This is a genomic window from Micromonospora sp. NPDC023888, from assembly GCF_040639415.1.
Lineage (GTDB): Bacteria > Actinomycetota > Actinomycetes > Mycobacteriales > Micromonosporaceae > Micromonospora.
Genome location: NZ_JBEZZW010000049.1, coordinates 1 through 53,890 on the forward strand (window position 1 = coordinate 1; position 53,890 = coordinate 53,890).

Genomic DNA, 53,890 nt, shown 5'->3' on the forward strand with positions numbered 1-53,890 from the left:
CAGATTGAAGTGCTGCATCACACCGGGCAGGTCACAGAAACGAACGTCGACGAACTTCACGTCCTCGTTCTTGAGGTATCGCAGCAGTTCCTCGGAGTCGGTAAACACAGGTCTCCCCGAAGGCGTGATCCGATCACGGGCGGACCGACGGCCGGTCCGGTCGGCGCACCCGTGCCTCGACCGTACGACGGCTCGCCGGGCGGCGGCGCCCTTCCGCCGGGTTTCGCCCTCCCGGGGCGGCCGCGACCGGGTGGGCCTTCGCCTCTCCCACGGGGTGCGGTCCGTGCTGGCGAGGCCGGTGCCGGCGGCGGCGAACTGCTGCGTCCGCACGGCCTGACGACCACGCGCCGCCCGGGACGGGACCCGGGCGGCGCGTCTCGGCAGGAGCCGGATGCGGCACTAGTTGCGCGTGCTCCACTGCTGGTTGGCGCCGCCTTGGCAGGCCCAGAGGTGCAGTTGCGTTCCGTTGGCCGTGCCGGAGTTGATGGCGTCGAGGCAGAGCCCCGACTGGGCTGAGGTGATGGTGCCGTTGGAGTTCAGGTTCCACTGCTGGTTGGACTGGCCGTTGCAGTCCCAGATGATGACAGCGGTGCCGTTGCTGGTGCCCGCCCCGCTGGCGTCCAGACACTTGTTGCCGTAGACGGTCAGGGCGCGATTCGAGGTGTGGGTCCAGCGCTGGTTGGTGCGACCGTGACAGTCCCACAGCGCCGGGCGGGCCCCGTTGGTGGTGCTGGATCCGGGGACGTCGATGCAGCGGCCGGACTGGCTACCCACGATCAGCACGTTCTGCTGACCACCCGGCGGCGGGCTCGACGGCGGGGGAGTGGTGGTGGGCGGTGCGCTGGTGGGTGGCACGGTGGACCCGAACTGGCTGAAGAACCCCCACACCTCCTGCTTGACCCAGCTCCGCGCGCCGCTCTCACAGCCCGCACACCCGTCGACCGGCCCTTGCTGATGGCCGCCGTCGAACGCGGCCCAGACCACCGGGTATCCGGGCTGGCACGAGTAGGCGGTGGTGATGTGGGTCAGGCTGCCCGCCCTCGGCTCCGGCGGGGTCTGCGCGGCACAGCCGTTGTTCCGGACGAACCTGTCGCGCAGCGACCGTCCGCTCGCGATGTTGTCGTTGATGCCGTGAATGCCCAGGTACGCCACCGGCTGGGTGCCGCCGCTGCATCCGCTGATCGCCCCGGGAGCGGCGATTGCCGCGACCGCACGGAACACGGTCGGTCGGGAACACGCCAACGAGTAGCTCATCGCGCCGCCGTAGCTGAACCCGACCGAGAAACGTTGGGTGGTGTCGACACAGAGCGCGTTGTCGATCATGCGGATCATGTCGTCGGTGAAGGTCACGTCCTCACCATTGGAGTTGCCCCAGCCGTTGCCGATGCCCTGCGGGGCGACGAAGATCGTCGTGTTGTTCGCCTGCGAGAGCATGCCGTAGTAGGCCCACGGGGCTCCGTCGGTGCCGCCGCTCGCAACCTGACTGGCGGTGCCTCCCAACCAGTGGAACCCGAAGGCCAGCCGGTGGGCATAGGTGTTGTTGTAGTTGTCGGGCAGCCGAAGGATGAAGCTGCGGCTCTTTCCGCTGCTCTGGATGGTGTGGGTGCCGCTGCTCAGTCCAGGTGCCTTGCCGCAGCCGGCGGTGGTGGCCGCGGACGCCGATGCGCCGGTCATGATGACGTACGCCCCGACGGCGACAAGCATCATGGCGGCCATGGCCGCCCCTATCCAGGGGGCGGAGAGTTTACGAAGTGGCACAGTCAAACCTCCTTGGGTATGCGTGGATGGCGAGGTGTGGCGTCCGATTGGCGTCGGCGACGCGCGGATGGGTGGGTGTCCCGTTCCGGTTGCCGAGACATCGGCCAGCAGGGGACGGCGCGTGGCCGGCCGCGGACGTGGACGCGGCGACGCCGTCGTCCGTACGGGCGGGGACGGTCGTCACGGTGGTGCTCGCCCGTCGTCCGGGCCGGACCACTGCGCCTCCTGCCGCGGCCGCGGGGATGATGCTGGCCGCTCGTGCGCGGGTACGACGCTCGAATGCGGAGCCGACCACCGAGCGATTCGATGCCATCGTGATCCTTCCGCAGTCGAGATCCGTTTACCGCGCGGAAATAGATTAGCATCATCGTCTGACGTATGACGTCACAGCATGGCGTGGTGCTGACCGGCAGTCTGGGGCGGTGACGGCGCCGCGTCCCCCAGGGCGGGGCGAACTACGGATGGATCGCCTGGCGGCCCGGGCGGCGGCGGCCTTCTCCTCGACGCTCTGTGCTCGACGGCAGCGGAGTTCGAAGATCAGGACCGTGATGCCCGTCGCGGGCCCGATACCAGCGAGCAGACGGTGTCCGTCCCCTGGAAGGTCAGATCAGGGCCGCGGCGAGAGCGCGGAACGCGTCGGCCGGGAATGTCGTGGCGTCGCCGCCGTTGAGCACCTGGATCGCCACCTCGTCGGCACCGGCCTGGTAGTGCTTCTGCACCCCGGCCGCGACCTGCTCGACGGTGCCCCAGGGGATCAGGGCGTCCACGAGGCGGTCGCTCCCACCTCCGGCGAAGTCCTCGTCGGTCCAGCCGAATCGCCGCAGGTTGTTCGTGTAGTTGGGCAGGGCGAGGTACCGGCTCGTGTACTGCCGGGCGGTGCCGCGGGCGGCGGTGGCGTCGGCTTCGAGGACCACCGCGACCTCGGGGGCGAGCAGGCGGTCCGGTCCGAGCGCGGCCCGCGCCTCGGCGGTGTGTTCGGCAGGGACGAAGTACGGGTGCGCCCCGGCTGCGCGGTCGCGGGAAAGTTCGAGCATTCGTGGGCCGAGTGCGGCCAGGACCCGCCGCTCGGGAGGGAGCCCCGCAGCGTCGAGACCGTCGAGGTAACCCACCATCTTCGAGTACGGCTTGCGGTACGCCGTGCCGCTGCCCTCCAACAGCACGGCATGGCTGGCGCCGAGACCGAGCAGGAACCGGCCGGGATGGGCCCGCTCCGCGTCCAGGGCGAACGCCGCCACCTCCGGGGGCGACGAGTGCCAGATGCTCACGATCCCCGACGCGACTCCGATGCGCGTGGTCCCGTCCAGGATCTCCCGGAAGCGTGGGGCGACGTTCTCCCCGAAACCGCCGGAGAACCAGAGTCGCGCGTAGCCCATCTCCTCCAACTCGGTCGCGGCATCGATGGCCGCGCCCCGACTCTCACTGGCGAGGAAGAACGGTTGCCACACGCTGACGAGTCGTTGTGCCATACCGGGAGACTACGCAACTTCGGCGGGGCGCGACTGCGCGCCGGCCGAGGTTCCGACTCGGACCGGCGCGGCCGTCGAGCCGAGCAGGCCCCACGGCGACATGGTCGAGGGTGTGTCGAGCGCGCCTCGGGGTAGCGGTAGGGAAGCACACAGGAAACCCCCGAGGAGGACCAGATGACTGAGCCCAGGTACGTACCGATTGGACTTGCCGCCCCCGAACGGCTCGTCGACGACGACGGCGCGGTCGCCGACTCCGGCGGGGAGATTGTCGGTGCGGACGACGCGGCGGCCGACGCGGCCCGGACCGGAGCTGACGTGGACCTGTCCCACGCCACCCGCGACGGCGACGGCGTTCCGACAGGTGCCGCGGATGCCGAGGCCGATCGTCACCGCGCCGCCGGCGACGGGTGACCGACGGACGACAGAAAATTCTGCTCCAGTTGGGCCTACCTCAGCTGATCGCCGCGCTGCCGAATCGGGTGCTGCGCCCGATCGGTGGGTTGGGTGTCCCACCAGCGCGGCAGGTCAACGTCCGGCACTTCGGGGCTGGTGAAGTGGAACGGCACGCCGACCTGTCGCGCGACGGCCTGGCCCTGCTCGATCGCCTGTTGCGCCTCCGGCCACGGCGGCACCTGCCCGTTGAACAGGCGGATGTCGCCGCCGTGTCGGAGCAGCGCCAACGGCACCTCATCGAAGCGATCGTGGTCTCGGCCCGGTCGGCTGACGATCGCCAACAGGAGGACGTACCAGCCCTGGGTGTCGCCGTTCCAACAGGCTTCGACTGCGACGATCGGTGCGGTGATGGCGACGGCCTTCGCGATGAGCTGCGCGGTCGTCGGCGGCGGTGTTGCGGGCGGCAGTAGGCCCTGTCGGCCCAGCTCGGCGCGTCGCTCGACCAGCAGATCCTGCGCCTCGTACAGACCGGGTAGCGGTCGTAGTCCGCCTTCACGGCGCAGGAGGGCGACTGCCTGGATCAGTCCGCCCGTGCACAGGAGCTCGTCTATCTGCGTCTGCAATCGCGGCTCTATCGCGTGCCACCAGTCGTCGGGTGTCAGCATCCGGCCATTATGGTTGGGCGGCGTCCATGCCGGCGGACAAGCCGTGGGCCAGCATCCGCCTCCGCCGCGGATCGCGTCCCACGCGGGGTCACCCGCTACGCTTCGCCGATGGCCCGACTGCCAGAGACGTGGTGCGTCCCTGTCGTTCGTGCGGACTTCCGCGACGACGGTGTGTGGGAGCGCCTCAAGGACGAGATCGTCAGCCCCACCGAAGAGGGCTTCCTGGCCCATGTCGAGTTCGTCGAGGACCGTGAGCTGATCGGTCTCAGCGCTACGGCGATCGCGGCCGGCTATCCCCGCGCCTACCCGCGTCATTACCGCCACCCGGTGGTGTTCGTCGTCGACGCCGTCACCGTCTCGCTGCCGGAGCATCCGCTGCTCGTCGTGAACCTGAACGAGGGCGACGAGGCTGGTCCGTTCAGGACAACGCCCCGGCAGGTCCAGGCGATCGAGAACAACCTGTCGATCTCGAATATGGACTTTTTCGAGTTCGCACGGGCGGCCAGCCCGGACGGTGTCTTTCGAGGCTTCTGAGCGCGGTGCCGGGGGGCTGGTGGGCGAGGATCTGGCTGGCGGCTACAGCTCGGAAGCGGTTCGGGTGTCGCTGATCGGGCGGTACTTCGTCAGGACGACCCCGGAGGTGAAGGTTTCGGCCGACACCAACTCCAGACGTACGGGCGGCTGATCCCCGCTGAACAGCGCCTTGCCCTTGCGGAGGAACAGGGGGTGCACCAGGAGATGGATCTCGTCGATGAGGTGGAGGTCAGCCAGTGACCGGATCACGGAGAGACTGCCGTAGACCACGATGTCGCCGCCGGACCCACGCTTGAGCTCGGTGATCGCCTCGGCGTCGAGGTGGGTGAGTCTCCGGGTGTTCTTCCAGGTCGCCGTGTTGCCCGAGGCGGAGACGACTACCTTTTCCAGAGCGTCCAGCCGCTGGGCGTATCCCCGAACGTCGTCCGGTTCGTCGGGATCACCGGCGGCCGACGGCCAGTAACCGGCGAAGTCGGCGTGGGTGATCCGGCCCAACAGCAGACTGCCGGCGGCCTCCACCAGGTCCCGCTCGTAGCGCTGAAGCTGGTCGTCGACCAGCAGCCAGCCCATCTCGTCGTCGGGGCCGGCGACGAATCCGTCGAGGGTGGTCCACATCGACACGACAACCTTGCGCATTCCGTCCTCCGTCATGGTGCGGTCATCCTCGGCGCTGTCCCGATCCGGACTCGTCCCTGGTGCCCGATGGTGGTGGCTGGCGCTCGCCCCGCAGCGCCGCTCGGACTGGTGCCGGAGTCCGGGCCGGGAACCGCTCCTGGAAATCGACGACTCCGACCCAGGTGGGGCGTAGTCCGATCCGGACCATCCGCAGGCCCGGCTTGTCTATCGCTTCCAGGTAGGCCGCTCCCAGCTCGTCGCCCATTCCGGCACGCTGGATGGCGGCGTACTCGGGCAGGACGCCTTCGACCTCCGTCAGGGTGACCGTGCCGCGAAGCATGAGCACCTCCGGAAGCCCGTCCGCGGTGTCGATACAGATCGCCACGTCCGGTCGTGCGCGCAGGTCACCGATCTTGTAGGTGCCGGCGAAGGCGCCGACGACCAGTTCCACGCCGGTCCACAGGAAGTTCACCGGGATCAGCCGTGGCGTCCCGTCTCTGCTGGTCCAGGCGAGTCGTGCCACGGGCGCGGCGAGGAGGCGCTGCGCCACGGCGGTGCCCAACAGCTTCACATCACCTTGCGGCAGGTGCATCGCGTCAGAGGCGGGCAGGCTCATGAAATTCAAGCTAGACGGCCAACTCCTACAAAACAAGTGTCACTCCTGAAATAGGATCCAGGTAGGCTGGAGGTCATGAGCGGCATGCGTAGCTATGGCGATCCATGCGGTGTCGCACGAGGACTGGACGTCATCGGCGAGCGCTGGGCGCTGCTTGTGGTCCGCGATCTCCTGCTCGGGCCCCGGCGATTCAACGATCTGCTCGGCGGTCTGCCGGGCGTGAGCCCGAACGTGCTGAGCCAGCGGCTACGCCAGTTGACCGAGCACGGGGTCGTGCATCGTAGGGATCTGGGGCCGCCGACGCGGGTCCACCTCTATGAGCTGACCGACTGGGGGCGTGCGCTCGAACCCATCCTCCTGCAGTTCGGTCGCTGGGGAAGCCAGTCCCCGCAGTCACCCGACGGTGCACTCGGCGTCGACTCCCTGCTGCTCAGCATCAAGGCGGTCTTCGATCCGGCACGGGCCGCCGACCTGCGCGGCGTCTACGAGTTCCACATCGACATCGACACGTACGTCGCCGAGGTCGCCGACGGCGCGCTTCAGATCCGCCGCGGCACCGCGCCCGAACCCGATGCGACGCTCACCACCGACATCGGCACCCTTCGGGCCGTCTGTGGACAGCAGATCACCATGGGTGCGGCACTCGACTCGGGCCGGTTGCGCCTGAGCGGTGACACGCACGCCAGGCGGCGCCTCACGACACTGCTCCTTTCGCCCGCATCGCCTGAGGTTTGACGTCAGTCGCGGCTGGTGTTGATCCGCGCGCTGTGTCGGTGCGTCAGGGGTCACGCATCCGCTCTGCGGTCGCGGATGGCCGCCCTGCCCGCGCTGGGGGCCGACGGCTCGGCGGGCTGCACCCTCGGCACCGCGTCTGGTCCGAGCATCGATCGACCGAGAGGGTGCTCCGCCCGTTTCCGTCCGCGCGAGGCCTACGGCTTTTATTTTTTGTCCCTTCGTGTGCTTGCGGCGACCGCTTCCTGCCGTGCTCACTTCTTGACGGTCGGTGGAGGGTGCCCAATTATGCGAGAGGTCTCAGCCATTTGTCGCCGTCGACACCAGTGCGGCGGCACAGTTCGCAAGCCCTTGCTGGCCCGACTGATTGACATAGGCGGCGATGAACATGGGGATTTCGGGACGGTTACGACCCTTCGCTGATTACCCGGTTGTCCTGGTCGGAGCCGTGCAGAGGGGCCGTGCGGGCCGGGGAGCTGCTCGCCGACTGCCTTGGCGCGGAAGGTGGGCGATTTGGTCGGTTTCCGGGATATCGTTCCACCCTTTGGGTGACCGGTCCGTTTCTGTGGGTTGTGGTGCGATCTCGGGAAAGAGCCGCGCCCCGACCTGCAACTTGCCAAATAGGAGCCGTTCACATCGGTGTCTTTCGACAATTGACGGTGCTCCGGTATAGTGCCTCCAATTCCCCCTGGAGCGTGCCGGAAGGCGTCTGGTCTGCGTGATGAAATCTGGGCTGGAAAGCGCGTCAACAAGCCCGCGCTTCGTCGGGCGGCGGCCACAGTTGGCACGTATCGGAAGAGCCCAGGCCACCGCCCTGAGCCGTGGCTGGCAAATGGTGTGCGAGGTGGTCGGGGAGCCGGGCATCGGCAAGACGCATTTCGTCCGCGAGGCCCTGGAGCGGGCCGTCCCCACCGTGCCCTGGGTCGTCGGGACCTGCTCGCCGGACGAACGAGGAGTCCCCTTCCATGTGTTCCGACACGCCTTCACGGAGGGGCAGTCACCCCGACGCGGGCTGCGTGCCGGACGGTCCACCGGGGAGACCTGGGCGGAGTCCGCCGCCGCGGTGCCGCCAGCGCCAGCGCGGGCCTCGGACGCCCGGCGGTTCCGGACGTACCAGTTGGCCCGCCGGCTGATCGGCCTGGCGGCCCGGGACGGTCTGGTGCTGGTCCTCGACGACCTGCACTGGGCGGACGCCTCCTCCGCCGGGCTGATCGCCCACCTGCTGCGGTATCCGGTGCCCGCCCCGCTGCTGCTCGTGCTCGTCTACCGCCCGCGGCAGATGGCGACCCCGATGCCCTTCGGTCCACCCGATCCCGGCGAACACGCCGATGTGGAGCCGACGGCACACGATCGGATCGAGCTGAAACCCCTGAGCCTCGCCGAGGTCGCGCTGCTGCACCCCTGCGTCGGCCAGGCGGAGGTGCGCGCCCGGTACGACCTGACCGGCGGCAACCCCGGTTACCTGGCGGCGCTCCCGGTCGACCCCACCCCGACGGGCGCCGAGCCGGTCCGTGCGGCACCGGGCGCCCGGCTGTCCGACGCGGCGGTGGCCGAGCTGCGCCGCGAGTGGACCGGCCTGCCCCCCGTCGACCTGGCCTGCCTGCGGGCCGGGGCGATCGTCGACGCGCCCTTCGCCGCGGATCTGCTCGCCGAGGTCGCGCAGGTCCCGGTGGCACTGGCGGTCGAGGCCGGCTGGCGGCTGGCCCGGCTCGACCTGATCCGCCGGGTCCCCGGCACTGGACGGTTCGCCTTCCGGCACCCGGTGCTGCGGATGGCTGTCGCTCAGGACACCGACCCGGCGTGGCAGGTGGAGGCGTGCGCGCGGGCGCTCACCGCGCTCGTCGAGCTGGGCGCGCCAGCCGCGGACCGGGCCCGCTACGCGGAGCGCCTGCTCGCCCTCCCGAGTGGCCGCTGGGCCGACCGCTGCGTCAACGTGCTCTGCCGGGCCGCGCAGGAGGTTCGGCGCGAGACACCGGACCTGGCCATCCGTTGGCTACGGCTGGCGCTGCGTGCGCTGCGCCCGACGGCCGGTCTGACGCAGCGTCGCCACGACGTGTCGCTCGTGCTGGCCCAGATCACCGGGGAGGCGGGTGACCTGGCCGAGAGCAGGGCGCTGCTCCAGGAGATCGTGCCGCTGTTCCCCGCCGACCCGCAGGGACGACGGGCGCAGGCGGTAGCTCTCTGGGCACGCGTGGAACGCCTGCTCGGCAACTACGCCGAAGCGGCGGCGATCAGTCGGCGCGAGTTGGCCGCCCTGCCGGCCGGCGCCGGGCCCACCGGCGGCTACCGACTCGCCACCGAGATCGGCGTCGCCGGCATCCTGGCCGGCCGCCCCGTGGCCGGGCTGCCCGACGTGCTCGGCGGAGATCTCGGCGGCTCCGGCGCGGACCGGGCCGGCCTGCTGGCCGTCCGCGGTCTGGCCGCCGTCCACGACGGCGCGCTCGACGACGCCCGCGGCCTGCTCGACGCCGGCGCCCGGATCGTCGACGCGCTTCCCGACGGGGACCTGCGGGACCACCCCGACTGCCTCACCGCGCTCGGCCTGACCGAGTTGTACCTCGAACGGCAGGCCGACGCGGGACGGCACCTCGACCGAGGGCTGACGTTGGTCCGTGCCTCGCACCGCGACGACGGGCTGTGCCAGTTGCTGCTCGGTCGCAGTCAGGTGGCCTACCACGGCGGCCAGTTGCACACCGCCATCGGAATGGCCACCGAGGCGGGCATCGTCGCCCGGCGCATCGGCAGTCACCACCTGCTGAGCTTCGCGCTGGCGTTCGAGGCGGAGGCGACGGCGTGGCGGGGCGGCCTGCGGGACGACGACCGGGCGGTGGCGTTGGCCCGCAGCGCCGCCGGAATCGCCACCGACCTCGCAAGCTGGTGCGGTCGTACCGCCGCGACGGCTCTGGCGACCGCGGCGCTGCTCTCCGGTGACCCGGCGACCTGTGCCGAGCTGGTGCGGTCGGCCGGCGGCGACAGCCGGCTGAGCCGTCTGCAGAGCACCCTCCGGCCGAGGTGGTTCGAGCTGCTCTGCGCCGCCGCCCTCGCCGCCGGCGAGATAGCCGACGCCGAACGGCAGGCGCGGCTGGCAATGGCCGAGGCGGACCAGGTCGGTCTCCCCGGGCAGCGGGGCTTCGCCGAGTCGGCGTACGGCGAGGTGCTGCTCGCCCGCGGCGAGGCCCCGGCGGCGCTGGCGCACCTGGAAACCGCGGCCGACCTGTTCCGCGCCGGTGGGATGGTGCTCCGGCGCAGCCTGGCGCTTGCCTCCCTGGCTCGGGCGGCCGAAGCCGCGGACCAGACCGTCCTGGCGGCACGGGCCCGCCGCCTGGCGCTGGAACTGGCCGGGTGGTGCGGAACGGAACGGGTGGGCCTGCGACTGGCCCGTCCGGTCGGCCCGCGCGCGGTCGCCGCCCTGACCGACCGGGAGTGGCACATCGCGCGGCTGGCGGCGACCGGGGCCACCAGCCGGCTGATCGGGCGGCAACTGAACATCAGCCCCCGCACCGTGGAGGCGCACCTGACCCGCATCTACCGCAAGGCGGGCGTCGCCTCCCGGTCGGCTCTGGTCGCCTGGGTCGCCCGGCTCGATGACACCGATCGATGACCGCGCCCCGGGCCGGATGACACCGTTTCGTGCAACGTCGACAGGCCGGGCAGCACGAGGCCGCGCCGCCGCCGTCGTGGCCCGACAGCCGCTCACATACTCGACTGCATCGGGCGCGATTCCCGTGCACCGGTGGTGGATGGAGGACGAGATGCTGGGCAGAAGATCCGTCAGGAGCCCGCGTACCCTCACCGCGCCGGTGCCGGTACTGCCGTTCGCCGCCGCCACGGTGGCGCTGCTCGTGCTCACCGCCTGTGGTGGCGAACCGGTGGACGCGGCCACCCCGGCGCCCCAGGATCCGGCGACCTTCGGTCGGGACCGGGCCGCGCTGGTGCTCACCGCCTTCGACCAGGCCGACTCGGCGGCCTCGGTGGCCGGTGACGTCGAGGCGCTGCGGACCCAGGAGGTTCCGCCCTCGTTGGACCTCAGCATCGCCGCGGTACGCCGGGCCGCCTACAACCAACGGACGCAACCGTCCTTCCAGCACATCAATCCGGCCTTCGCGGTGCCGCCCGGCGACCCGACCTGCTTCCTCGCCACCGCCACCCTCCGGCTGACCGGCTCGGAGCTGGCCCCCACCGACGTCAGCCAGTTCGTGCGGGGCGCCGACGGCCAGTGGAAGCTCAGCCACAACGTTCAGGTCACCCAACCGTCGCTTGTGGTCGCCCGGAGCATCGACGGCCGACCGGCCACGGCGGGCGGTGCCGCCCTGGACGAGACCAGCCGCCGGGCCCTCGCCGCCGAGGTGTTCGCCCGCAGCATCGGGTCCACGACGGGCAACCGGTCCCTGATCGCGTCGAGCCCGCTGCTCGACGGCCAGTTCGCCGGTGGTTGGGAGGTCTACGGGCAGCAGCTCGCCGGTGCCGGCGCGGCGGTGCGGCGGACGATGGACCGGGCGGAGTGGTCGGACTGCGCGGTCGCGGTGCCGACCGGCACGCTCACCTTCCTGACGATCCACGCCACCGACACGCTGCGTCCCGCGCCCGGCGGCCCGGCCACCGTCACGATGACGCCGCAGAGCCCGGATCTGATCGCCACCGGTCATCGCACCGCGATCAGCGGAAAGTCGGTCCGGGTCACCCGGGTGGAGACCTTCGTGCTGCTCGTGCCGGCGCAGGCCGCCGGCACGTCGGTGCTGGGGCTCAACGACACCGCGCTGACCGTCACCGCCGGCTGACCACCGAGCGTCCACGACGCCGCCGGCGGCAGAAACCGGTGGCATCACTCGGATCGGACGCCCGGGACCGCGACGATGACAGCAGCCGTGATCGCCGGCGGTCCGACCACCAGGCTCGGGAGGAACCATGTGGCGTCCGCGCTTCCGATCGGACTACGTGCCGGTGCGGCTGCCCGACGGTCCGCTCGTGGTGCTCGGGGAGACCCGCAGCCTGCTCATCGACGACCCGGTCGCCGCGGACCTGGCCGACGAGCTCGACGGTGCCGCGCCGCTGGCCGACGTGGTGGTTCGACTGGCCCTCCGACACCCGGTCGCCGCCGTCGCCGCCGCCCTCGCCCGGCTGCGCGACCACGGTCTGCTGGTGTCCGGTCCGGCGCACACCTCGCCGGCCGAGGCCGCCGGCTGGGACGCCCGGGGTGTCCCGCCCGAGGCCGGCAAGCGGTGGATGAACGGGGGAGCCGTCACCGTCGTGGACCTCGGTGCGCCCCGGGTGGCCGAGACCGCAGACGCGCTGCGCGCCCTCGGGCTCGCCGTGACAGTGGTCGGGCCGGACCCGACGGACCACGACCCGGGGGACGCCCAGGTGCTGGTGCTGCCGTCGTCGATGCTCGACCCCCGGCTGGCGCTGATCAACGACCGTCACCTGGCCACCGGTCGTGGATGGACCCTGGCCCGGCCACACGGCAACGTCGTCTTCCTCGGCCCGCACCTCGTGCCGGGCCGCACCGGCTGCTGGGTCTGCCTGCGGCAACGCTGGCAGGAGAACGAACAGGTGAACGCCTTCCTCGGCGGGCAGGAGCTGGGCGCTCCGCTGCCGCAGCCCGGCCGCGCGATCCTGCCCGGACTGGCCACCATGGCCGCCGGGCTGCTCGCCGCCGAACTCGCCGTGCTGGCCGTCCGGGGCACGTCACCGCGCCTCACCGGCCGGATGGTCGCCCTGGACACCAGGGACCTGAGCACGGACAGCCACCAGCTCGTACGCCAGCCGCAGTGCCCCGCCTGCGGCTACCCGGACCTGGTCGGCAAGGCCGAGCCCCGGATCGACCTGCCCCCCAGCGGTACCCAGCCCAGTCGGGGCGGGGACTCCCGCACCCGGGAAACCGCCGAGGTGTACGCCTCGCTCGCCCACCACGTCAGCCGGTATCTGGGCGTGGTGAGCCGGCTGACCCCGCTGGAGGCGACCGACAACGGCGTCACCCACACCTACTCGGCCGGGCACAACTTCGCCCAGCCCCGCCAGCTCGCCGCTCTGCGCCGCAATCTGCGCGGGCAGAGCGGCGGCAAGGGTCGGACCGACCTGCAGGCCCGGATGAGCGCGGTTGGGGAGGCGGTGGAGCGCTACTGCGGGGTGTGGCGCGGCGACCGCCCGGTGCACCGGGCCAGTTACCGGCAGCTCGGCCCGGACCGGGCTGTGCACCTGCGGGAGTTGCTGCTGTTCTCGGAGCGCCAGTACGCCGACCGGGACCGGCTCAACCGCGACCTGGGCCACCTGCACCGCATTCCCCGCCCGCTGCCCGACGAGCTGGAGCTGGACTGGACCACGGGCTGGTCGCTGACCCGGCAGACACCGCGAGAGCTGCCCGCCGCGCACTGCTGGTACGGGCACCCGGAGCTGACCGGGCTGGGCGTCTGCTCGGCCGACTCGAACGGCTGCGCGGCCGGCGGCACCCGGTCCGAGGCGATCGTGCAGGGCTTCTGCGAACTCGTGGAGCGGGACAGCGTCGCGCTGTGGTGGTACCACCGCTCCCGGATGCCCGGGGTGGACCTCGCCTCGTTCGCCGACCCGTGGACCGCCGCCTGCGTCGACCACCACGCCACCGCCCTCGGCCGCGAGCTGTGGGCCCTCGACCTGACCGCCGACCTCGGTGTACCCACCTTCGCCGCAGTGTCCCGGCGGGTCGGTGCGGGGCCGGAGGACGTGCTGGTCGGCTTCGGCGCGCACCTGGACGCGCCTGTCGCGCTGACCCGGGCGCTCACCGAGGTGAACCAGTTCCTGCCCGCCGTCGCCGGACCGGCCGCCGCCGGCAACCGGTACGGCGTCGACGACCCGGACACCGCGCGCTGGTTCGGCACCGTGCGGGTGGCCGACCAGCCCTGGCTGGCCCCCGATCCCACCCGGGCGCCGCGCACCGCGGCGGACCACCCGGCGCTCACCACCGGCGACGTCGGGGACGACGTGCGGCGGTGCGTACGCCGGGCGGAGCGGGCCGGCCTGGAGGTGATCGTCGTCGACCAGTCCCGTCCGGACGTCGACCTGGCGGTGGTGAAGGTCGTCGTTCCGGGCCTGCGGCACTTCTGGCGGCGGCTCGGGCCCGGCCGACTGTGGGACGTGCCGGCCCGCCTCGGCCGGGGCCCGCTGGCCGTCGACGAGACGTCGGCCAACCCGCTGAACGTCTTCTTCTAGCCGGCGGTCCCGGGCCTACCGGGACCGTGGGAAGGATGTGCGGATGACCACCGTGGTGGACCCGGTCGGTGGGCGGTCGTCGTGAGCGGCTCCGTCGGCGGTCCGCCGGTGCAGGAGTCGTACCGGCTGCGCCGGGACGCGGAGCTGCGACTCGGTGAGGACGGCTCGCTGACCCTGCGGCAGACCCGATTCCAGCTCACCCTGGAACAACCCGGTATGGGTCGGCGGGCCCTGCTGCTGCGGCTCGCCGCCGACTGGGTGAACGACGTCGAGGTGGGCCGGCTGATCAGCGGGCTGGAGGGGGAGAACCGGGTGCTGCCCGCGCAGTTGCTGCTGCGCCGGCTGCTCGCCCACTCCTGGCTGGAGCGCCGCTTGCAGGTCGACGATCGCGCGCTGCTCGACCTGGTGCCCACCGGCCTGGGCCGGGGCAGTCTGCCGGAGAGTCGCCTGCACACCCCCGGGGTCCGCTACCGGCTCTCCCGCTTCGCCACCCTCCAGCACGAACAGGGCATGCTGATGGCCGCATCGCCGCTGAGCACCGTCGCGGTCGGCTGCGCCGACGCCGCCATCGGCGCGGTGCTGGCCGCCGCCGCGCCGGGCGTCGGACCCGACACGGTGGCCCGCACGCTCGGCGTGCCGCCGGCAGCCGCCGGCCGGGTGCTCGACGAGTTGGCCACCGCCCGGATCCTGGTCACCGACGCCGAGTTCACGGCGGAGTGCGACGACGCGCCGCTTGCCTACTGGTCGCCTGAGGAGTTGCGGCTGCACCACCGCTCCCGGGCCGGCCGACACGCGCTGCCGGTGGGTGGCACCTACCGGATGCGCGAACGCTTCGCGCCGCAACCGCTGCGCCGCCCGTACGACGGGGGGCGGGCGGTCGAGTTGCCGCTGCCGGACCTCGCGACCATCGCCAAGGCGGACCCCGCGTTCAGTCAGGTCGTCACGGACCGCCGCAGCGTGCGCGACCACGACGATGCGGCACCGCTGTCCCTGGAACGGCTTGCGGAATTCCTGCACCGGTCGCAGCACACGAGCGCCGTCGGCGAGGCCGGCGGGCAGGAGGTCGGCCACCGGCCCTACCCGGGCGGCGGCGGAGTCTACGAGCTGGAGATCTACCCACTTGTCGCGCGCTGCGCCGGGCTCGACCCGGGGCTCTACCACTACGACGCGGTCGGGCACCGGCTGGAGCCGGTCGCCGGGTGGGGACCGGCCGCGGACCGGCTGCTGACGTACGCCCGCGCGGCCGGCGCCCTGCCCCGGCCGCCGCAGACGGTCCTGGTGGTCACCGCCCGGGTCCAACGGCTGATGTGGAAGTACGAAGGGATGAGCTACGCCATGATTCTCAAGGACGCGGGTGTGCTGACCCAGCAGATGTATCTCGTCGCCACCGCCATGGGGTTGGCGCCGTGCGCCCTCGGCGCCGGAGACTCCCAGGCCTTCGCCGAGTTGTCCGGGCTCGACCCGCTTGTCGAGCCGAGTGTGGCCGACTTCCTGCTGGGTTCGCGCCGCCTCGGCGGCCCGCCGGCGGCGGGGGGCCGGCCATGAAGTTCCGGCGGCAGGCGCTGCGCCAGTTGGAGGCGCCCGAACAACTGGACCGGGCGGTCCGGCTGACCACGGTGCCGAACTGGCTGGCCACCACCGCGCTTGTCATCGTCGTGGTCGCGGCGGGTGTCTGGTCGGTGCGCACGGTGGTGCCCCGGACCGTCGAGGCGGCCGGGGTGCTGATCCACTCGAACGGGATCTCGGCCCTCGACGCGCTCGACAGCGGTCAGGTCACGAAGGTGTGGGCGGCACCGCACCAGCGGGTGCCGAAGGGCACCCCCCTCTACAGCCTGCGCACGGCGGACGGCAAGGTGCGGGTGGAGACCGCGCCGGGTGACGCGTACGTCGTGGCCTGGCTGGTGTCCGAGGGTGAGATCGTCGCACCGGGCACGCATCTGGCCGACCTGGAACGGCTCGACACCGCCGGGGACGCGTTGCAGGCCGTCGTGTACGCCCCGGCCGTCGCCGCGCCGCTGCTGCAACCCGGGGTGTCCGTCGAGGTGGCCGCCGCGGCCGCGCCGCGCAACGTGTTCGGCACCCTGGCCGGCCAGGTGACCACTGTCGGCGCGTTCCCGGAGACGGAGGCCTCGCTGCGCGCCTTTTTGGGCACCGGGCCGGACGTCCGGCGGCTGCTCGCCCGCGGCAGCGTGGTCCGGGTGACGGTGGCCCTGGCACCCGACCCGGCGGCCCCGGGCGGCCTGCGCTGGACGAAGTCACCGCCGCCGTTCCAGCTCAACTCGGCAAGTGAGGTCACCGCCTGGTTCACAGTGGACCGGGAACACCCGATCGACTGGTTGCTGCGTCGATGAGCGCGCCCACGACCGCGGCCAGCGGCACGCCGCAACTGCCCAGGATCCGCCGACGACGGGTCCGCACGCCCACGCTGATCCAGATGGAGGCGGTGGAGTGCGGTGCCGCAGCGCTGGGAATCCTGCTCGCGCACCACGGCCGGCACGTGCCCCTGGAGGAGTTGCGCCGGGTGTGCGGGGTGAGCCGGGACGGCTCCACCGCGGCCACCGTGCTCAAGGGCGCCCGCCGCTACGGCATGGTCGCCAAGGGTTTCCAGATGGACCTGGCCGGTTTGTCCACCGTGGCGCTGCCGGCGGTGCTGTTCTGGCGGTTCGAGCACTTCGTGGTGCTGGAGGGGCTCGGCCGCAAGGTCTTCATCAACGACCCGGCCACCGGCCCCCGCGCGGTGAGCTGGGAGGAGTTCGACGGCGCCTTCACCGGCATCGTGCTCACCATGGAGCCCGGCCCGGAGTTCCGGCCCGGCGGCACCCGCTACCGGCTGGTGCGGGCGCTGGCCGAGCGGTGGCGCGGCCCCGGCTCGGCGATCGCGCAGATGCTGCTGCTCGGCCTGCTGATCGCCGTGGTCGGTCTGACCATCCCGGTGATGGCCAAGGTCTTCGTCGACCGGGTGCTGTTGCAGGAGGACCGGTCCGCGTTCGCCGGCCTGGTGGCGGCGGTGGCGGTGGCCACGGTGCTGACCTTCCTGGCCAGCCTGCTCCAGCAACGCCTGACCGTACGCGCGGAGACGGCGCTCGCCCTCGCCAGCGCGGCCCGGTTCTTCCGACATCTGCTGCGGCTGCCGCCGGCGTTCTTCGACCAGCGGCAGGCCGCCGACCTCAGCCAACGGGTCCGCGGCAACGAGGTGGTCGCCGAGGTGCTGACCCGCCGGACGGCCACCACAGTGGTGGACACCGGTCTGGTGCTGGCGTACGGGGCACTGCTCTGCCAGTACGACCTGCTGCTCGGACTGTGCGCGGTGGTCCTCGCCGGGCTGAACGTCAGCGTGCTCCGCTATGTCGCCTCGACCCGGTCGACAGCCGTCGCCGGCCTGCAGGCGGACCGCAGCAAGCTGGTGACCACTGTCTACACCACTGTTCAGATGATCGAGACGGTGAAGGCAGGCGGCGAGGAGGAACGGGCCGTGGCCCGGTTCGCGGCCCGCCACGCGACGGTCGCCACCCGTCAGCAGCGGCTCGGGGTGCCCACCGCGGTGCTCTCCGTCCTGCCGGCGTTCCTCGCCTCGGGGACCACAGCGGTGCTGCTCGGGTTGGGCAGCCGGCAGGTCGTGGCGGAGGCGATGAGCGTCGGCGTGCTTGTCGGCATGCAGAGCCTGGCCGCCGCGATGAACCGCCCGTTGGGCAACCTCACGGCGCTGGGCTCCCGGTTGCAGGACATGAGCGCGGACCTCAACCGGCTGCGGGACGTGGAGCGGTACCCACTGCCGTCGGCCCAGGACGGCCCCGCCCGTGCGTTGACACCGATGGAGGGACACCTGCGCATCGAGGAGGTCACCTTCGGCTACAACCCGTTGGGCCGTCCCCTGCTGGAGAACTTCAGCCTGGACCTGCCGCCCGGTGCCCGGGTGGCGCTCGTCGGGCGCTCGGGCAGCGGCAAGTCGACGGTGGGCCGGCTGGTCGCCGGGCTCTACCGGCCCTGGACCGGTCGGGTCACGGTGGACGGCCTGGAGCGGTCGGCGGCCGACGACGGCCTGTGGGCGACCACCGTCGCCATGGTGGACCAGGACCAACGGCTGTTCGAGGGGACGGTCCGGGACAACGTCACCATGTGGGACCTCACTGTCGCCGACGAGGACGTCGTCACCGCGCTCACCGACGCGTGCCTCTACGACGAGGTCGCGGCCCGTCCGGGTGGCCTGGGCAGCCCGGTGCGGGAGAACGCCCGCAACTTCTCCGGCGGGCAGCGGCAGCGGCTGGAGATCGCCCGGGCGCTCGTGCGCAACCCGCGGGTGCTGGTGCTGGACGAGGCCACAAGCGCACTGGACGCCGAGACCGAACGCCGGATCGACATGCACCTGCGCCGCCGGGGGGCGACCTGCCTGATCGTGGCCCACCGGCTGTCCACGGTCCGCGACTGCGACCTGATCGTCGTGTTGGACGGCGGTCGGGAGGTCGAGCGCGGCACCCACGAGCAGCTCGTCGCCCAGGACGGGGCGTACGCGCGCCTGGTCCGGGACCACTGACCACGACGATCCGAGGAGACGCTGATGAGTGGCGCGGTGGAGGATCCCCCGGCCGGCGGCCTGATCGGCTTCTGCGCGGACGGCGTACGCGAGGTCTGTCGCCTGGACGGTCCGGTGGCCGGCTGGCTGGTGACCGGAGGTGAGGCCGACCTGTTCGCGGTGCGCCGGGCCGGGATGAGCCCTTCGCGTCGTCACCATGTGGCCCGGCTTCCCGCCGGTGGGCTGGTGCCGACGTCCACGGCGATCGGTGCGTGGCAGTTGATCCTGGTGCCGCTGCCCGGCACGGAGCTGCGCGGGCTGTCCCGGCGTCACCTGTCGCTGCTGGAGCGGCACGTCCGGCTCGGTCGGGTGGCGGACGAGGGCGCGTCGCCGCGGGCACGGACCGCCGCGACGGAGCTGGTCGCGGCGGTGGACCTGGTGCTGGTCACCATCGCCGACGCGCTGCGCCGGGGGCAGGCGCCCCGGGAGGCGTCCACCCTGTGCGGGCGCGAGATCATCTCGCTGGCGCAGGGAAGCGCCCTCACCTCCACCGGCGGCGCCTGGTGGCTGCGCAGCGCCGGCGGGCAGCTACGCCGCAACGACGGTGGCCCGGCGGAGATGTCGGGGGAGCGGGAGCTGCTGCTGGTCACCGAGCGGGACTGGGTGGTGGCCGAGTCGCCGTGCGCGGTGGAGAGTCACGGAAGCTGGGACCTGCTGGTCAGCGGCCAGCTCCGCTCGGCCGTCGACCAGCACGTGGCCCGACTGTTGCGGATGGTGGAGACCCGGATCGAGGAGGTCGACGCTGCCCTGCTGAGCGCCGTGCGGCGGCGCCGGCAGACCGACGCGGCGGTGCTCGCCGCGGCGGCCCGCCGCTCGATCGGGGTGATCGGCGCGGGCGGCGCGGTTCCGGTCCCGGACACCGAGGCCGGCTTCGACAGGTACGGGCGGGCGGCGTCGGTGCTCCGGGTGGTCACCGAGGGGATGGGCAGTCCGATCAACGAGCCGGCCGACCGCAGCCGCGCGCCGCTCGACGACCGGGCGGCGGTGCACGCGGTGACCCGGGCGTCCAGCCTGTTCCTGCGTGCGGTGCGGTTGCCGGAGCGCTGGTGGCGGCGGGACCTGGGTCCGCTTGTGGGGTGGCGGGCGGGCGACGACCCGGAGCACGCCGTCGCGGTGCCGCTGGTGTTCCGCCGCGGCCGCTACCACCACGTGGACCCGGACACCCGGGCGTACGCTCCGATCGACGCGACGGTGGCCGCGACGTTCGCGGCCGAGGCGACCGAGGTGCAGGCGCCGCTGCCGCCGACCGCCCGGATGCGTCACCTGCTGCGGGCCGGGATGGTCGGTGCGGCCCGGGACGTGCGGGGTCTGCTGTTCGCCGCCGTCTGCGTGGCAGTGCTGGGCCTCGGGGTGCCGCTGGCCACCGGTGAGGTGCTCGGCCAGCTCGCCCGGCAGGGCGAGGTGACCGGCCTGGTCGGCTTCGTCGCGCTGATGCTCAGCGCGGCGGTGGTCGCGGGGCTGGTGGGCGTGGTGCAGAACCTGCGTCTGCTGCGGTTGGACGGGCGGTTGCAGTCCGGCGCGCAGTTGGCGATCTGGGACCGGCTCATGCGGTTGCCGGCCCGGTTCTTCACCGGTCGCAGCAGTGGTGAGATCGCCAACTCGATGTTGGGGATCTCGTTCGTCGGTGAGGCGCTGAGCGCGCTGCTGCCGCAACTCGTCTCGGCGGCCGCGACGGTCGCGGTGACCCTCGGCATGCTTCTGGTGGTCGAGCCCGTGCTCGGGCTCTGGGGAGCGGGGATCGTCGCCGTCACCATGCTGACCTTCGGCGCGTTCGCCGTGCTGATCGTCCGTCAGCAACGATCCGCGCTGCCGGCCGAGCACCGGGCGGCGGCGATGACCAACCAGCTCCTCGGCGGCATCGTGAAGATCAAACTGGCCGCCGCCGAGACCCGGGCCCACGCGCGCTGGTCGGAGGTGGCCGCGGCGGCCCGAGCATCGCTGCAACGGGTCCGGCAGAGTCAGGCCGGCCTGGTCGCCTTCGGCACCGTGCTGCCGGTCGCCGGTCAACTGGTCCTGTTCGCCGTGCTGATGGGGCCGCTCGCCGGCCGGGTCGCGCCGGCCGACTTCTTCATTCTCAACGTCGGCTTCGCGATGCTGCTCGGCGCCCTGCTGGTGCTGGTGTCGGCAGGGGTCGAGGTGATCGCGGCGGTGCCCCGGCTGGGCAGCCTGCGGGAGATCCTGCGCGCCGAACCCGAGGCGCGTCCGGACCGGGTGGACCCGGGCGAGTTGCGCGGCGAGGTCGCGCTGCACCGGCTCACCTTCGCCTACCAGCCGGACGAGCCGCCGGTGCTCGTCGACATCGACCTGCACGTCCGCCCGGGTGAGTTCGTCGCCATCGTCGGACCGAGTGGCTGCGGGAAATCCACGCTGCTCCGGTTGCTGCTCGGCTTCGAACGCCAGCAGCAGGGCGCGGTGCTCTACGACGGCCAGGACCTCTCCGAACTCGACGTACACGCCGTCCGCCGGCAGTGCGGGGTGGTCCTGCAGGATGGCCAGCTCTTCGCCGGCTCGGTGCGGGACAACATCTGTGGTGCCGGCAGCTTCCCGCTGGACCAGGTGTGGGAGGCGGCCCGGATGGCCGGCCTCGCCGACGACCTGGAGGCGCTGCCGATGGGGATGAGCACGATGGTGCCGTTCGGCGGCGGCACGCTCTCCGTCGGGCAGCGGCAGCGGGTGCTGATCGCCCGCGCGCTGGCCCCGCTACCCCGGATCATCTTCCTCGACGAGGCGACGAGCGCACTCGACAACCGGACCCAGGAGGTGGTCAGCCGGAGCACCGCGGCCCTGGCCGCGACCCGGGTGGTCATCGCCCACCGGTTGTCCACGGTCCGTGCCGCGGACACCATCGTGGTCCTCGAAGCGGGGCGGATCGTCCAGCGGGGCACCTTCGACGAGTTGATGGACGACCCGGAAGGGCTGTTCCACCGGTTGGCGCGGCGGCAACTGCTCACCGAACCGGAACGGTCGGACGCCGTGGTGGAGAGCCGTCAGGCGGACGGACAGCCCGCGACCGGCTGACGGGGTCGGTCAGCCGTTGTCGATGACAGTGCTGTCCTCCAGGCACACGTCCGTGTCGAGGTGGTTTTCCAGCAGTTCGGCGACGTGGGCCTCGGACTGGTTCTCCACGGCGAGCCGGAACGCCTCGGTGAGCACGTTGACCACGCCCTGGGTCAGCAGCAGGGTTTCCCGGTCCAGGTCGGCCCAGGACGACCGGGCGCCACCGCGTACCAGCTCCGGAGCGAGGGTCAGCAGGCGGGCGGTGACGGCGGCGACCAGCTCGTCGGCCACCGGCCGGAGGCTGTCCAGCACCTCGCTGAGGGTCTGCAGGGCCGGCACCGTGCCCACGCGTACCCGATGCAGGTCCAGGGCGGCGCGCAGCGGGCGTGGCCGGACCGTGCGGACGGTGCCGTCGGTGGTCCGGCCGATCACACCGTGCCGGGTCAGCGCGTGGGCCAGCGCGGGACGGTCGGCGGCCAGGCGTTGCAGCATCGCGGTCAGCCCGTCGGGCGCCTCGTCACTGGCCCGGACCCCCAGCATCGCCTCGATGGACACCAGGTTGAAGCCCTGCCGTTGCAGGGCGAGGATCGCGTCCAGCCGGCGCACGTGCGAGTCGTCGTAGAGCGCGGCCCGACCGCGCCGCACCGGCGGCGGCAGCAGCCGCCGGGCCTGGTGGGCTCGGATGTTGCGCGGCGACATCCCGACCTTGCGGGCGAGTTCCTCCACGCTGTACCCGGCCGGGCCGCCCGGCGTCGTCGTCACCTCGTCGATGGTCACGGTGGCCTCCGGCAGCACTCGGTGACGGAACACGGCACCCCGTCGAACCGCTGTCACTCCTGAGCGGTCCGCCGATCGCAGCGTAGGTGCGGGAACCGGGCGGATGACAGGCGAGGAATTACTACTTGTCCACAGTGGGGCCGCTCATTAGAATTGTTCGCCCGCCGCAGGTCGCTGATTCTCAATTACCCGGCTTTCGCCGCAGCGCGACCTTTTCGCGGCCACATTCGATGAAATCCCCGTTCTTTGGGCGGACCGGATCCACAGGTGACCCACGATGAAGCGAAACCGGCGGCCCGGAAACTCCCGCGCTGCCTGTCGCCGCCGCCGGCGGTCGACCATCGAAGGGAGCAGGGTGTGACACCTGTCGATCGAGCGGTCTTCGTGGCCGCGTACAGCCGGCTGGTCGCCGACGTCTGGGCCGACCCGGTCAAGGAGCAGGCGCTCGACCGGGACCCGCGGGGGTTTCTCGCCAGCTACGGGCTGCAACTGTCCGAGGATGTGCAGGTCCGGGTGGTCCGGGACGTCGCCGACGCCGATCCCGACCTGGAGGTGCAGGTCGAGTCGTGGCAGCTCGCGGGGACCACAGGCATCTTCGTGCTCTTCGTGCCGTCGCTGCTGCCGGTGGCCCAGACGGAGCTGGCCGAGGACGAACTGGACAGCGTCGTCGCCGGCCTGGACCCCAGCTGCGCCTGCTGCTGCCCGTGCTGCTGCACGTGACACCGATGTCTGCCGCCCACCGGTCGGCACGGCAGATTCTGATGGCAGTAAGCCGAAATCGTTGATTGTCAAAGCTCGATCTTCGTAGCGTTCTCGCCACAGCGATCGACCCCCCGTTCCGCAGCGACCCCCGAGGAAAGGACCGAACGATGAGCAACGACGACCAGGAATATGGCGCGAGGTTCGTGACCAAGTACTCGGAACTGGTAACCGCCGTGTGGCGCAGTGACGAGGAACTGCAACGCCTGCTCGCCGACCCGACCGGCTACGCGACGGCGGCCGGCCTGCCGGTCGCCCCCGGCTCCCGGGTCGAGGTCGACCGCGCCCAGCCCGCCACGCTCTACACCAAGGACCAGATCGTCGCCGACTGGTCCGGCACGCCCGGCCTGCACGTGCTGCACGTACCCGAGGTGCCGCTCGTCGACCTCAACGAGCTGACCGAGGCCGAGTTGGAGACGGTCGCCGGCGGCGTCGCTCCGATCGCCGACAACAACGTCAACATCATCGCCGTCCTCATCGTCTGAGTTCCCCACCCCCCGCCGGGAGCCTCGATGACTGACACGACCGAGACCATCGCCTTCCGATCCGGCACCTACCGGACGGCCACCGTGGAGCAGACCTGGGAACGGATCGCCGGCCTGCTCGACCGGTTCCGGATCACCCGGGTCGCCGACATCACCCGGCTCGACGAGATCGGCCTACCGGTGCACGTCGCCTACCGGCCGGTCGGAGCCACCATGGCGGTGAGCGTCGGCACCGGCGCCACGGCCACGCAGGCCCGGGTCAGCGCGGTCATGGAGAGCATCGAGTCCTGGCATGCCGAGAACCTCCGGCCGGGGACCGTCGTCCGGTCCCCGGCCGAGGCGCTCGACCTGCCCTACGACGTCCGGTGGCTGCACCTGGCGGAACGGTCACCCCTGACCCCTGCCGTCGCGCTCGACTGGGTGGCCGGCCGTGGGCTGGTGACCGGGGCGCCCTGCCTGGTGCCCCGCGCCACCATCGAACTCGACTTCACCATCCGGCGGGGCTGGGACCGCGCCCTGTTCACCGCCAGCAGCAACGGGCTGGCCACCGGGAACACCTTTGCCGAGGCCAGCCTGCACGCCCTGCTCGAAGTCGTCGAACGGGACTGCATCGCCCCGTACTGCACCTCACCGTTGGCCGAGCGCACCTACGCCGACCCGGGCACCGCCACCAACGCGATGACCCGCACCGTGCACGAGGCGCTGCTGCGGGCCGGTTGCTGGGTGGAGGTCTGCGACATCACCAACGCGGTCGACGTGCCCTGCTACGCCGCCTCGATCTGGTCGGAGGACCTGCCGGTCACCTTCGGCGGTTTCGGCTGCCACGTGGACCCGGAGATCGCCGTCGGCCGGGCCATGTCGGAGGCGGCGCAGTCGCGGCTGGTCATGGTCTCCGGAGCGCGCGACGACATCGACGCCACCGCCTACGGCGACGTCGGCGCGCCGCCGGTGCCGCCACCCACCGTCGACCGGCCCGTCCGGCCGGTCCGCCGGAACTCGCCACCAGTGGGGGACGTGACCCAGGTGCTGCGCGAGCTGGCGGCGCGGGTGCAGCGGGTCACCGGCGTCGAGCCGTTCAGCGTCGACCTGACCCACGACGACATCGGCATTCCGGTGAGCAAGGTGTTCGCCCCCGGCCTGCGGATGTTCGACGAGCGGGCCCTGAGTATCCGACCAGGAGTGCCCCGTGACTGACGTCGTCTTCATCGGTCCCAGCCTGCCGGCCGACGAGGTCGGTCGGCTGCTGCCCGACGCGGTGGTGCTGCCGCCGGTCGCGCACGGCGACCTGCTCCGCCTGGACGTCGCCCCCGGCGACCGGGTCCTCGTCATCGACGGGTTCTTCCTGCAACACCCGCCGGTCCGCCACCGGGAGATCCTCCACCTGCTCGACCGGGGCGTGACAGTGGCTGGCGCCGCCAGCATGGGCGCGCTGCGCGCCGCCGAGCTGTGGCCGTTCGGGATGCGTGGCGTGGGCGACGTGTTCCAGCTCTACCGCGACGGGGTCGTCACTGGCGACGACGAGGTGGCTGTCGTGCACGGTCCCGCCGAGGAAGGCCACCGCGCGTTGAGCGTCCCGCTTGTGAACATCCGCGTCGCGCTGCGCCGCGCCGTCGCGGCGGGCGTGCTCAGCGACGCCGAGGCCGAGCTGCTGCTGGACATCGGCCGGGAGCTGCCCTTCCGGCGGCGGTCGTACCGGGCGTTGGAGCGCAGCGCGCCCCCCGAGGCGGCGACCGTCGTGGACCGGTTCCTGACGTGGCACCGGCGGGACCCCTCCGACGCCAAGGGCGCCGACGCGCGCCTGCTGCTGTCGATGGCGGCGGACGACGCGCCCGAGCTGTGCCCGGCGCACGCCGGCGACCAGCCGATCGACAACCTGCACACCCGTTTCCTGGACACCTGGCGATCGCGGTTCGCCGGCGAGTCGGTCGGCGGGCACTGGGTCAGCGACCGGGACGCCGCAGCGGTGCTGATGCTGCTGCACCCCGAGTCGGCGGCCTGGCACCGCCGGGGGGTGCTGGCCGGGCTGGCCGAGGTCGACATCGCCGACCCGATGGTCGAGCAGCGCGCCCGCGAGGTGGCCCGCCGGCGAGGGTTGACCGCTGCGCTGCCGACCGGGTGGGACTGGCTGACCGACCGGGAACGGGATCTCGGCGATCACGAGGCGGTGCTGCGGGTGCTGGTGCGGGCGTTCGGTACCACGCCGTACCGCAGCCTGGCGCTGTGGATGGTCGCGGCGCCGCTGCGTACCCCCGCGTTGCTCGCCGCGGCGCGGCAGGTCGCGGCGACCGCGGCGTCACTCAACGAAACGCTCGTCCCACGGACGGCCGGGCACCGCCGCCCGGGTGGCCGGCTGCACTTCCGCACCGAGGTCGTCGACGCGTGCTTCGCGAAGCTGTGGGGCTGTGCCGTCGACGGGCTGGAAGCGGCGGCCTGGGACCGGGGCTTCGTCGACCTGGCGGCGTTCCGGTACGCCGCCGAACCGTTTGTCGCGTACGTCAAGGCGTTCGGTGCCCCGCGACTGCCGGCGGTGGACACGTGCGCGCAAGAGGACACCCTGGCCGGCACAGCGGCCCGGGTCGGCTGAGGAGGAGTCGATGAGCGGCACGGTGAAGGCGGCACTGATCTATCCCCCGCTGACCGATCCCACCTCGGGATACCACTCCCTGAACTACCTCGACTCCTACGCCCGGGCGCAGGGCCACCGGCCCGCGGAGATCATCGACGCCAACATCGAGGCGTTCCACCACTCCTACACCCCGTCGGCGTACGACTGGCTGCGGCGGGAGCTGTCCCGGGTCTCCATCGACGACCTCAGTGGCCCGGACGCGCTGATGGCCCGGGCGAATCAGCTCGGCCTGCCCGACCCCGACCCGGAGCGGCTGCGCCGGTCGATCGGGGTGTTGCAGGACCCGACCCTGTTCTACGACTACCGGCACTACCAGGACGCCGTCGAGGGCGTGATCTCCTGGATGGACGCGCTCGGCACGGTCGGGTTCCCCGGGCAGTTCCACGCCGGCTTCCGGCTCCACCCGCCGCCGATGATCTCGATCGGCTCGGTGGCCGCGCTGACCGACGAGGCGCTGCTCGCCCGGCTCAACCGGCCGTTCCAGCCGTACTACGAGGACGTGCTCATCCCGCGGCTGGCCGCCGCCGGGCACCAGGTGATCGGCATCAGCGTCACCTACCAGTGGCAGCTCCCGTTCGCGCTCTGGATCGGTCGACTCGTGCGGCGGGCCTGCCCCGACGTCTTCCTCATCGCGGGCGGCACCGAGATCTCCGACGTCTGGAAGTGCGCGAGCAAACCCGAGTACGTCTTCCAGGTGCTCGCCGACTTCGACGCGATAGTGGTCGGTGAGGGGGAGAGCGCGTACACGGAGATCCTGGACGCGGTGCAGACCGGCACCCTGCCGGCCGGGCACCCCAACGTCCGGTTGCACCCGAAGTACGGCCGCCAGCGTCAGCTTCCCCTGCGCTACGAACGCCTGGCGCAGGTGCCGGTGCCGGACTTCTCGGGCCTGCCCTGGGACCTCTATCTCAGCCCGGAGCGGTTCGTCTACTACTCGCCGACGCGAGGCTGCTACTGGAACAAGTGCACGTTCTGCGACTACGGCCTGAACACCGACGGTCCCACCAGCCCCTGGCGGCAGGACACGGTGGACACCATGGTCGCCGACGTCACGGAGCTGTCGAAGTTCGCCAAGTTCATCTACTTCTCGGTCGACGTGCTCGCTCCGGCGACCATCCTGCGTTTCGCCGAGCGGGTCGTCGAGCGCGGGCTCGACTTCCGCTGGGGGGCCGAGATCCGGCTGGAGAAGTACTGGTCCGACGAGCGCTGCGAACTGCTGCGGCGCAGCGGCTGCGTGGCCATCTCGGTCGGCTTCGAGTCCGGTAACCAGCGCATCCTCGACCTGATCGACAAGGGCACGAAGCCCGAGCAGGCACGACGCACCATGACGGCGATGACCAAGGCCAACATCGGTGTGCAGATGATGGGCTTCACCGGCTTCCCCACCGAGACCCGCGAAGAGGCGCTCGACAGCGTCAACTTCCTGCGGGACAACCCGGACCTGTGGACCCTCGGCGGGCTCGGCGACTTCATGCTCACCCCGGGCGCGATCGTCGCCAAGGAACCGGACCGGTTCGGCATCACGAACGTGCGGCCGGTGGAGGGGTCGGACATCGTCCGGATGCTCAAGTTCGACGAGCCGGTCACCGAGGCGGCGCAGGCCGAGGTCGCCCAGGCCAAGGCCGGCCTGAACCCCGGGCACTACCACCGCCCGTGGCTGGGGGCCACCGACACCCCGCACACGTTCTTCTACCACGACCGGTACGGCACCGCGGTGCGTGGCGTCCTCGCCAACGACCGGGTACGCCACGACACCGACGACCAGACCGAGTTCCTCGCCAACGGCTCCTTCGTGGACCGCGACGACGAGCAGGTCTGGGACGCGTACCGGCGGATCCGCTCCGACGAGCAGGACGGTGTCCCCGGCGACCTGCCGGCGGACCGGCACCTGTTCCGCCGGGTCGACGGTCAGGTGTTCGCCCTCAACCGCAGCAGCCGGCTGTTCCTGGATCTCTTCAGCGCGCCGCTCACCCTCGCCGAGGCGCAGCGGCGGCTCTGGATCGTCGAACCGACAGTCGCCGACCGGGTCTGGCGGACCTTCATCGGGCAGCGGTTGATCCGCCGGCATCGGCTCGCGACCGATCGATAGGTCCGCTGGTCGGCGGACTTGCCGGGGTGAAGGTCTTCTTCGGTGACGACCGGTGCGACGATCCCGCATTCGGCGACCGCATAATTCAACGCCGACCGGCCACCTCTTCGCCCGCTGTCAAGCCTCAAATTTCGGACGACGAGGCATCCACTCCGGGTGATCGGTCCGGAGGAATCCAACCATCCCTTCGCGCAGTTTGCACCGCAGGTTCCAAGCGCTCGGTCCATCCCCGGCCGTAGCGGTGATACGCACGGTTACCGATTGTGTGCCCATGTCGGTCATCTGAAGCTCCCAGTCGTTGCGGTCCCACTCGGTCGAGGCTTCCAGTAGCCGCTGCGCTTCATCCCGCAGCTGCTCGAGATCGGCTGTGTAATCCAGAATTAGATCCACCGAACCGGCAACGGTGCCGCCGAAGCGAGTCCAGTTCTCGTAGAGCTTACTCGTGAAATACGTATTCGGTATGATTAGCCTGCGCTTATCCCAGGTTCTAACCACGACGTGGGTGAGTTCAATCTCCTCGACCTGCCCCCAGTTGCCCTCGACAACGAGAACATCGTCGAGGTGTAATGCGCCGCTGAAGGCTATCTGGATGCTGGATATTGCCATCTGGAGGACTTGCCGTGCCGTGACTCCGACCAATAGACCGAACACTCCAGCAGATGCTATAACGGTGATTCCCAGCACCCGAACTGGGCGGAAGGTCAAAAGCATCAGGCCAACTGTTAGCAGGACCACGAGGGCAACTGTGGTCTGCCGAATCACTTTGGTTTGTGTGCGTGTCCGTCGGATCCGTTCGTCTGCGGGTGTGCGGGGGTAGCGCCGGAAAACGAGCTCCTCCCCAACATGTAGAAGCTTGGTGAGGAACCAGCCGGCGGTCCCGATCGCGACAAGTTGATCCCAGTGTCGGAGATGGAAGAGCACTTCCGGCGGCAGGCCCGACGCTGGCAATGCGTAATACAACGCCGAAGCCACCACCAGAGTGCTGAACGCGCGTTGGCTGCGCACCCGGGCCATACTCAGAAAAGGTTCGAAGCGACCTCGGGTGAGTCGCTGCACTGCTCGTCCGGCCAGCCAGCTCAGGAGGAAGGCACCGACGGCGGCGCCGACGAGAACAAACACCGCACGAGTTGGCATTGACGTATTCACCTCAGGACCGTTCTAACACATCCGTTGGCGCCGCAACCGCGGTTGCGGTTAATCGGCCGCGGCCGTTCCAAGGTCATGGGTGCCGCGTGGCGGCATGGCCCTGACCTGGCTCCCGCGCGGCAGTAATCCTGCTCTCACAGCTTTGCCCCAGGCCGCGCGCACCGTGGTACGCCGCGATGTCCGGGGAGACGCCTCACCGGTCTGAGCGGCCTCAGCCGGAAGCCGCAGCGGATGGTGAGGGCCGGAGGTATCGCGGTAGCGCTTCATGTCCGGGTCGGCCGAACAGCCCGACGTTTGTCACCAGCCGCACCGCCCGAGGCTCAGGTACCCAGGAGTGCGACCCGGCCGGTGCTGCCGTCCACGTCAACCGGCGCGCCGTCGGGTAGAGCTGTCGTCGCGTCCCGGACTGCCAGGACGGCCGGGAGGCCCTGCTCGCGGGCGACGATCGCGGCGTGCGAGAGGAGGCCGCCGGTTTCGGTGACGACCGCGGCGACCACGCCGAACAGTGGGGTCCAGGCCGGATCGGTGGTGCGGCACACGAGGACATCACCGGGCCGGACCCGAGCGAAGTCGGCGGGGCCACGCACCACGCGCGCCGGCCCGGTGGCCCGACCGGGGCTGCCGGGCGTACCGGTGAGGGCCTCGCTTCCGTCGCCGACGGCCGTTGACGCGGGAGGCAGGGCGCTTGTCACCGGGCGCGACTGGAGGATCCAGATCCGGGAGCCGACGATCGCCCACTCGACATCCTGCGGGCCGCCCAGCAGGTCGGCCACCTGCCGACCGAGCTGCGCGAGTCGGGTGACCTCGTCATCGGTGAGGCAGTAGCGATCCTGGTCGGCCTGGTCCACCTCGCTGGTGACCGTGCGGTCGACCCGGGTCCTCTTCGTGCCGAGGAACCGCTGGGTGATGGCGCCGTCGGAGACCGTCCACGAGTCCGGGGTGACGTGCCCGCTGACCACGCTCTCACCCAGCCCCCAGGACGCCTCGATCCGGATGTCGTCGCCGGTGAACAGCACCCCGGCGACGTCCGCGTCCACCAGGCGTTGCACCAGCACCGCGATCGCCGGCGACCGGGTGTCGCCCTGCCGACGCCGATATTCCACGGCGCGCTCGGACCACAGCGACAACCAGCACCTGCGTACGGCGTCAGCCACCTGATCCCGGCCGCGCACGCCCAGGAAGGTGTCGTGCTGCCCCGCTGCGGTGGCGTGGGCGGTGTCCTCGCTGGTCGCCGACGACCGTACGGCAAGGTAGCCGTCACCGAGCCGCGGCAGTGCCTGCGCGATCTCGTCGGCCAGCTCGGCGGAGAGGCCGTCGTCCGGCTTCTCGTGGGCGGTGGTCGGCACCACGAAACCGGGTGGGACCGGCAAGCCCGCTCGCAGAAGCCGGGCGAGCGTGGCGGCCTTGCCACCGCACGTCGCGGGGTCCGCGTCGGTCAGGTCGATCAGCAACGGGCCTCCTTCAGCTCCCGGGGAGCCTACCCGGACCCGGATGAGAAGATCCGCACTCGCGGCGCGTGCGTCACGTTGACGACCGGTGCGGGAATCTGAATGCTGATTGACATGATGCATGCCTCATCACCGGAACTGTCGGTTCTGCACGCCGTGCGGGTGACCGGGGTGGCCAACGACGCGGCGGTCTCCCGCCGCACCGGCATCGACCTGGACACGGCCGCCGAGCTTCTGGGTGACTTCGAAGCGTACGGGTGGGTGACACACGTCGAGTTCGGTGGCACCAGCGGGTGGACGCTCACCGAGCGCGGCCGTGCTCAGGACTCCCGGAACTTGCGCGAGGAGCTCGACCAGACCGGCGCGCGGGCCACCGTCGAGCAGGCCCACAAGGAGTTCGAGGTTCTCAACGGGCGGCTGGTTCAGGCCTGCACCGACTGGCAGTTGCGGCCCGCCGAGGGTGACCGGTTGACGTCCAACGACCACAGCGATCCGCAGTGGGACGGCCGGGTGCTGGACGAGCTCACGGTGATCGGCACCGAACTGGCCCGGCTGATCGGCGCGCTCGTCAGCGTGCTCGGTCGGTTCGACGGCTACGCCGATCGCTTCGACGCGGCGCTGGCGCGTGCGCGTGCGGGGGAGGGGCAGTGGGTGACCGGGGTTGGTGTCGCGTCGTGCCACGCGGTGTGGATGGAGTTGCACGAGGATCTACTGTCGACGCTCGGGATTGCCCGTGGCACCGAGCCGGGAAACCGGTAGGTTTCTGACGTGGCCATCCGATACCTCTATGTGGCGCGACACGGCGCAGCGGACGCCTTCGGCGAGCTCACCGACGCGGGATACCAGCAGGCTGACCTCCTGGGCCGACGCCTCGCCCGCCTGCCGATCGACGCGGTCTGGCACTCGATGCTGCCGCGTGCCGCCGCGAGCGCGCGCGAAATCGCCAAGCACCTGCCGGACGTGCCGATCGCCGAGGCGCCCGAACTCATCGACCACGTGCCGTACGTGCCGAACGCGGACGAGATGCCCCCTTCCTGGGCCGGCTTCTTCGACGGTTACGACGAGGCCGAGGCGGCGGCCGGCAAACGTACCGCGGAGGCCCTGGTGGCACGGTTCACCACGGCCCCTGAGCGCAACGAGCCCGACTCGCACGAGGTGCTGATCACGCACGCGTACCCGATCGCATGGCTGGTGCGGCACGCGCTGGCAGCCCCGCCCACCCGGTGGCTCGGCCTGGACAGCGCGAACACCGGTCTCACCGTGATCGAATACCGGGCCGGCCTGTCGCCCACGCTGGTGATGTTCAACGACCAGAGCCATCTCTCGGGTGACCTGCGCTGGACCGGATTCCGCTCGGCCGCACGCCCGTGAGGGGCCCGCTGCCGGTGTGAGCGATGTGTGCGGGGTCTGTGATCCGCCGGTGGCAGCCTCCGATCATGGACTACGCATTCCAGGCCGAGGGCCTGGTCAAACGCTTCGGCAAGCAGACCGCGCTGAGCGGGCTCGACCTCGCGGCCCCGGCCGGGACGGTGCTGGGCGTGCTCGGGCCCAACGGCGCGGGCAAGACCACCGCCATCCGTATCCTGGCGACGCTCCTGAGCCCGGACGAGGGCCGCGCGGTCGTCGGCGGGTTCGACGTCGTGACCCAGGCGCACCGGGTGCGGCGTCTGATCGGCCTGACCGGGCAGTACGCCACCGTCGACGAGGAACTCACCGCGTTCGAGAACCTGGTGATGGTCGGGCAGTTGCTTGACCTGCGCAAGGCGGAGGCGCGGTCCCGCGCCGACGAACTGCTGCGGCAGTTCGATCTGCGGGAGTCCGGTACGCAGCGGGCCTCGGCGCTCTCCGGCGGCATGCGGCGTCGCCTCGACCTCGCGGTGAGCCTGGTCGGGCGACCGCGGATCGTCTTCCTCGACGAACCGACCACCGGGCTCGACCCGGGCCGGCGCGAGGACCTGTGGCGGCTCGTGCGAAGCATGACGGCCGAGGGGGTGACAGTGCTGCTGACCACGCAGTACCTGGAGGAGGCCGACGCGCTGGCCGACCACATCTGTGTGATCGACGAGGGCCGGGTGATCGCGGACGGGACGTCAGCCGACCTCAAGCGGATCGTGGGCGGGCAGACGATCGTCGTACGGCCGGTCGATCCCCGACAGGCGGACGTGGCCGCGGAGGTACTGGAGCAGGTCGCCCGGCGGCGCGCCGAACCGGTCCACCGGGGCGTGGTCACCGTGCCGGTCGAGGACGATCGCGTGCTTCCCGAGGTGGTGCGGCGCCTGGTCGACGCGGACGTGCGGCTGGCGGAGTTCTCGCTGCGCCTGCCCAGCCTGGACGAGGCCTTCTTCGCCCTGACCGGCCGAGCCGAGGAGGTGCGGCGATGACCACCACCGAGACGTCCGGGTCGAGGCCGTTCGGGCTGGTGCGGCACAGCGCCGTCCTGGCCAGGCGGAGCCTCGTCAAGACCAGGCGCAACCCCGGCTACCTGATCAACGGGGTGATGACCCCGGTGATCTTCCTGGTGCTCTTCCTGTACCTGTTCGGCGGGGCGGTGTCCGGGTCCACCGACAACTATCTGCAGTACCTGTTTCCCGGGATCCTGGTGATGACCACCAGCCTCTCCGGGATGCTGGCCACCGGGCTGAACCTCAACCTCGACGTCAAGAAGGGCATCTTCGACCGCTTCCGGAGCCTGCCCATCGAACGTGCCGCGCCGCTGCTCGGATCCGTCGCGGCCGACGTCGTCCGGTATGTGCTCGCGGTGATCGTCCTGTTCGGCATCGGGTACGCGCTCGGCTTCCGGGTGCAGAGTGACCCGCTGTCGACGCTCGCCGCCGTGCTGCTGGCCGTCGCGTTCGGGTTCTGCCTCAGCTGGGTCACGGTGTTCCTGGGCGTTCTCGTCCGGGACGAGGGTGCGGTGCTCACGTTCTCGTTCGTCGCCTTCCTGCCGCTCGTGCTGGGAACGAGCCTGTCGGCGCCGATCGACACCCTGCCGGGATGGCTGCGGGCGTGGGCGAACGTCAACCCGGTCACACACGCCATGGACGCCTGCCGTGCGCTGCTCAGCGGTGGTGCGGCCGGCGACGCGGTCACCCAGACCCTGATCTGGTCGGCTGTCCTGCTGGTGATCTTCTGTCCGCTGGCCGTGTTCGCCTACCAGCGTCGGAGGTGACGGCGGCGGCGAGGCTCCGCTGGATGAGGGCCAGGGCCGCGGCGGGTGCCAGGCGGCAGGCGTCCTCGTAGCCCTTCGTGCCGAGCTGCTCGCCGAGCTTGCCTTCGAGCAGCAGGATGTCGGCGTCGGCCGCACCGGTCAGCGCGCGGCTGGCGCCGAGCACCCGGGCGGCCGACGCCGGCGAACCGGCACGCAGCAGCAGCGCCGCCACGCCGGCGCCGACCGTGGCGCCCATCGGCACGTGTGGCATCGCCGCGACCAGGCGCAGACCCTCGCGCAGGTCCCGCGCGGCGGTGCGTAGGTCGCCGCGGGCCACGGCCAGGTGACCGGCCGACAACCGGTACAGCGACCGGAACACCAGATCCTGCTGGGCCCCGCGGTCGTCGGCGGCGTGCCGTAGCTGGCGGGCGGCGGCGTCCAGGTCGCCGTCCTGGCGGCACAGGTCGGCCAGGAAGATCCGGGCGGTGGACGCGTAGCGGCTGGGCGGCGCCTGCTCCACGATGCTCAGCAACTCGGCGCGTGCCCGCTGCACGTCGGCGGTGCGCAACCGTACGATCGCCAGCCAGAGTCGCTGCTGGTCGTTGGGGCCCAGGCCCTGCGCCAGTTCCGTCGACTCCTCCAGAGCGTGCAGGCTGGCATCCAGATCGCCGACCATCAGCTGAGCGTCGCTCATGCTCAGCAGGCACATGGCCAGCGCCCAGCGGTCGCCGGCTCGACGGAAGCCGTCCTCGGCGCGGGTGAGCGCGTCGCACAGCGCCCCCGGGTCACCTCGCTTGGCGCTGAGGAACGACCGGGTCCACCAGAACAGGCCCCGCTCCCACGGGTCGGTTCCCGGGCCGTCCGCGGCGAACACCGGGGCGGGGTCGTCGGCGGCCACCGCCAGCAGCGCCGTGGCCAAGGGGTCGTGAGGCGGCAGCGTGCCGTCGTCGACCACCTGGCGCTGGGCGTCCCGCATCACCTCCCGGTCACCGGTGAGGACGCTGCTGAAGAGCAGACCGAGCGCAGCCGTACGGCGGGCGTCCGCCCGGACCGGGCCGGGCACCGCCAGGGCTCGGCGCAGCCGCTCGGCCGCCTCGGTGTGCTCACTGTTGACCACCCAGGCGTACCAGAGGGCGGCGGCCATCCGGACCGCGGTGTCCGCGTCGCCGAAGTCGGTCGCGAAGCGCAGGGCCGTCAGCAGGTTGCCGCTCTCGGCGTCGAGCCGCAGCATCCACGAGTGCTGTTCCGGGCCGCGCAGACGCGGTGCCGCCCGCTCGGCCAACGCCAGGAAGTGTGCCGCGTGGGCCTGCCGCATCCGGAGCACCTCGCCGGCTTCGGCCAGGCGCTGCAGGGCGTACTCCCGGATCGTCTCCAGCACTGCGAAACGGGGTTCGTGGCCGTCGACCACTGTGATCAGCGATCGGTCGAAGAGGACGTCGAGCAGTTCCGGCGCCACCCCGAGGGACTCGGCCGCCGCGACGTCGAAGGACCCCGAGAAGACCGCCACGCTCCGTAGCGCGCGCCGCTCCGGTTCGTTCAACAGATCCCAGCTCCAGGTCACCGCGGCGTGCAGGGTCTGGTGGCGGGACAACGCGGTCCGGCTGCCGCCGGTGAGCAGGCGGAACCGGTCGTCCAGGCGGCTGGCGAGGTGTTCGATCGACATCGACCGCAGCCGGGCGGCGGCCAGCTCGATGGCCAGCGGCAGGCCGTCCAGTCGGCGACAGGTCTCGATGATCGGCCCGATGTTGGTCTCGGTCGCGGTGAACGTGGGGCGTGCCGCCCGGGCGCGCTCGACGAGCAGCCGCACCGCGGGTGACTCCAGCGCCTGGGCCAGCGGTGCGCCCGGCGGAGCGACGGCCAGCGGCGGCACCGGGCTCAGGGCCTCGCCGGGGATCATCAGTGGTTCCCGGCTGGTCGCGACGATCCGCAGCCGCGGGCAGCCGATCAGGAGGTGCTCGATGACCCGGGCCGCCTCGGCGATGACATGCTCGCAGTTGTCCACGATGAGCACGGTCTCGGTCGGTGCCAGTGCGGCGACCAGTGCGCGGACCGGGTCGGCGGGTCGGTCGGCCGGGCGTACCCCCAGGGTGTGCAGCATCGTCTGCGCCACGTCGGTGGGGGCGGTCGCCGCGGCCAGCGAGATCAGCCAGACGCCGTTCGGCGTCCGGTCGGACAGTTCGGCGGCCAGGGTGGTCGCCAGCCGGGTCTTGCCCACGCCGCCGGTGCCGACGAGCGTCACCAGCCGCTGCTCGCGCAGTTGGTCGTGGATGCGGCGGCGTTCCTCGGCCCGGCCGATGAACGACGTGAGCGGCGCACCCAGGTTGCCTCTGGACCGTTCGGTGCCGCGGTCGTCCCGCAGCACCGCCAGGTGGGCGGCGCGCAGTTCGGGCCCGGGGTCACTGCCGAGTTGGTCGGCGAGGTAACGGCGATAGTCGGCGTAGGCGCGCAGCGCCTCGGACTGGCGGCCCTCGGCATGCAGCGCGCGGACCAGCAGCGCGTGCAGCCGTTCCCGGGCCGGGTAGCTGGCCGTCAGCCCTTCGAGCTCGGCGACCAGGTCGTCGGTGCCGCACCTCAGGTCGGCCGCGACGCGGTCCTCCAACGCGGTGAGCCGCAGCTCGGTGAGCCGGTTGACCTCCTGCGCCGCGAACGGCAGGTCCCGCACGTCGACGAGGGGATCACCCCGCCACAGGGCGAGCGCCTCCCGGAGCACCCGGCCGGCGTGCGCCGGGTCGCCCTCGCGGAGCCGGCGCTGGCCCTCCTGCCGCAGGTGTTCGAAGTGCGTGACGTCGACCGCGGCCGGGAGCAGCCGCAGCCGGTATCCGCCCGCGGCACCCTCCAGCACGGCGGGATCCGGCAGCGACCGGCGCAGCCGTGAGACGAGCGCCTGCAGCGCGTGCGTGGTGTCGGTGAGCTGGGTTTCCGGCCACAGCGACCGGGTCAGCGAGTCGGTCGGCACCCTCCGGCCCGGTTCCAGCGCGAGCCGGATGAGCAGTGCGCGCAGCCGGGCGCCGCCGATCCGCACTTCGGTCCCGCCGGCCGTCACCAGCAGAGGGCCGAGCATTCCGACGCGCATGAGGTCAGTCTGTCACCCGCGGCTGGGCACTCGCCGTGCCGTGACCCGGGGTGTCCCGGGTCGACCCCAGGGAGTCGCGGCGCCCGGGCGGCGAACTCTGGGGGTGTCCCGGGGGAGAGCCGGGGACATCATGGGCTCACCCCTTCGGTTTGGAGATCAGCTCTATGCCTCAAGGCCAGTCCGTCTCCACGACGTACGCTCAGGAACTCTGCGATCCGGAGCTGTACCAGCGGGGGAACCCGGAGGACCTGTGGCGGCGGATGCACGCGACGGCGCCCGTGCACGAGGGGACCTTCGAGGGCCGCCGGTTCCACGCCGTGCTGTCGCACGCGCTGATCTCCCGGGTGCTGAAGGACTCGAAGGGGTTTTCCTCCGAACGGGGGATGCGGCTCGACCAGAACCCGGCCGCCACGTCGCTCGCGGCCGGAAAGATGCTGATCATCACGGATCCGCCGCGGCACGGCAAGATCCGGCGGATCGTCAACTCGGTCTTCACGCCGCGCATGGTGGCCCGCCTGGAGGACAACATGCGGGTCACCGCCGCCCGCATCATCGACCAGGCGATCGAGCAGGGGGAGTGCGACCTCTCCGACGTGGCCGCGCGGCTGCCACTCGCGGTCATCTGTGACACGCTCGGCGTGCCGCCGGAGGACTGGGACTTCATGCTGGACCGGACCATGGTGGCGTTCGGGTCGGGCGAGGCCGACGAACTCGCGATGGCCGAGGCGCACGCCGACATCCTGTCGTACTACGAGGACCTGATCCGCCGTCGCCGCCGCGAGCCGCGCGAGGACGTGGTGACCGCGTTGGTCAACGGCGTCGTCGACGGCACCCGGCTGACCGACGAGGAAATCTTCCTCAACTGTGACGGCCTGATCTCCGGCGGCAACGAGACGACCCGACACGCCATGATCGGCGGGTTCCTGGCGCTGCTCGACAACCCCGACCAGTGGGCGATGCTGCGCGACCAACCAGGGCTCCTGCCCGGCGCGATCCAGGAGATTCTCCGGTTCACCAGCCCGGCGATGCACGTCCTGCGGACCGCCGTCGCGCCGACCCGGATCGGGGAGTACGCGCTGAACCCCGGCGATCCGGTCGCCCTGTGGCTGTCGGCCGGCAACCGCGACCCCCAGGTGTTCGCCGACCCCGATCGGTTCGACATCACCAGGACCCCCAACCCGCACATCACCTTCTCGACCGGCGCGCACTACTGCCTGGGGTCCGCGCTCGCCACGTCGGAGCTCACCGTGCAGTTCGACCGACTGCTGCGGCGGGTCGACGGCGCCGAGCTGACCGGACCGCCCCGGCGTACACGATCGATCCTGATCTGGGGTTACGACTCGGTCCCCGTGCGGCTCACGGCCCGAACGGAGCGATGACGATGACCGCCTCGAAAACCACTTCCCGTCGCCAACTGCGGCTGCCCGACGGCCGGCTGGTGTGGTGCACCCGCCCGGCCGAGGCCCTGCTGGTGTGGCGCGAGATCACCGGTGACGGCTTCTACCGGCGTGGCGCGCGACAGTTGCGGCCGGACGGCGTGGTGCTCGACATCGGAGCGAACGTCGGGCTCGTGTCGGTCGCCCTCGCCACCGAGCACCCGGGCGTGCGGATCATCGCGGCCGAACCGGTACCGGACACGTTCGAGTGCCTGCGAGCCAACGTCGATCAGCATGTTCCCGGCGGCGTGGCGGTGCGTACCGCGGTCGCCGCCACCGCCGGGCGGCAGCGGCTGACCTACTACCCGGAGGCGCCCGGCAACTCCGGCCTGTACGCGGACCGGCAGGCCGACGACGGCCTCACCCGGACCTTCCTGCGCAACAGCGGCATGGACGACGAGGAGATCGACTCGCTCGTCGAGGGGCTGCACGACGGCCAGACCATCGAGGTCCCGGTGACCACTGTCTCCGGCCTGCTCCGCGAGCACGGCGTCGAGCACGTCGCGCTGCTGAAGGTCGACGTGGAACGCGCCGAACTGGACGTCCTGCGCGGCATCGAAGCCGCCGACTGGCCCCGGATCGACGCCGTTGTCGCCGAGGTGCACGACGAGCAGGGGCGCCTCGCCGAGTTCTGCGGCCTGCTGCACGCGGCGGGCATGTCCACCTGGACCCGGCAGGATCCGAGCCTGAGCGGCACGGAGCTCTACGAGGTTTACGGAGACCGCTCGTGACGGCGACCCTGGTGACCCTCGGGGGTGGTTCGGCGGCCCGCACGCTGGTCTGCGTGCCGCATGCCGGTGGCAGTGTGGTGGCGTTCCGGGGATGGATCCGGGTCGCCGCGGCGGCGGGCCTGGCGGTCCGGGCGGTGCACTGGGAGGACGAAGCCGGCCGGTCCAGCATCGAGTCCCGGGCCGACGCGCTCGCCGCCGAGGTGCGCGACCTCCCGGGACCCTGGGTGCTGCTGGGGCACAGCCTCGGGGCGCTGATCGCCGCGGAGACCGCTCGGCGGATCACCGGCCCGGCCCCCGAACTGGTCGTGCTCTGCGCCGCGGCGCCGCCCGGCTCCCCGCGCGGCTTCCCGTCCGGCGTGCTCACCGCGCCCGACGCGGGGATGACTGACTACGTACGACGGCTCGGCGGCACGCCGGAGGACATCCTCACCCACCCGGAGTTCGGGCCGCGGCTGCTTGCCCAGGTCCGCAACGACCTGGATCTGATCGAGCGCTACGAACCCGCCTACGACCGGCCGCTGTCGTCGCCGGTCTCGGTCTACGGTGGCGCGTCGGACGCCTCGGTGCCGGTCGAGGTGCTGAGCGGCTGGCGGGAGGTCGCCCCACAGGCCCGGATGCGGGTCTTCCCCGGCGACCATTTCTTCCTGCACGACAGCCCGGCCGAGGTCTGCCGCGAAGTGGTCGCCGACTGCGCTCGAAGCACTTCCGACCGTCTCGGCGGGTAACATCGGCTCGTGCCCGAGTTCACACCGGCCGCCCTGGCCCGGCTCGTCCTGTCCGACCGGGCACGCGACGTGGTCGACGACGCCCTGCGGCTCGTCCCGACGCTTGACGACGGGCAGCGCCCGCCGGGCGACCTGCTGCTGGAGGCGCTACGGGTTCGCTCGCAGGTCGACAAGCTGGTGACCGCGGCCGTGCTGAACGCCCGCGAGCAGGGCGCCGGCTGGTCGGAGATCGCCGTCCTGGTCGGCATCCGCACCGAGTCGGTCACCGAGCGCTGGCTGCCCGACGAGCAGCGTTGGCACGCCGGGCTCGCCCAACCGATGCGGCAGGAGCCCGACGAGGACCTGCCGCGCCTCGCGGTGCCGCAGGCGGCGTACGCCCCGGAGGTCTACGCCCGGGATCTCGACCGCTGGGCGCTGCGGCACGTCGACGAGATCGAGCACGAACGCTGGCGGAAACTGGGCAGGGACCCCGAGCGCCCGGTCTCCGACGGCCTGGGCTGACCGGCGCCTGTTTCGCGGCCGGCCCGCGCTGCGGCGTGGTCGGCACCGCTGCGCGCCCGGCTGGCGCTGGTGCGCGCTCGGCCGGCGCTGGTGCTAGAGCCGCACCGGCAGCGTGGCCAGCTTGCGCATGCCGGACACGGCGTGCCATTGCAACTGCTCGGCGGGCACGGCCAGGGCCAGGTCGGGGTGGCGGGTCAGCAGGCGGCTCAGTGCGATCTCGGCCTCGTGGCGGGCCAGCGCAGCGCCGAGGCAGTAGTGCGGGCCGGCGCCGAAGGAGACGTGCACCTCGCCCCGGGTGTCGTGCTGGCGGGTGATGTCCAACCGGCCGGGGTCGGCGAAGCGTCGTGGGTCGTGGTTGCCGCCGCTGAGTGCCACCGTGACGGCGTCACCGGTCTGGAACGTGCCCCAGCCCAGGTCGACGTCCTCGGCGGCGTACCGCATTCGGGACACCAGCACCGGCCCGCACCAGCGCAGCAGCTCCTGCACGGCCTGCGGCATCAGGCCGGGGTCGGCGCGTAGCAGGGCGAGTTGGTCCGGGTGGGTCAGCAGCGCCCAGATGCTGTTGGCGATGAAGTTGGCGGTGGTGTCGTGGCCCGCGATGACCAGGCTGAGCACCATGGTGACCAGCTCGCGCTCGGAGAGGCGGTCGCCGTCGGCGTCCCGGGCCTGGATGAGCTCGCTGATCACGTCCTCGCCGGGCTCGGCGGCACGGCGCCGGACCAGCTCGTAGGTGTGGTCGACGAGTGGCCGCAGCGTCTGGCCCAGGGCCTGCTGGTTGAACGAGAGGTCGTGCGTCCAGCCCAGCCAGGCCGGCAGGTCGGCGGCCGGCACCCCGACCAGCTCGCCGATGACGTTGATCGGCAACGGATAGGCGAAGTGTGCCAGCAGATCGGTGACGCCATCGGCGGAGTGCTCGGGCAGGGCATCGATCAGGTCGTCGGTGAGGCGCTCGATGCGTGGGCTGAGCGCCTTGACCTTGCGCGCCGAGAACGCGGGCGTCACCAGCCGTCGCAGCCGGCTGTGGTCCGTGCCGTCGCTGTCCAACAGGGTGTCCGCCAGGTACGGGATCAGCTCCTCGTCGAGGCCCAGCCGGCGCATGGCGTTGGCCTGTAGCTGGGGCGCCCGGCCGCCGGCAACCGAAGCGGGATTGTTCGCGAAACGCGCGTCGCTGAGCACGGAACGGACGCCGTCATATCGCGCGACGATCCACATCAGTGATCCCTCGACGGACCGAACGGGGCAGACCGGGGCCTGCTCGCGCAGGTGTTCGTAGGCGGCGTGCGGATCGGCGTTGATCAGCGGCGGAACATTGTTTTCCGGATGTTTCCCGAGGTTTTTCTTGGTGTCCCCGTGCATGGCATCCTCGAATTCTGGCCGTTTTCCGATCACAACACGGTGCAATCCTGGGAAGGGAATTAAATAGCGGTGGACGCCATTTTGTCGCGCGACGTACGGTGCCGCCGAGGCCCAGGTGCCCATGGCTTGACGGGTTCCATCTTAGGTGATCGATCAGTCAGCGCAACCGTTCCGGGTCGACCGGCAGGGCAGGCAAATCCACGGTTATCACTAGACGATCATAGTTGCGGTGTGTACGATGTGGTCGACCGGTGTGGCCCATAGGCGGCACTCTGGGTGTCGCGTCGCAGCGTTTCGGGGGCGCTTTCGACATGAGGTTCGATCCTACTAATGAACTGCCTTATCCCCTTCTCGAAAGGGATGTGGAGACCCGGCGAATCGAGCAGAAACTGCAGTGGCTTCGCGCTGGTCATGGTGGTGTTCTGGTCGTCGAGGGATCCGCCGGAATGGGCCGGTCCAGCCTCCTGAAACTGCTTTATCAGCGAGCGTCCGAGGCGGGGTTCTGCGTGCTGCGGGCCCGGGGGCACGAGTTCGAGGGCGACGTGCCGTTCGGGGCCGTCGCCCAGCTACTGGAACCGGCCGTCCCCGCCCGGGTGGTGCGGGAGCCGCCGGAGGTCGCCTCGCCGGCGATGCTCGGCCAACTGCGCAACGATCTGCTGGAGCTCGCGGGCGACCGCCGCCTGGTCGTCGTGGTGGACGACGCCCGCTGGATGGACATGCCGTCGCTACGGTTCCTCAACTATCTGGGCGCTCGCGCCGAACGTACCCCGATGCTGCTCGCCGTCGCTCTCGACCCGGCCGACCGGGGCTCGGCGGTCGACTGGCTGGGCGGGGTGAGCACCTCACTGGAGACGACGCTGCTACGGCTCGCCCCGCTCAGCGAAGCGGCCACCCATCACCTGGTTTCCCTGCTGCTCGGGCCGGCCAGCTCGCCGGAGTTCGCGGCGGCCTGCTTCGACGCCACCGGCGGTAACCCCCTGCTGTTGCACGAGGTGTTGGCGGAGGTCGCCACCGGTCGCTCGGGATCACCCGAGGAAGCGCTGTCCGGGCTGTCCCGGCGGCCCCCGGCCCGGGTGATGCGCCAGCTGGTGCGGCGCCTGCAGAATCTCCCGCGTTCGTCGCTCGCCGTCGCCCGTGCGGTCGCGGTGCTGGGGGTGGCCGAGGATCCGGTGGTCGTGTCGCGCACCGCCGACTGCCTTGAGGCGGACGTCGACGACGCGGTGACAGCGCTTGTCGACGCCGAGGTGATGACCGACGGTCCGGCCCTGCGGTTCGCGCAGCCCATGCTGCGTACCGCGGTGTATGCCGGGATCCCCGCCTTCCTGCGTGGCCGCCTGCACGCCCGCGCGGCGCGCGCGCTGGCCGAGACCGGCGCCCCCTCCGAGGTGGTCGCCGAGCAACTGGTAAACGTACCGCCCGCCGTGGTCCCCCCGGCGGCCGTCGGGGAGTTGGTCGAGCCCCGGTCGCGGATCCGGCGGACCGTCCGGCACCTGCGACCGGTCCCCGGCGACGACCCGGTGCAGCGCGCGTCTGCGGCGTTGGACGCCGCCCGGGCGCTCACCCTCGACTGTCAGTTCGAGGAGGCGGTCGCGGTTCTGGAGCCGGCGATCGCCGGCGTGCGCGATCCGACCCTCAGGCCGCGGCTGGAGGCGACCGAGGTGTGGATCGCACAGCTCTCGCCGAGCACCCGGGATGGGGGGCGGGCGCGACTGGGCAACGTGGAACGGCCGCACCTCGCCGGGAAGGCGCTACTCGAGGAGATCTGGCGGGGCACGCTCGCCGAACACATCGGACGGCTCACCGGTGATCTGCTCCACCGGCCGCGGATGCCGGCCGGCGACAGCGTCGGGTGGAGTGCCGGCCTCGTCGCGGCCGTGACGCTCGCGCACTTCGACCGGCTGGCCGAGGCTCGGCAGGCGGTGCTGACCCTGCGGGACGCGGCGAACCAGACCGAGACCATGCTCGCCGGCCTCGACCTGTGCCTGCGGGCCGCGGTGGACTACCAGTTGGGCGACATCGCCGGGGCGGGGGATCTCGCCCTGCAGGTGCTCTCCGGCACCGACGGGCAGCGTCCGGCCCGGATGGTGCGGGCGTTCGCCGCAGCGGTACGCGCCGAGACCCTGATCGTGCAGGGCACGCTGGACGCGGCAGCCGCGACGATCGAGGAAACCGGCCTGATCGACGACGGCGCGGCGGACACCATCGCGGTCCTTCCGCTGCTGCGCGCCCGCGGTCGGTTGCGGATCGCCCAGGACCAACTTGAGGAGGGCCTGCACGACCTGCTGCGGGGCCGCCGGGCCGCGGTCGACCTGGGGTTGACCCCGGGGGCGTGGGTCAGTTGGTCGTCGGCGGTCACCGCGCTGCACCGGCTGGGGCGTACCGAGGAGGCGCTCGTCATGGCCCGGGACGAACTGGCCGGCGCCCGCTCCTGCGGCGCGCCGGCGCCGCTCGCCGCCGCGCTGCGCACCCTGGGATTACTGACCCCGGGACCGGCCGCCCTTCCCCTGGTGGAGGAGGCGGCCACCCTGATGGAAGGCTTCCCGGGGCAGTTGGAAAAGGCGCGGACCCAGCTGACGTACGGCATCGTGCTGCGCCGCGTCGGCAAGAGCGCGGCTGCGCGGGTGCAGTTGCGGCTCGCCGCGGAGACCAGCGGTGTCCACGGTGCACACGTGCTGAACCGCCGTGCCATCGACGAACTGCGCTCGATCGAAGCCGACACCACGGGCCGTCGATCCCGAACGGTGCTGACTCCCCGGCAGCAGCGGGTGGCCGAGCTCGCCGCCGAGGGCATGCCGAACGAGAAGATCGCGCAGAGCCTGTTCGTCACGGTGAAGACCGTGGAATGGCATCTGACCCAGGCGTACCGCAAGCTCGGCATCGAGTCCCGTGGTGCGCTGTCGTCCGTGCTGGCCGCGACAACCCTGGACTACGCAGAGTCAGCATGACGTTACCCTGGGGTTGGTCCTGGGGTGCGCCCCTGGTGCGGTGAGCGACCGTCCTCGCAAGGATTGCCGAAGACCTTCCGATGACACGACGACGGGGCGACGTGAGCGTGTATGGATCTTCGGCAATCCAGTCTGGGCACAGCACCGGCGTACTCGCTGGACGGAGGCCGCTCGCTGCACCGGTGGCTGCGGGGCGTGCGACAGCACCAACCGGTTCATCGGGACCCGCACACCGGTTTGTGGACGCTCAGTCGATACCGTGACATCACGCAGGCCACCGCCGACCCGGCCACCTTCTCCTCGGAGCTGTGGCGCTACCTGGCCGGGGAGATGGGCGACAGCACCCTGACCGCGGGCAATCTGACCGCGATGGACCCACCCCGGCACCGCCTCCTGCGGGACCTGGTGAGCCGCTCGTTCACGGCCCGCGCGGTCAACGCCCTGCGGCCCCGGATCACCGCGATCGCGGCCGAGCTGATCGGCGGCGTCGCCGACCGCGGCGAGATGGACGTCGTCGCCGACCTGTCCGACCCACTGCCCGTCCTCGTGATCGGCGAGCTGCTCGGCCTGCCGACGGCAGACCGTGAGCTGTTCCGTGACTGGGCCCGGCGCCTGCTCTCCTTCGACAAGGGTGACCTGGCCGACCAGACGGTCCGCAAGCGTGTCGCCGACACCCAGCAGGAGCTGCTCGACTATCTCAAGGTCCACTGCCGGCGGCGCCGTGCGGACCCCGGCGACGATCTGATCAGCTCACTGATTCAGGCCGAGGTCGACGGGCAGCGGCTCACCGAGAACGAGGTGGTGAACTTCGCCAACCTCCTCCTGCTCGCCGGTCACGTGACGACCACGCTGCTGCTGGCGAACCTCGTCCTGACACTCGACGAGCACCCCGCCGCGGCGGCCGAGGCGCGCGCCGACCGCGCGCTGATCCCGGGGCTCATCGAGGAGACCCTGCGATACCGGCCGGTCATCGTCAGCAACATGCGGGTCACCACCCGCGCGGTCACGGTGGGCGCCGAGCGGCTGCCGGCCGGCCAGTTCGTGTCGTTGTCGTTCATCTCCGGAAACCGCGACGAGGAGTACTTCACCGAACCGGACCGGTTCGACATCCACCGTGACGCCCGCCGGCACCTGGGGTTCGGCCACGGGATCCACTACTGCCTGGGCGCGCCGCTGGCACGCCTCGAACTGGGGATCGCACTCGAGGCGATGTTCGACCGCTTCAGCCGGTTCGAGGTGACGGGCGCTCCCATCGACTACTACGACACGCCCGGAGTCGCCGGTCCGCGGTCCCTGCGCATCGCCTTCCGACACCACTGATCGGGCACCTCGGGGTCGCCGCACCCACGCGATCGCCGGTCACCACATCCTGCCGACCACGTCCATGCGGAGAGGGCCATGAAACTCACAGAGGATCAGCTCGCGAGCTACCACAACGACGGGTACGTGCTGCTGGACGACGTGTTCTCCGGCGACGAGATCGAGACCCTGTGCGTCGCGCTGAGCGAGGACCAGCGCGTGCCGGGTCCGCATCTGATCACCGAGAAGGACGGCTCCACCCTGCGCTCGATCTATGCCTCGCACACCCGGCACCCGGTCTTCGAGCGGCTGGTCCGTACCGAGCGGCTACTCGGCCCGGCCCGCCAGCTCGTCGGCGCGGACCTCTACGTACACCAGATGAAGGTCAATTCGAAGCAGGCGTTCGGCGGCGAGCGGTGGGCGTGGCACCAGGACTACATCGTCTGGCGGGACGCCGACAACATGCCGGCCCCCTCGCAGGTGAACGTGGCGGTCTTCCTCGACGACGTCACCGAGTTCAACGGCCCGGTGATCTTCCTGCGTGGCTCGCACCGGCTGGGCACGCTGGAACGTGCGGCGACCACCGACGCCAACGGGTCCGGCCACATCGACCCGGACGAGTACTCGCTGACCCCGGCCGAGCTGGCCGACCTGGTCAAGCAGCACGAGATGGTCAGCCCGAAGGGCGCCCGGGGCGGGGTGCTGCTGTTCAGCTCGCAGATCGTGCACGGGTCCGGCACCAACATCTCGCCGTTCGCCCGCCGCCTGCTGATCCTCACCTACAACCCGGTGTCGGACGCGCCGCGGCCGGTCGGCGCCCCACGCGCGGAGCACCTGGCCGGACGCGACACCACCCCGCTCGTGGTGGACAGCGGCCCGCTCGACCGCCCCTGACCGACCCGTCCGGCGCCCCGACGAACCGATGGAAGTGACCATGAGCTCTGCTGACGTAGCGGCCACCATCGTCCGGTTGTACGAGTCGATGGTCGAGGCGCACCCCGACGCGCCGGTGATCAGCGACGGGGAGCGGGTGTGGTCGTACCGGGAGCTGAACTCCGCCGCCAACCGCATCGCCTGGTGGTTGGTCGAGCGCGGCGCCGGGCCGGAGCAGACGGTGGGCGTCGCCCTCGACCGCGGCCTCGAACAGGTCGCGGCGCTGCTCGGCACGCTCAAGGCGGGTGCCGTGTATCTGCCGCTCGATCCGGTCCTTCCGGCCGAGCGCATCAACCACCTGCTGGCCGACGCCACACCCAACCTGATCCTGGACGGCGACGCCACCGGCTGGGCCGGGCAACCGGACGACAACCCGACGGCGCCGCTCACCTCGGACAGCCTGGCCTACGTCATCTACACGTCCGGCTCCACCGGGACGCCGAAGGGCGTCGGGGTCACGCACGGCAGCATGGTCAACCTCGCCCGCACGGTCACCGACCGGTACGCACCGGGCGAGGCCCCGCGCGTGCTGCAACTGGCGTCGCTCGGCTTCGACGTGGCCATCTGGGAGTTGCTCACCGCGGTCGCCACCGGCGGCACCCTGGTCGTCAGCCCGGCCGAGCGGCTCTCCGGCGACGATCTGCTCCGGGTGCTGCGGGAGCAGCGGATCACCCACGTCACGCTGCCGGTCCCGGTGCTGGCCTCGCTGCCGCCGGATGCCGAGAATCAGCTGCCCGACCTGACCACTGTGCACATCGGTGGGGAGACCTGCCCGCCCGAGCTGGTGCGTCGGTGGTCGGCGGGCCGCCGTCTGATCAACGGGTACGGCGCGACCGAGACCACTGTGGCCACCACCCTCACCGCGCCGCTGACCGGCCCGGACGCCCCGATCGGCCGGCCCATCGACGGCACCCGCGTCTACGTCCTGGACGACACCCTGGCGCAGGTCGACCCCGGAACGGCCGGCGAACTGTACGTCGCGGGCGCCAACGTGGCCCGGGGCTACCTGCGCCGGCCGGGCCTGACCGCGTCCCGGTTCCTCGCCGATCCGTACGGGCCGCCCGGGTCGCGGATGTACCGCACCGGCGACGTCGGCCTGATCCGCCCCGACGGGCAACTGGAGTTCCTGCGCCGCGCCGACGACCAGGTCAAGATCCGCGGGGCCCGGGTGGAGCCCGGTGAGCTGGAGGCGGTGCTGCAGCGCCGGACCGACGTCGTGCACGCGGCCGTCACCGTGCGACCGGACGCTCGCGGGGAACGGCAGTTGGTCGCCTACGTCGTGCCGGCCTCGGCCGACACCAGCGCGACGGCACTGCGCGACGAGCTGCGCGGCGCGCTGCCGTCGTATCTGGTCCCGGCCAGTGTGGTGCTGCTCGACAGCCTGCCGCTGACCCCGAACGGCAAGGTCGACCGCGACGCCCTGCCCGATCCGACGTACACCTCGGCCGGACTCGACCGGACCGCGCGCAGCCCGCTCGAAGACCTGCTCCGGGTGCTGTTCGCCGAGATCCTCGGGGTGCCGCAGACGGGGTTCGACGACGACTTCTTCGACCTGGGCGGGCATTCGTTGCTGGCCGGCCGGTTGATCGGGCGGATCCGCGGCACGCTCGGCGTCGAGGTCGGCATGAAGGACTTCTTCGCGAGGTCCACCCCGGCGGCCCTCGCGGCGTACCTGCAACGGCAGGAGGTCGGCGCGACCCGCCCGGAGCTGACCCGTCTGCCTCGGCCCGAGCGGATCCCGCTCTCCTTCGCGCAGCAACGGCTCTGGTTCCTGCACCGCCTGGAAGGGCCGTCGGCGACCTACAACATGCCGCTGGCCCTGCACCTGACCGGCGAGGTCGACACCGGCGCGCTCGCCGCGGCCCTCGCCGACGTCATCCGCCGCCACGAGCCGCTGCGCACCCTCTTCCGCGAGGTCGACGGTCAGCCGTACCAGCAGATCCTGGACCCGGAAGAGGTACGCCCGGACCTACCCGTCCGTCCGGTCGACGCGGCACGGCTGGACGAGGAGCTGCGTCGCTCGGCGCGGCACGAGTTCGACCTGGCCCGGCAGCTCCCGGTCCGCGCCGAGCTGCTCACCGTCAGCCCGGACGAGTCGGTGCTGATGCTGGTCATCCACCACATCGCCGGCGACGGCTGGTCCGGGGCGCCGCTCGCCCGGGACCTGGTCACCGCATACTCGGCCCGGCGCAACGGGGTCGCACCGCAGTGGCTGCCGCTCCCGGTGCAGTACGCCGACTACACGCTCTGGCAGCGCGCGATGCTCGGCGTCGAGGACGACCCGACGAGCCCGTTGAGCGAGCAGCTGCGCTACTGGCACGAGCAGCTCGCCGACCTGCCCGACGAGATCACCGTGCCGGGCGACCGTCCCCGTCCGACCGTCGCCACGTACCGCGGCGGCGTCGTTCCCATCACCATCGACGCCGACCTGCACGCCGGCATCTCGGAGCTCGCCCGCGACAACGGCGCCACCGTCTACATGGTCCTGCAGGCCACCGTCGCCGCGCTGCTGACCCGGCTCGGCGCGGGCACCGACATCGCCATCGGCGCCGGTGTCGCCGGGCGGTCCGAACCCGCCCTCGACGATCTGGTCGGGCTCTTCGTCAACATGCTGGTGCTGCGCACCGACACCGCCGGCTCCCCGCGTTTCACCGACCTGCTGCACCGGGTGCGTGACACCAGCCTCGGCGCGTACGGCCATCAGGACGTGCCGTTCGAGCACCTGGTCGAGAGGCTCAACCCGCAGCGGGCCGCCGGCCGCCAGTCGCTGTTCCAGATCGCCCTGGTCCTGCAGAACAACACCTCGGTCCCGTTCGACCTGCCCGGCCTGCGGGTACGCGCCGAGCAGATACCGACCGGAACCGCCCGGTTCGACCTGTCGCTGAGCGTCAGCGAGCAACCCGACGGGATCAGCGGCACCGCGGAGTACGCCGCCGACCTCTACGACCGCGCCACGGCGGAGGCGGTCGTCGAGCGCTGGATCCAGTTGATCCGCCAGGTGGTGGCCGACCCGGGGCGTCGGGTCGACACCTTCGACGTCATCACCCCGGAGGACGACTCCCGGCTGGCCGGCTGGCGACGCTACGAGCGGGACGTCCCGCCGGTGACCTTCGGCGACCTGTTCCAACGGCAGGTGGCGGCCACGCCGGACGCGATCGCCGTGAGCGACGACAGTGATGTCTGGACGTACCGGGAGTTGAACCGGTACGCCAACCACGTCGCGGGCCGGCTGATCGACAGTGGCATCGGCCCGGAGGACCTGGTCGGCATCGCCATGCCGAGGTCCGCGCGCCTGGTGGCGTCCCTGCTCGGGGTGCTCAAGGCGGGTGCCGCGTACGTGCCGGTGGACCTGGTCTTCCCGCCCCGCCGCAACCGGCACGTGCTCACCGACTCGGCCCCGCGGCTGGTGTTGACCTCCCGTGCCGGTGCCGAGAACCTGCCCGCCGACCTGACGTGTGAGCTGGTCCTGGTCGACGACTGGGGGGCGGGCCGGGACGACGACCCCACCGACGCCGACCGGGTGCGGCCCGCGAACGTCGACAGCCCGGCGTACGTCATCTACACGTCGGGCTCGACCGGGCAGCCCAAGGGCGTCGTGGTGACCCACCGCGGTCTCGCCGCCTTCGCCGAGACCCTGCGGGAGCGGTGTGCGGCGGGAGAGAACGACCGGGTGCTGCAGCTGTCGTCACCGAGTGTGGACGCCTCGGTGCTGGAGATGGTGTGGGCGTTCAGTTCGGGGGCCCGGCTGGTCATCGCCAGCCAGCACCGGCTGGCCGGCGAGGAACTGGCCGAGGCTCTCGCGGAGCAGCGCATCACCCACGCGCACATCCCGCCGTCCGCGTTGAGCACCATCGCGGCGGAGGCCGCCGGACGACTGCCGGAGTTCCGGCTGCTCAGTGTCGGCGCCGAGGCCTGCCCGCCCGAGCTGGTCCGGCTGTGGCTGCCGGGGCGGGACGTCGTCAACGCGTACGGCCCGACCGAGTGCACGATCGCCGCCTCGCACACGTTCCCGCTGGCCGAGGCGCGCGCACCGATCGGCCGGCCGATGATCGACTCTGAGTTGTACGTGTTGGACGAGACGCTCCGGCCGGCGGCTCCGGGCGTGCCCGGCGAGTTGTATATCGGCGGCGCCGGCCTGGCCCGGGGCTACCTGCGCCGGGCCGGGTTGACCGCGTCGCGGTTCGTCGCGAGCCCGTACGGTGCGCCGGGGGCCCGGATGTACCGGACCGGCGACGTCGTCAGGTGGAACGCCGACGGTGAGCTGGAGTACCTCGGGCGCTCCGACGAGCAGGTGAAGGTGCGCGGCTTCCGGGTCGAACCCGGCGAGGTCGAACGCGTCCTCGCGAACCAGCCGTCGGTCGACCGGGCCGTGGTGGTGCCGCGCCGGGACCGCTCGGGGGCGGTGTCGCTGGCGGCGTACGTGGTGCTGGCCGCGCAGGCGTCGCCGGACGGCGTCGACGACCAGCTCTCCGAGTGGAACGACATCTACGACCAGGTCTACGCCGGTTTCTCCGGCGACGCGGGCAACGACTTCATCGGCTGGAACAGCTCCTTCACCGGCGACCCGATCCCCGTCGAGGAGATGCGGGAGTGGCAGCGGTCCGCGGTGGACGCGGTGCGGCGCTTCGGGCGCGGCCGGGTGCTGGAGATCGGCTCGGGCTCCGGTCTGCTGATGACCCCGCTGGCCGATGCTGTCGACGAGTACTGGGGAACGGATCTCTCCCAGGTCTCGATCGACCGGCTGCGCGCCTTCGCGGACGCCCGCGGGTGGGATCACGTGCGGCTGTCCTGCCAGCCGGCGCACGACGTCACCGGCCTGCCTCGCCGCTACTTCGACACGGTCGTCATCAACTCGGTGGTGCAGTACTTTCCGAGCGCCGACTACCTGCGCGATGTGCTCACCCAGGTCATGGACCTGCTCGCCGACGGCGGCCGGGTGATCGTCGGCGACGTCCGGCACTACGGCCTGCTGCGGGTGTTCCACGCGGCGGTGCACGACGCCCGCGGCACGCAGGGGCTGCGCGCGGCGGTCGAGCACGCCATGGCGGTGGAGAAGGAGCTGCTGCTGGCCCCCGAGTTCTTCACCTCGATCGAGCACCCGGCCCGCACCGCCGTCGAGGTGGCGCTGAAGGGCGGGCAGGCGTCGAACGAGCTGACCGGCTACCGGTACGAGGTCGTCCTGCACACCGCCCCGGCACGGCAGCTTGCCACGCTGCCCGTGCTGGTTTGGGGCCGGGACATCACCGACCTGGACGAGGTGACCGGCCCGGCGCGGCTGACGCGGATCCCGAACCCGCGGCTGGCCGGTGGGGTGGCCGCGGTGCGGTCGCTGGATGGCATGGACGCGGTGCCGGCCTCGGTGGGCCGGCAGCTCGAACCCGAGGCGGTGCGGCGGTGGGCGGCGGAGCGCGGCCTGCGAGCGGTGCCGACGTGGTCGTCGAGCGGGTGGAACCTGTACGACGTCGTGCTGACCGACGCCGCCGAGGCGGAACCCCTGGCCGACGTGTATCGCCCGGTCGACGGCGTCGAGCTGGCGAACGTTCCCGCGGTGGCCCGTACGGCCGGCGAACTGGTGTCGGAGCTGCGCGCCACGGTGCAGGGGTTGCTGCCGGACTACCTGGTCCCGGCCACGATCACGCCGATCGAGCGGATCCCGGTCACCCCGAACGGGAAGATCGACCGCCGGGCGCTGCCCGATCCGGAGGTGATCGTCTCCCATGGACGCCGCCCGCGGACGCCGCTGGAGCAGATCCTCTGCGAGCTGTACGCCGACATCCTCGGCCTGGAGCGGGTCGGCGTCGACGACAGCTTCTTCGACCTGGGTGGGCACTCGCTGTTGGCCACCCGGCTGACCAGTCGGATCCGCTCGGTGCTGGGCGTCGAGGCACTCCTGCAGCAGATCTTCGCGGCGCCGTCGCCGGCTGAGTTGGCGGTGGTGTTGGGGGAGTCGGGTGGTGGTGTGCAGGTGGCGTTGGGGCCGGTGGTGCGGCCGGTGGTGTTGCCGTTGTCGTTTGGGCAGCAGCGGTTGTGGTTTTTGCACAGGTTGGAGGGGCCGTCGGCGACGTATAACTCGCCGTTGGTGTTGCGGTTGTCGGGTGTGTTGGATGTGGCGGCTTTGCGGTTGGCGTTGGGTGATGTGGTGGGTCGGCATGAGTCGTTGCGGACGGTGTTTGGGGAGGTTGATGGGGTTCCGTGTCAGCGGGTTTTGGAGGGTGTGGGGGTGGATTTGCCGGTGGTGGAGGTGTCGGGGGAGGAGGAGTTGTCGGGGGTTGTGGGGGAGGTGGTGCGGTATCGGTTTGATTTGGGTCGGGAGATTCCGGTTCGGGCGTGGTTGTTTGTGGTGGGTGTGGGTGAGTGGGTTTTGGTGTTGGTGTTGCATCATATTGCGGCGGATGGTGCGTCGTTGGGGCCTTTGGCGCGGGATTTGGCGGTGGCGTATGGGGATCGGCGGGTGGGTCGTGGTCCGTCGTGGTCGGCGTTGCCGGTGCAGTATGCGGATTACACGGTGTGGCAGCGTCGGTTGTTGGGGGATGAGGGGGATCCGGGGAGTGTGTTTGGGCGTCAGTTGGCGTATTGGCGTGGGCGGTTGGGGGGTTTGCCGGAGCAGGTGACGTTGCCGCCGGATCGGGTTCGGCCGCAGGTGGCGTCGTATGCGGGTGATGTGGTGATGTTCGGTTTGGATGCTGGGTTGCATGCTGATTTGTTGCGGTTGGCTCGGGTGTCGGGTGCGACGTTGTTCATGGTGTTGTTGGCGGGGTTGGCGGCGGTGTTGACGCGGTTGGGTGCGGGTGAGGATGTGCCTGTTGGTAGTCCGGTCGCGGGTCGTACTGATGAGTCGTTGGATGAGTTGGTTGGTTTTTTTGTTAATACGTTGGTGTTGCGGGT

The 53,890-nt window shown here is 71.4% G+C and carries 37 protein-coding genes; 27 read left to right on the forward strand and 10 right to left on the reverse strand.

The window, feature by feature from the left end; genetic code table 11:
- Window positions 1-399: 399 nt before the first annotated feature.
- Together AB0F61_RS30325 and AB0F61_RS30330 are read right to left on the reverse strand one after the other, a co-directional pair.
- The gene (locus AB0F61_RS30325; RefSeq protein WP_357816780.1) at window positions 400-1,707 is read right to left on the reverse strand and encodes an RICIN domain-containing protein; all 1,308 of its coding nucleotides are present in this window, start codon (window positions 1,705-1,707) and stop codon (window positions 400-402) included.
- A 653-nt stretch (window positions 1,708-2,360) separates the two neighbouring features.
- On the reverse strand, window positions 2,361-3,224 hold the full coding sequence (locus AB0F61_RS30330; RefSeq protein WP_357816685.1) for an LLM class F420-dependent oxidoreductase: 864 nt from the start codon (window positions 3,222-3,224) through the stop codon (window positions 2,361-2,363).
- Window positions 3,225-3,398: 174 nt separating this feature from the next.
- Here AB0F61_RS30330 and AB0F61_RS30335 point away from each other — a divergent pair, with 174 nt between their 5' ends.
- Window positions 3,399-3,635, forward strand: a complete 237-nt coding sequence (locus AB0F61_RS30335; RefSeq protein ID WP_357816688.1) for a hypothetical protein — start codon at window positions 3,399-3,401, stop codon at window positions 3,633-3,635.
- Window positions 3,636-3,670: 35 nt separating this feature from the next.
- Here the strand turns inward: AB0F61_RS30335 and AB0F61_RS30340 are convergent, their stop codons facing one another.
- Window positions 3,671-4,282 (reverse strand): hypothetical protein, encoded by a 612-nt coding sequence (locus tag AB0F61_RS30340; protein WP_357816691.1) that lies wholly within the window; start codon window positions 4,280-4,282, stop codon window positions 3,671-3,673.
- 108 nt (window positions 4,283-4,390) lie between these two features.
- Between AB0F61_RS30340 and AB0F61_RS30345 the strand changes: the two genes are divergently transcribed.
- Entirely contained in the window at window positions 4,391-4,816 is a 426-nt protein-coding gene (locus AB0F61_RS30345; RefSeq protein ID WP_357816694.1) for a hypothetical protein, read from the forward strand.
- Window positions 4,817-4,858: 42 nt separating this feature from the next.
- Here the strand turns inward: AB0F61_RS30345 and AB0F61_RS30350 are convergent, their stop codons facing one another.
- Together AB0F61_RS30350 and AB0F61_RS30355 are read right to left on the reverse strand one after the other, a co-directional pair.
- A complete protein-coding gene (locus AB0F61_RS30350; protein WP_357816697.1) occupies window positions 4,859-5,467 on the reverse strand; it encodes a dihydrofolate reductase family protein in 609 nt (202 codons plus the stop codon).
- A gap of 7 nt (window positions 5,468-5,474) precedes the next feature.
- Window positions 5,475-6,047, reverse strand: coding sequence for a pyridoxamine 5'-phosphate oxidase family protein (locus tag AB0F61_RS30355; RefSeq protein WP_357816700.1), 573 nt, complete (start codon window positions 6,045-6,047; stop codon window positions 5,475-5,477).
- Between the two features lie 75 nt (window positions 6,048-6,122).
- Between AB0F61_RS30355 and AB0F61_RS30360 the strand changes: the two genes are divergently transcribed.
- From AB0F61_RS30360 to AB0F61_RS30395, 8 genes are all read left to right on the forward strand, one after another.
- Window positions 6,123-6,782: a winged helix-turn-helix transcriptional regulator gene (locus AB0F61_RS30360; protein ID WP_357816703.1), complete on the forward strand. Its 660-nt coding sequence runs from the start codon at window positions 6,123-6,125 to the stop codon at window positions 6,780-6,782.
- 718 nt (window positions 6,783-7,500) lie between these two features.
- A complete protein-coding gene (locus tag AB0F61_RS30365; protein WP_357816705.1) occupies window positions 7,501-10,380 on the forward strand; it encodes an AAA family ATPase in 2,880 nt (959 codons plus the stop codon).
- A gap of 139 nt (window positions 10,381-10,519) precedes the next feature.
- Entirely contained in the window at window positions 10,520-11,557 is a 1,038-nt protein-coding gene (locus AB0F61_RS30370) for a hypothetical protein (protein WP_357816707.1), read from the forward strand.
- A 127-nt stretch (window positions 11,558-11,684) separates the two neighbouring features.
- The gene (locus tag AB0F61_RS30375) at window positions 11,685-13,961 is read left to right on the forward strand and encodes a TOMM precursor leader peptide-binding protein (protein WP_357816709.1); all 2,277 of its coding nucleotides are present in this window, start codon (window positions 11,685-11,687) and stop codon (window positions 13,959-13,961) included.
- A gap of 81 nt (window positions 13,962-14,042) precedes the next feature.
- Entirely contained in the window at window positions 14,043-15,506 is a 1,464-nt protein-coding gene (locus AB0F61_RS30380; protein ID WP_357816712.1) for a SagB family peptide dehydrogenase, read from the forward strand.
- The gene (locus AB0F61_RS30385; protein WP_357816715.1) at window positions 15,503-16,312 is read left to right on the forward strand and encodes a hypothetical protein; all 810 of its coding nucleotides are present in this window, start codon (window positions 15,503-15,505) and stop codon (window positions 16,310-16,312) included. The genes AB0F61_RS30380 and AB0F61_RS30385 overlap by 4 nt, the downstream gene beginning before the upstream one ends.
- Window positions 16,309-18,492 (forward strand): NHLP family bacteriocin export ABC transporter peptidase/permease/ATPase subunit, encoded by a 2,184-nt coding sequence (locus tag AB0F61_RS30390; protein WP_357816718.1) that lies wholly within the window; start codon window positions 16,309-16,311, stop codon window positions 18,490-18,492. Before AB0F61_RS30385 ends, AB0F61_RS30390 begins: the two co-directional genes overlap by 4 nt.
- A 24-nt stretch (window positions 18,493-18,516) precedes the next feature.
- Complete coding sequence (locus tag AB0F61_RS30395; RefSeq protein WP_357816720.1) at window positions 18,517-21,549, forward strand: ATP-binding cassette domain-containing protein; 3,033 nt, start codon at window positions 18,517-18,519, stop codon at window positions 21,547-21,549.
- A gap of 9 nt (window positions 21,550-21,558) precedes the next feature.
- Here the strand turns inward: AB0F61_RS30395 and AB0F61_RS30400 are convergent, their stop codons facing one another.
- Complete coding sequence (locus tag AB0F61_RS30400) at window positions 21,559-22,338, reverse strand: MerR family transcriptional regulator (protein ID WP_357816722.1); 780 nt, start codon at window positions 22,336-22,338, stop codon at window positions 21,559-21,561.
- Window positions 22,339-22,662: 324 nt separating this feature from the next.
- On the opposite strand from AB0F61_RS30400, the gene AB0F61_RS30405 reads away from it, so the two are divergent.
- The 5 genes from AB0F61_RS30405 (at window position 22,663) to AB0F61_RS30425 (ending at window position 28,264) form a co-directional block, all read left to right on the forward strand.
- The gene (locus tag AB0F61_RS30405) at window positions 22,663-23,025 is read left to right on the forward strand and encodes a hypothetical protein (RefSeq protein WP_357816724.1); all 363 of its coding nucleotides are present in this window, start codon (window positions 22,663-22,665) and stop codon (window positions 23,023-23,025) included.
- A 149-nt stretch (window positions 23,026-23,174) separates the two neighbouring features.
- Entirely contained in the window at window positions 23,175-23,549 is a 375-nt protein-coding gene (locus tag AB0F61_RS30410) for a class IIb bacteriocin, lactobin A/cerein 7B family (RefSeq protein ID WP_357816726.1), read from the forward strand.
- A gap of 27 nt (window positions 23,550-23,576) precedes the next feature.
- Window positions 23,577-24,743 carry a YcaO-like family protein gene (locus AB0F61_RS30415; protein ID WP_357816728.1) on the forward strand — a complete coding sequence of 389 codons (1,167 nt, stop codon included), beginning with the start codon at window positions 23,577-23,579 and terminating at the stop codon, window positions 24,741-24,743.
- On the forward strand, window positions 24,736-26,133 hold the full coding sequence (locus AB0F61_RS30420; RefSeq protein ID WP_357816730.1) for a TfuA-like protein: 1,398 nt from the start codon (window positions 24,736-24,738) through the stop codon (window positions 26,131-26,133). Before AB0F61_RS30415 ends, AB0F61_RS30420 begins: the two co-directional genes overlap by 8 nt.
- 10 nt (window positions 26,134-26,143) lie before the next feature.
- Entirely contained in the window at window positions 26,144-28,264 is a 2,121-nt protein-coding gene (locus tag AB0F61_RS30425) for a radical SAM protein (RefSeq protein WP_357816733.1), read from the forward strand.
- A 117-nt stretch (window positions 28,265-28,381) separates the two neighbouring features.
- Here the strand turns inward: AB0F61_RS30425 and AB0F61_RS30430 are convergent, their stop codons facing one another.
- Together AB0F61_RS30430 and AB0F61_RS30435 are read right to left on the reverse strand one after the other, a co-directional pair.
- Window positions 28,382-29,383 (reverse strand): mechanosensitive ion channel domain-containing protein, encoded by a 1,002-nt coding sequence (locus AB0F61_RS30430; RefSeq protein WP_357816735.1) that lies wholly within the window; start codon window positions 29,381-29,383, stop codon window positions 28,382-28,384.
- A gap of 347 nt (window positions 29,384-29,730) precedes the next feature.
- Window positions 29,731-30,861, reverse strand: coding sequence for a PEP/pyruvate-binding domain-containing protein (locus AB0F61_RS30435; protein WP_357816738.1), 1,131 nt, complete (start codon window positions 30,859-30,861; stop codon window positions 29,731-29,733).
- Window positions 30,862-30,972: 111 nt separating this feature from the next.
- Here AB0F61_RS30435 and AB0F61_RS30440 point away from each other — a divergent pair, with 111 nt between their 5' ends.
- From AB0F61_RS30440 to AB0F61_RS30455, 4 genes are all read left to right on the forward strand, one after another.
- Complete coding sequence (locus AB0F61_RS30440; RefSeq protein ID WP_357816740.1) at window positions 30,973-31,617, forward strand: transcriptional regulator; 645 nt, start codon at window positions 30,973-30,975, stop codon at window positions 31,615-31,617.
- A gap of 9 nt (window positions 31,618-31,626) precedes the next feature.
- Window positions 31,627-32,229, forward strand: a complete 603-nt coding sequence (locus tag AB0F61_RS30445; protein ID WP_357816743.1) for a histidine phosphatase family protein — start codon at window positions 31,627-31,629, stop codon at window positions 32,227-32,229.
- A gap of 65 nt (window positions 32,230-32,294) precedes the next feature.
- On the forward strand, window positions 32,295-33,239 hold the full coding sequence (locus tag AB0F61_RS30450; RefSeq protein ID WP_357816746.1) for an ATP-binding cassette domain-containing protein: 945 nt from the start codon (window positions 32,295-32,297) through the stop codon (window positions 33,237-33,239).
- Window positions 33,236-34,027, forward strand: a complete 792-nt coding sequence (locus tag AB0F61_RS30455) for an ABC transporter permease (RefSeq protein ID WP_357816749.1) — start codon at window positions 33,236-33,238, stop codon at window positions 34,025-34,027. The genes AB0F61_RS30450 and AB0F61_RS30455 overlap by 4 nt, the downstream gene beginning before the upstream one ends.
- Here the strand turns inward: AB0F61_RS30455 and AB0F61_RS30460 are convergent.
- Window positions 33,945-37,079, reverse strand: coding sequence for a BTAD domain-containing putative transcriptional regulator (locus AB0F61_RS30460; RefSeq protein ID WP_357816752.1), 3,135 nt, complete (start codon window positions 37,077-37,079; stop codon window positions 33,945-33,947). The two genes, AB0F61_RS30455 and AB0F61_RS30460, sit on opposite strands and share 83 nt — an antisense overlap.
- 164 nt (window positions 37,080-37,243) lie before the next feature.
- Here AB0F61_RS30460 and AB0F61_RS30465 point away from each other — a divergent pair, with 164 nt between their 5' ends.
- The 4 genes from AB0F61_RS30465 to AB0F61_RS30480 are packed head-to-tail and all read left to right on the forward strand — an operon-like array spanning window position 37,244 to window position 40,472.
- Window positions 37,244-38,458 carry a cytochrome P450 gene (locus AB0F61_RS30465; RefSeq protein ID WP_357816755.1) on the forward strand — a complete coding sequence of 405 codons (1,215 nt, stop codon included), beginning with the start codon at window positions 37,244-37,246 and terminating at the stop codon, window positions 38,456-38,458.
- Between the two features lie 2 nt (window positions 38,459-38,460).
- Complete coding sequence (locus tag AB0F61_RS30470; RefSeq protein ID WP_357816758.1) at window positions 38,461-39,246, forward strand: FkbM family methyltransferase; 786 nt, start codon at window positions 38,461-38,463, stop codon at window positions 39,244-39,246.
- On the forward strand, window positions 39,243-39,971 hold the full coding sequence (locus tag AB0F61_RS30475; protein WP_357816760.1) for an alpha/beta fold hydrolase: 729 nt from the start codon (window positions 39,243-39,245) through the stop codon (window positions 39,969-39,971). Before AB0F61_RS30470 ends, AB0F61_RS30475 begins: the two co-directional genes overlap by 4 nt.
- A gap of 9 nt (window positions 39,972-39,980) precedes the next feature.
- Window positions 39,981-40,472: a hypothetical protein gene (locus tag AB0F61_RS30480; protein WP_357816763.1), complete on the forward strand. Its 492-nt coding sequence runs from the start codon at window positions 39,981-39,983 to the stop codon at window positions 40,470-40,472.
- Window positions 40,473-40,565: 93 nt separating this feature from the next.
- On the opposite strand, the gene AB0F61_RS30485 is transcribed toward AB0F61_RS30480, so the two are convergent.
- Window positions 40,566-41,828, reverse strand: a complete 1,263-nt coding sequence (locus AB0F61_RS30485) for a cytochrome P450 (protein WP_357816766.1) — start codon at window positions 41,826-41,828, stop codon at window positions 40,566-40,568.
- A gap of 311 nt (window positions 41,829-42,139) precedes the next feature.
- Here AB0F61_RS30485 and AB0F61_RS30490 point away from each other — a divergent pair, with 311 nt between their 5' ends.
- From AB0F61_RS30490 to AB0F61_RS30505, 4 genes are all read left to right on the forward strand, one after another.
- The gene (locus AB0F61_RS30490; RefSeq protein WP_357816769.1) at window positions 42,140-44,773 is read left to right on the forward strand and encodes a LuxR C-terminal-related transcriptional regulator; all 2,634 of its coding nucleotides are present in this window, start codon (window positions 42,140-42,142) and stop codon (window positions 44,771-44,773) included.
- Between the two features lie 111 nt (window positions 44,774-44,884).
- Window positions 44,885-46,093 carry a cytochrome P450 gene (locus tag AB0F61_RS30495; RefSeq protein WP_357816772.1) on the forward strand — a complete coding sequence of 403 codons (1,209 nt, stop codon included), beginning with the start codon at window positions 44,885-44,887 and terminating at the stop codon, window positions 46,091-46,093.
- A gap of 78 nt (window positions 46,094-46,171) precedes the next feature.
- Window positions 46,172-46,966 carry a phytanoyl-CoA dioxygenase family protein gene (locus AB0F61_RS30500; RefSeq protein WP_357816775.1) on the forward strand — a complete coding sequence of 265 codons (795 nt, stop codon included), beginning with the start codon at window positions 46,172-46,174 and terminating at the stop codon, window positions 46,964-46,966.
- 40 nt (window positions 46,967-47,006) lie between these two features.
- Window positions 47,007-53,890 (forward strand): amino acid adenylation domain-containing protein (locus AB0F61_RS30505; protein WP_357816777.1); only part of this gene is annotated, 6,884 nt, incomplete at its 3' end.

Bases quoted from the DNA above. Each gene is read 5' to 3' on its own strand.
- AB0F61_RS30355 (WP_357816700.1), bottom strand. From the start codon at position 6,047: ATGAGCCTGCCCGCCTCTGACGCGATGCACCTGCCGCAAGGTGATGTG.
- AB0F61_RS30390 (WP_357816718.1), top strand. From the start codon at position 16,309: ATGAGCGCGCCCACGACCGCGGCCAGCGGCACGCCGCAACTGCCCAGG.
- AB0F61_RS30370 (WP_357816707.1), top strand. From the start codon at position 10,520: ATGGAGGACGAGATGCTGGGCAGAAGATCCGTCAGGAGCCCGCGTACC.
- AB0F61_RS30440 (WP_357816740.1), top strand. From the start codon at position 30,973: ATGATGCATGCCTCATCACCGGAACTGTCGGTTCTGCACGCCGTGCGG.
- AB0F61_RS30490 (WP_357816769.1), top strand. From the start codon at position 42,140: ATGAGGTTCGATCCTACTAATGAACTGCCTTATCCCCTTCTCGAAAGG.
- AB0F61_RS30470 (WP_357816758.1), top strand. From the start codon at position 38,461: ATGACCGCCTCGAAAACCACTTCCCGTCGCCAACTGCGGCTGCCCGAC.
- AB0F61_RS30425 (WP_357816733.1), top strand. From the start codon at position 26,144: ATGAGCGGCACGGTGAAGGCGGCACTGATCTATCCCCCGCTGACCGAT.
- AB0F61_RS30345 (WP_357816694.1), top strand. From the start codon at position 4,391: ATGGCCCGACTGCCAGAGACGTGGTGCGTCCCTGTCGTTCGTGCGGAC.
- AB0F61_RS30465 (WP_357816755.1), top strand. From the start codon at position 37,244: ATGCCTCAAGGCCAGTCCGTCTCCACGACGTACGCTCAGGAACTCTGC.
- AB0F61_RS30360 (WP_357816703.1), top strand. From the start codon at position 6,123: ATGAGCGGCATGCGTAGCTATGGCGATCCATGCGGTGTCGCACGAGGA.
- AB0F61_RS30500 (WP_357816775.1), top strand. From the start codon at position 46,172: ATGAAACTCACAGAGGATCAGCTCGCGAGCTACCACAACGACGGGTAC.
- AB0F61_RS30330 (WP_357816685.1), bottom strand. From the start codon at position 3,224: ATGGCACAACGACTCGTCAGCGTGTGGCAACCGTTCTTCCTCGCCAGT.
- AB0F61_RS30450 (WP_357816746.1), top strand. From the start codon at position 32,295: ATGGACTACGCATTCCAGGCCGAGGGCCTGGTCAAACGCTTCGGCAAG.
- AB0F61_RS30340 (WP_357816691.1), bottom strand. From the start codon at position 4,282: ATGCTGACACCCGACGACTGGTGGCACGCGATAGAGCCGCGATTGCAG.
- AB0F61_RS30350 (WP_357816697.1), bottom strand. From the start codon at position 5,467: ATGACGGAGGACGGAATGCGCAAGGTTGTCGTGTCGATGTGGACCACC.
- AB0F61_RS30385 (WP_357816715.1), top strand. From the start codon at position 15,503: ATGAAGTTCCGGCGGCAGGCGCTGCGCCAGTTGGAGGCGCCCGAACAA.
- AB0F61_RS30495 (WP_357816772.1), top strand. From the start codon at position 44,885: ATGGATCTTCGGCAATCCAGTCTGGGCACAGCACCGGCGTACTCGCTG.
- AB0F61_RS30335 (WP_357816688.1), top strand. From the start codon at position 3,399: ATGACTGAGCCCAGGTACGTACCGATTGGACTTGCCGCCCCCGAACGG.
- AB0F61_RS30325 (WP_357816780.1), bottom strand. From the start codon at position 1,707: ATGATGCTTGTCGCCGTCGGGGCGTACGTCATCATGACCGGCGCATCG.
- AB0F61_RS30395 (WP_357816720.1), top strand. From the start codon at position 18,517: ATGAGTGGCGCGGTGGAGGATCCCCCGGCCGGCGGCCTGATCGGCTTC.
- AB0F61_RS30415 (WP_357816728.1), top strand. From the start codon at position 23,577: ATGACTGACACGACCGAGACCATCGCCTTCCGATCCGGCACCTACCGG.
- AB0F61_RS30410 (WP_357816726.1), top strand. From the start codon at position 23,175: ATGAGCAACGACGACCAGGAATATGGCGCGAGGTTCGTGACCAAGTAC.
- AB0F61_RS30460 (WP_357816752.1), bottom strand. From the start codon at position 37,079: ATGCGCGTCGGAATGCTCGGCCCTCTGCTGGTGACGGCCGGCGGGACC.
- AB0F61_RS30375 (WP_357816709.1), top strand. From the start codon at position 11,685: ATGTGGCGTCCGCGCTTCCGATCGGACTACGTGCCGGTGCGGCTGCCC.
- AB0F61_RS30485 (WP_357816766.1), bottom strand. From the start codon at position 41,828: ATGCACGGGGACACCAAGAAAAACCTCGGGAAACATCCGGAAAACAAT.
- AB0F61_RS30365 (WP_357816705.1), top strand. From the start codon at position 7,501: ATGAAATCTGGGCTGGAAAGCGCGTCAACAAGCCCGCGCTTCGTCGGG.
- AB0F61_RS30455 (WP_357816749.1), top strand. From the start codon at position 33,236: ATGACCACCACCGAGACGTCCGGGTCGAGGCCGTTCGGGCTGGTGCGG.